Origin of the sequence: Nocardia sp. NPDC050713, assembly GCF_040654315.1 — a bacterium.
Classification (GTDB): domain Bacteria; phylum Actinomycetota; class Actinomycetes; order Mycobacteriales; family Mycobacteriaceae; genus Nocardia.
Genome location: NZ_JBFAHS010000014.1, coordinates 171,694 through 229,364, shown reverse-complemented (window position 1 = coordinate 229,364; position 57,671 = coordinate 171,694). Strand labels below are relative to the sequence as shown.

The 57,671-nt window shown below is 70.2% G+C and carries 50 protein-coding genes, 1 pseudogene and 1 riboswitch (2 of these 52 only partly in view); of the genes and pseudogenes, 24 read left to right on the top strand and 27 right to left on the bottom strand.

The features are described 5' to 3' along the window. Positions 1-304 carry the 5' portion of a hypothetical protein gene (locus AB0H49_RS25270; RefSeq protein WP_355004268.1) on the bottom strand. It extends 197 nt beyond the left edge of the window, so only the first 304 of its 501 coding nucleotides appear in the window; it begins with the start codon at positions 302-304; the stop codon falls past the left edge of the window. A gap of 95 nt (positions 305-399) precedes the next feature. Then, positions 400-1,722, bottom strand: coding sequence for a DNA polymerase IV (locus tag AB0H49_RS25265; protein WP_355004297.1), 1,323 nt, complete (start codon positions 1,720-1,722; stop codon positions 400-402). A gap of 276 nt (positions 1,723-1,998) precedes the next feature. Here AB0H49_RS25265 and AB0H49_RS25260 point away from each other — a divergent pair, with 276 nt between their 5' ends. After that, positions 1,999-2,886 carry a UTP--glucose-1-phosphate uridylyltransferase gene (locus tag AB0H49_RS25260; RefSeq protein WP_355004267.1) on the top strand — a complete coding sequence of 296 codons (888 nt, stop codon included), beginning with the start codon at positions 1,999-2,001 and terminating at the stop codon, positions 2,884-2,886. A gap of 21 nt (positions 2,887-2,907) precedes the next feature. On the opposite strand, the gene AB0H49_RS25255 is transcribed toward AB0H49_RS25260, so the two are convergent. From AB0H49_RS25255 to AB0H49_RS25145, 23 genes are all read right to left on the bottom strand, one after another. Then, on the bottom strand, positions 2,908-3,420 hold the full coding sequence (locus AB0H49_RS25255) for an NlpC/P60 family protein (protein ID WP_355004266.1): 513 nt from the start codon (positions 3,418-3,420) through the stop codon (positions 2,908-2,910). 356 nt (positions 3,421-3,776) lie between these two features. Beyond that, positions 3,777-6,905, bottom strand: a complete 3,129-nt coding sequence (gene ileS / locus AB0H49_RS25250) for an isoleucine--tRNA ligase (RefSeq protein WP_357254823.1) — start codon at positions 6,903-6,905, stop codon at positions 3,777-3,779. Positions 6,906-7,192: 287 nt separating this feature from the next. Then, a complete protein-coding gene (locus tag AB0H49_RS25245; protein WP_355004264.1) occupies positions 7,193-7,393 on the bottom strand; it encodes a hypothetical protein in 201 nt (66 codons plus the stop codon). A 162-nt stretch (positions 7,394-7,555) separates the two neighbouring features. Beyond that, positions 7,556-8,407 carry a DivIVA domain-containing protein gene (locus AB0H49_RS25240; RefSeq protein ID WP_355004263.1) on the bottom strand — a complete coding sequence of 284 codons (852 nt, stop codon included), beginning with the start codon at positions 8,405-8,407 and terminating at the stop codon, positions 7,556-7,558. Positions 8,408-8,473: 66 nt separating this feature from the next. Further along, positions 8,474-8,776, bottom strand: coding sequence for a YggT family protein (locus AB0H49_RS25235; RefSeq protein WP_040705884.1), 303 nt, complete (start codon positions 8,774-8,776; stop codon positions 8,474-8,476). An 89-nt stretch (positions 8,777-8,865) separates the two neighbouring features. Continuing rightward, positions 8,866-9,663 (bottom strand): cell division protein SepF, encoded by a 798-nt coding sequence (locus AB0H49_RS25230; protein WP_357254820.1) that lies wholly within the window; start codon positions 9,661-9,663, stop codon positions 8,866-8,868. A gap of 189 nt (positions 9,664-9,852) precedes the next feature. Beyond that, complete coding sequence (locus tag AB0H49_RS25225; RefSeq protein WP_357254818.1) at positions 9,853-10,614, bottom strand: YggS family pyridoxal phosphate-dependent enzyme; 762 nt, start codon at positions 10,612-10,614, stop codon at positions 9,853-9,855. Next, positions 10,611-11,339 carry a peptidoglycan editing factor PgeF gene (gene pgeF, locus AB0H49_RS25220; RefSeq protein ID WP_355004260.1) on the bottom strand — a complete coding sequence of 243 codons (729 nt, stop codon included), beginning with the start codon at positions 11,337-11,339 and terminating at the stop codon, positions 10,611-10,613. Before pgeF ends, AB0H49_RS25225 begins: the two co-directional genes overlap by 4 nt. Before the next feature lie 205 nt (positions 11,340-11,544). Continuing rightward, positions 11,545-12,792: a cell division protein FtsZ gene (gene ftsZ / locus AB0H49_RS25215; RefSeq protein WP_355004259.1), complete on the bottom strand. Its 1,248-nt coding sequence runs from the start codon at positions 12,790-12,792 to the stop codon at positions 11,545-11,547. 364 nt (positions 12,793-13,156) lie between these two features. Then, positions 13,157-13,897, bottom strand: a complete 741-nt coding sequence (locus AB0H49_RS25210; RefSeq protein ID WP_355004258.1) for an FtsQ-type POTRA domain-containing protein — start codon at positions 13,895-13,897, stop codon at positions 13,157-13,159. Between the two features lie 6 nt (positions 13,898-13,903). Next, positions 13,904-15,391, bottom strand: coding sequence for a UDP-N-acetylmuramate--L-alanine ligase (murC, locus tag AB0H49_RS25205; RefSeq protein ID WP_357254815.1), 1,488 nt, complete (start codon positions 15,389-15,391; stop codon positions 13,904-13,906). Next, a complete protein-coding gene (gene murG / locus AB0H49_RS25200) occupies positions 15,388-16,548 on the bottom strand; it encodes an undecaprenyldiphospho-muramoylpentapeptide beta-N-acetylglucosaminyltransferase (RefSeq protein ID WP_355004256.1) in 1,161 nt (386 codons plus the stop codon). Before murG ends, murC begins: the two co-directional genes overlap by 4 nt. Continuing rightward, positions 16,545-17,993, bottom strand: coding sequence for a putative lipid II flippase FtsW (ftsW, locus tag AB0H49_RS25195; protein ID WP_355004255.1), 1,449 nt, complete (start codon positions 17,991-17,993; stop codon positions 16,545-16,547). Before ftsW ends, murG begins: the two co-directional genes overlap by 4 nt. Continuing rightward, on the bottom strand, positions 17,990-19,432 hold the full coding sequence (murD, locus tag AB0H49_RS25190; RefSeq protein WP_355004254.1) for a UDP-N-acetylmuramoyl-L-alanine--D-glutamate ligase: 1,443 nt from the start codon (positions 19,430-19,432) through the stop codon (positions 17,990-17,992). The genes ftsW and murD overlap by 4 nt, the downstream gene beginning before the upstream one ends. Before the next feature lie 49 nt (positions 19,433-19,481). Then, positions 19,482-20,558 (bottom strand): phospho-N-acetylmuramoyl-pentapeptide-transferase, encoded by a 1,077-nt coding sequence (gene mraY, locus AB0H49_RS25185; RefSeq protein ID WP_067849178.1) that lies wholly within the window; start codon positions 20,556-20,558, stop codon positions 19,482-19,484. A gap of 76 nt (positions 20,559-20,634) precedes the next feature. Continuing rightward, positions 20,635-22,230: a UDP-N-acetylmuramoyl-tripeptide--D-alanyl-D-alanine ligase gene (gene murF, locus AB0H49_RS25180; protein WP_357254812.1), complete on the bottom strand. Its 1,596-nt coding sequence runs from the start codon at positions 22,228-22,230 to the stop codon at positions 20,635-20,637. 76 nt (positions 22,231-22,306) lie between these two features. Continuing rightward, on the bottom strand, positions 22,307-23,881 hold the full coding sequence (locus AB0H49_RS25175) for a UDP-N-acetylmuramoyl-L-alanyl-D-glutamate--2,6-diaminopimelate ligase (RefSeq protein WP_357254810.1): 1,575 nt from the start codon (positions 23,879-23,881) through the stop codon (positions 22,307-22,309). A 155-nt stretch (positions 23,882-24,036) separates the two neighbouring features. Further along, complete coding sequence (locus AB0H49_RS25170; RefSeq protein WP_357254808.1) at positions 24,037-25,923, bottom strand: penicillin-binding protein 2; 1,887 nt, start codon at positions 25,921-25,923, stop codon at positions 24,037-24,039. Then, the gene (locus AB0H49_RS25165) at positions 25,920-26,828 is read right to left on the bottom strand and encodes a hypothetical protein (RefSeq protein WP_357254806.1); all 909 of its coding nucleotides are present in this window, start codon (positions 26,826-26,828) and stop codon (positions 25,920-25,922) included. The genes AB0H49_RS25170 and AB0H49_RS25165 overlap by 4 nt, the downstream gene beginning before the upstream one ends. Positions 26,829-26,979: 151 nt before the next feature. After that, positions 26,980-27,969, bottom strand: coding sequence for a 16S rRNA (cytosine(1402)-N(4))-methyltransferase RsmH (rsmH, locus tag AB0H49_RS25160; RefSeq protein ID WP_355004296.1), 990 nt, complete (start codon positions 27,967-27,969; stop codon positions 26,980-26,982). A 219-nt stretch (positions 27,970-28,188) separates the two neighbouring features. After that, on the bottom strand, positions 28,189-28,620 hold the full coding sequence (gene mraZ / locus AB0H49_RS25155; protein ID WP_067785767.1) for a division/cell wall cluster transcriptional repressor MraZ: 432 nt from the start codon (positions 28,618-28,620) through the stop codon (positions 28,189-28,191). Positions 28,621-29,134: 514 nt separating this feature from the next. Beyond that, the gene (locus tag AB0H49_RS25150; RefSeq protein WP_357254804.1) at positions 29,135-29,560 is read right to left on the bottom strand and encodes a DUF3040 domain-containing protein; all 426 of its coding nucleotides are present in this window, start codon (positions 29,558-29,560) and stop codon (positions 29,135-29,137) included. Positions 29,561-29,686: 126 nt separating this feature from the next. Further along, positions 29,687-30,124 carry an SAV_6107 family HEPN domain-containing protein gene (locus tag AB0H49_RS25145; protein WP_355004248.1) on the bottom strand — a complete coding sequence of 146 codons (438 nt, stop codon included), beginning with the start codon at positions 30,122-30,124 and terminating at the stop codon, positions 29,687-29,689. Between the two features lie 139 nt (positions 30,125-30,263). On the opposite strand from AB0H49_RS25145, the gene AB0H49_RS25140 reads away from it, so the two are divergent. Genes AB0H49_RS25140 through AB0H49_RS25120 form a run of 5 tightly spaced genes read left to right on the top strand, consistent with a single transcriptional unit; the run spans position 30,264 to position 35,255 of the window. Beyond that, entirely contained in the window at positions 30,264-30,875 is a 612-nt protein-coding gene (locus AB0H49_RS25140; protein ID WP_355004247.1) for a GNAT family N-acetyltransferase, read from the top strand. Continuing rightward, on the top strand, positions 30,872-32,440 hold the full coding sequence (locus AB0H49_RS25135; protein WP_357254801.1) for an NAD(P)/FAD-dependent oxidoreductase: 1,569 nt from the start codon (positions 30,872-30,874) through the stop codon (positions 32,438-32,440). The genes AB0H49_RS25140 and AB0H49_RS25135 overlap by 4 nt, the downstream gene beginning before the upstream one ends. A gap of 53 nt (positions 32,441-32,493) precedes the next feature. Beyond that, the gene (locus AB0H49_RS25130; protein WP_357254799.1) at positions 32,494-33,345 is read left to right on the top strand and encodes a carotenoid biosynthesis protein; all 852 of its coding nucleotides are present in this window, start codon (positions 32,494-32,496) and stop codon (positions 33,343-33,345) included. A gap of 27 nt (positions 33,346-33,372) precedes the next feature. Then, positions 33,373-34,122, top strand: a complete 750-nt coding sequence (locus tag AB0H49_RS25125) for a DUF3153 domain-containing protein (protein WP_357254868.1) — start codon at positions 33,373-33,375, stop codon at positions 34,120-34,122. Next, positions 34,092-35,255, top strand: coding sequence for a glycosyltransferase family 2 protein (locus AB0H49_RS25120; RefSeq protein WP_357254797.1), 1,164 nt, complete (start codon positions 34,092-34,094; stop codon positions 35,253-35,255). Before AB0H49_RS25125 ends, AB0H49_RS25120 begins: the two co-directional genes overlap by 31 nt. A 162-nt stretch (positions 35,256-35,417) precedes the next feature. On the opposite strand, the gene AB0H49_RS25115 is transcribed toward AB0H49_RS25120, so the two are convergent. After that, positions 35,418-36,155: a hypothetical protein gene (locus AB0H49_RS25115; protein WP_355004243.1), complete on the bottom strand. Its 738-nt coding sequence runs from the start codon at positions 36,153-36,155 to the stop codon at positions 35,418-35,420. Between the two features lie 266 nt (positions 36,156-36,421). Beyond that, positions 36,422-36,517: riboswitch (SAM riboswitch) on the top strand. Positions 36,518-37,042: 525 nt separating this feature from the next. On the opposite strand from AB0H49_RS25115, the gene AB0H49_RS25110 reads away from it, so the two are divergent. From AB0H49_RS25110 to AB0H49_RS25050, 13 genes and pseudogenes are all read left to right on the top strand, one after another. Next, positions 37,043-37,978 (top strand): amino acid ABC transporter permease, encoded by a 936-nt coding sequence (locus tag AB0H49_RS25110; protein ID WP_357254866.1) that lies wholly within the window; start codon positions 37,043-37,045, stop codon positions 37,976-37,978. Continuing rightward, positions 37,975-38,748, top strand: coding sequence for an amino acid ABC transporter ATP-binding protein (locus tag AB0H49_RS25105; RefSeq protein WP_357254794.1), 774 nt, complete (start codon positions 37,975-37,977; stop codon positions 38,746-38,748). Before AB0H49_RS25110 ends, AB0H49_RS25105 begins: the two co-directional genes overlap by 4 nt. Positions 38,749-38,807: 59 nt before the next feature. Next, entirely contained in the window at positions 38,808-39,767 is a 960-nt protein-coding gene (locus AB0H49_RS25100) for an ABC transporter substrate-binding protein (RefSeq protein WP_357254793.1), read from the top strand. 4 nt (positions 39,768-39,771) lie between these two features. Then, the gene (locus AB0H49_RS25095) at positions 39,772-40,290 is read left to right on the top strand and encodes a GNAT family N-acetyltransferase (RefSeq protein WP_357254792.1); all 519 of its coding nucleotides are present in this window, start codon (positions 39,772-39,774) and stop codon (positions 40,288-40,290) included. After that, positions 40,287-41,086: pseudogene (locus tag AB0H49_RS25090) on the top strand (LLM class flavin-dependent oxidoreductase). The gene AB0H49_RS25095 and the pseudogene AB0H49_RS25090 overlap by 4 nt, the downstream one beginning before the upstream one ends. Beyond that, positions 41,080-42,702, top strand: a complete 1,623-nt coding sequence (locus AB0H49_RS25085) for an ABC transporter substrate-binding protein (protein WP_357254864.1) — start codon at positions 41,080-41,082, stop codon at positions 42,700-42,702. Before AB0H49_RS25090 ends, AB0H49_RS25085 begins: the two are co-directional and overlap by 7 nt. Position 42,703: 1 nt before the next feature. Then, on the top strand, positions 42,704-43,705 hold the full coding sequence (locus tag AB0H49_RS25080; RefSeq protein ID WP_355004239.1) for an ABC transporter permease: 1,002 nt from the start codon (positions 42,704-42,706) through the stop codon (positions 43,703-43,705). Positions 43,706-43,733: 28 nt separating this feature from the next. After that, positions 43,734-44,570 carry an ABC transporter permease gene (locus AB0H49_RS25075; protein WP_355004292.1) on the top strand — a complete coding sequence of 279 codons (837 nt, stop codon included), beginning with the start codon at positions 43,734-43,736 and terminating at the stop codon, positions 44,568-44,570. A gap of 449 nt (positions 44,571-45,019) precedes the next feature. Beyond that, positions 45,020-46,636 (top strand): ABC transporter ATP-binding protein, encoded by a 1,617-nt coding sequence (locus AB0H49_RS25070; protein ID WP_357254862.1) that lies wholly within the window; start codon positions 45,020-45,022, stop codon positions 46,634-46,636. Further along, positions 46,636-47,913, top strand: coding sequence for an LLM class flavin-dependent oxidoreductase (locus AB0H49_RS25065; RefSeq protein ID WP_357254790.1), 1,278 nt, complete (start codon positions 46,636-46,638; stop codon positions 47,911-47,913). Before AB0H49_RS25070 ends, AB0H49_RS25065 begins: the two co-directional genes overlap by 1 nt. Then, on the top strand, positions 47,910-49,283 hold the full coding sequence (locus tag AB0H49_RS25060; RefSeq protein ID WP_357254789.1) for an NtaA/DmoA family FMN-dependent monooxygenase: 1,374 nt from the start codon (positions 47,910-47,912) through the stop codon (positions 49,281-49,283). Before AB0H49_RS25065 ends, AB0H49_RS25060 begins: the two co-directional genes overlap by 4 nt. Continuing rightward, a complete protein-coding gene (locus AB0H49_RS25055; protein WP_357254787.1) occupies positions 49,280-50,089 on the top strand; it encodes a DUF1684 domain-containing protein in 810 nt (269 codons plus the stop codon). The genes AB0H49_RS25060 and AB0H49_RS25055 overlap by 4 nt, the downstream gene beginning before the upstream one ends. Further along, positions 50,086-51,237, top strand: coding sequence for an LLM class flavin-dependent oxidoreductase (locus AB0H49_RS25050; protein WP_357254785.1), 1,152 nt, complete (start codon positions 50,086-50,088; stop codon positions 51,235-51,237). Before AB0H49_RS25055 ends, AB0H49_RS25050 begins: the two co-directional genes overlap by 4 nt. Before the next feature lie 34 nt (positions 51,238-51,271). Here the strand turns inward: AB0H49_RS25050 and AB0H49_RS25045 are convergent, their stop codons facing one another. Further along, entirely contained in the window at positions 51,272-52,273 is a 1,002-nt protein-coding gene (locus AB0H49_RS25045; protein ID WP_355004234.1) for a methylenetetrahydrofolate reductase, read from the bottom strand. A gap of 228 nt (positions 52,274-52,501) precedes the next feature. On the opposite strand from AB0H49_RS25045, the gene AB0H49_RS25040 reads away from it, so the two are divergent. The 5 genes from AB0H49_RS25040 to AB0H49_RS25020 form a co-directional block, all read left to right on the top strand. Further along, on the top strand, positions 52,502-53,659 hold the full coding sequence (locus AB0H49_RS25040) for a polyprenyl synthetase family protein (protein ID WP_357254860.1): 1,158 nt from the start codon (positions 52,502-52,504) through the stop codon (positions 53,657-53,659). Beyond that, positions 53,656-53,862 carry a hypothetical protein gene (locus AB0H49_RS25035; protein ID WP_355004233.1) on the top strand — a complete coding sequence of 69 codons (207 nt, stop codon included), beginning with the start codon at positions 53,656-53,658 and terminating at the stop codon, positions 53,860-53,862. The genes AB0H49_RS25040 and AB0H49_RS25035 overlap by 4 nt, the downstream gene beginning before the upstream one ends. Before the next feature lie 228 nt (positions 53,863-54,090). After that, positions 54,091-55,674 (top strand): phytoene desaturase family protein, encoded by a 1,584-nt coding sequence (gene crtI, locus AB0H49_RS25030; protein ID WP_357254783.1) that lies wholly within the window; start codon positions 54,091-54,093, stop codon positions 55,672-55,674. A 231-nt stretch (positions 55,675-55,905) separates the two neighbouring features. Beyond that, positions 55,906-57,519 (top strand): alpha-(1->6)-mannopyranosyltransferase A, encoded by a 1,614-nt coding sequence (locus AB0H49_RS25025; protein ID WP_357254858.1) that lies wholly within the window; start codon positions 55,906-55,908, stop codon positions 57,517-57,519. Next, positions 57,516-57,671, top strand: the beginning of a protein-coding gene (locus AB0H49_RS25020; RefSeq protein ID WP_357254781.1) for a phytoene/squalene synthase family protein. It continues 945 nt past the right edge of the window; only the first 156 of its 1,101 coding nucleotides appear in the window; it begins with the start codon at positions 57,516-57,518; its stop codon lies off the right edge, out of view. Before AB0H49_RS25025 ends, AB0H49_RS25020 begins: the two co-directional genes overlap by 4 nt.

Genomic DNA, 57,671 nt, shown 5'->3' with positions numbered 1-57,671 from the left:
TCGCCTTGTAGGCCTCGGACAGCCGGGCGGGCAGCTCGGGATCGGCCTCGGCGCCCTGAATCATCGCCAGCTTCTCCTCGTTCGGCACCGCCGGGTCGAGCGCCTTCTGCAGCTGCGTGTTCAGCTCCGCCGCGGTGGGCACCGCGGGCAGGTTCGCCTGAGCGGTGGTCGCCTTGGCGCTGGTCGTCGTCTTGGCCGTCTTGGCGGTGTCGCTCGAATCGTCGCCGCCGCAGGCGGTCAGGCCCAGGGTGGCAACGATGGCGAGGCCAGCGATCGCGATGCGTCCAGTCGTACGAAGCTTCAACTGCTCGTCCTTTGCGTTCGAGGAGGGGTCCGTGTCGTAACCGCGGCAGCGTCCACCAAGAACCGGCGGCACCGCCCGAGGCATCAGGCTACCGGTCAGTCGAGACTGCCGAGCGGATCCGCCCGGGACAGACTGATGTCGTCGGCGCTGAAGGTACGCGCCGGGCCCGGCCCTGTCGAACTGGTCTCGAAGCGCACGGTGACCACGCCGTGCCCCGCTCCCTGCACCCACCCGTGTCCGTAATCCGGGTGCGCCACATCCATTCCCGGGTACCAGAGGCGCGCGGACGGACTCGGCTCGGCGGCGGGCGGCGCTGGCTCGCTCGGTTCCCATTCGGGATCGAGCGTGTCGTCGACCGGGCTCTGATCCAGTTCCGGGAAGAGCGATTCCTGCCGCACCGTGGACAGCCCGCCGAAGCCGACGCCGACCAGGCGGATCGGGCCGAGCTCGGCGGGATCGATCGCCGACCGCTGGGCGGCGGTGGTCAGCGTGGCCAGGTCGGTGGTGGCGTAGGGCAGGGTGAACGAGCGCGTCACCACGCTCATATCCGACTTCCGTAGTTTCAGCACCACGGTGCGCGCGGCCCGGCCGTCCTTGCCGAGCCTGGCGTGCGCGGCCGCGGCCATGGTCTCGATCGCGGGCCGCAGCTGGGCCAAGGTGACGATGTCGGTCTCGTAGGTGTTCTCGGCGCTGATCTGCTTGGCCTCGGCGCGCTCGGCGACCGGCCGGTCGTCGATGCCGCGGGCCAGCCGGTGCAGCGCCGCCCCGACGCTGCCGCCGAGCAAGGACACCACCTCCGATTCGGGCAGCGCGGCGAAGGCGCCGACCGTCTCGATGCCGAGCGAACGCAGCCTGCCCTCGGCGACCGGGCCGATCCCCCACAGCTTGCGCACCGGCAGCCCGGCGAGCAGTGCCTGCTGCTCGTCGGGCGCGACCACCCGGATGCCGTCGGGTTTGGCAAGGCCGGAGGCGATCTTGGCGAGCTGCTTGCCGCTGCCCGCGCCGACCGAGGCGACCAGACCGGTGCGTTCGCGCACCAGCGCGCGCAACTCCGCGCAGAAGTCGTAGACCCGCTCCGCGTCGGCGCCCGCCAGCTCCTCCGGTTCGCCGAACGCCTCGTCGAACGAGAGCGTCTCCAGCACCGGGATGCGGCTGCGCAGCGCCTCGAACACCCGCCCACTGACCACCCCGTAGACCGCCCCGCGGGGCGGCACCACCACGGCCGTGACCCCGACCAGGCGCTTGGCCTGGTGCATCGGCATCGCGGAACGCGCGCCGAAGACCCGCGCCTCGTAGCTGGCCCCCGCGACGACGCCGCGTCCCCCGGTGCCGCCGACGAGCACCGGTCGGCCGCGAAGCGTCGGGCGAGTCAGCTGCTCGACCGAGGCGAAGAACGCGTCCATATCTATGTGCAGCACCCAGCGCTTGAAGGTGCGGCCGACCGCCGCGTTCTCCGTCGCCCGATCCGTCCGCACGACCGGAATGTACGCCAACTCACCGACATGTTCGCCGCCGCGGCGGCTGGGTGTTGCCTGATCGATTGCTGCGGATCTGCGGAGCGTCCCGGCAGCCGCCGACACCGCGATCCAGCAGCCTTGACCTGGGCCGATACCTCGCGCGCCAGGTTTTTCGACACGGCAACGAACGACGGGGATCGCGCCTTGCCCGCCGGTTCGTATGTGATGATCGGACCCATGAAGATCCGTAAGGCAGTCATCCCGGCGGCCGGTATCGGCTCCCGGTTGCTCCCGCTGACCAAGGCCATCCCGAAAGAGATGCTGCCGGTCGGCGACAAGCCGGTCATCGAGCACACCGTCCGCGAGCTGGTCGCCTCCGGCATCACCGACATCACCATCGTGGTCAGCGGCGGAAAGTCGTTGATCCAGGACCACTTCCGCCCCAATCCGGCCCTCGTCGCGCAGTTGCGCGCGGACGGAAAGACCGCCTACGCCGACGCCGTCGAGGAGGTCGGGGAACTGTCCCGCCTCGGCCACATCACCTATCTCGACCAGCACGGCCCCTACGGCAACGGCACCCCGGTGCTCAACGCCGCGCGCAACGCCGGTGACGAGCCGATGCTCGTGCTCTGGCCCGACGACGTGTTCGTGGCCGAGGTGCCGCGCGCACAGCAGCTCATCGACGCCTACGAGGCCACCGCGGCGCCGGTGCTCGCGCTGATGCCGATGAACCCGGCCGAGTCCAAGCGCTACGGCGTCCCGGTCGTCGCCGACGATCAGGGCAACGGCCTGCTGCGCATCACCGGCCTCATGGAGAAGCCCAAGCCCGAAGACGCGCCCTCGGCCTACGCCGCCATCGGCGGCTACGTGGTGACCCCGGGCATCGTCGACGAGCTGCGCAGGCAGACCGCGGCCTGGTACGAGCACCGCACCGGCGAGGTCTACCTGACCGACGCCATCAACGTGCACGCCGCGGAGAATCCGGTGTTCGGTCAGGTGATTCGCGGCCGCTGGTACGACACCGGCAATCCCGGCGACTACCTGGTCGCCCAGTTCGCCTCGGCGCTGGCGCATCCGGAGTACGGTCCGCTGCTTCGCGGTCTGGCCACCGATCACCTCGCCTGAACCGCAACGGTTTTCGCGCCGTCAGAACCGGCGGACGGCGTAGATGGTGAACTTCCGGAGCGGCGCGAGGCCGACCGGGACGCCGCGACCGTAGGCGTTGAAGATCTGCCCGAAGCCGGCGTAGATGCCGACGTGCGAGCCGTCGTCGTTCAGCACGACGACGTCGCCCGGCGCCATCGCGCGGACCGGCACGGCGGTGCCCGCCGTCGCCTGCTGCCAGGTCGTCCTCGGCATGTCGACGCCGACCTGCCGGAACGCCCACTGGACGAGCCCGGAGCAGTCCCAGCCGTGCGGGCCGGTGCCGCCCCATACATAGGGCTTACCGGTCTGGGTCGTGGCGATGGCCAGCGCGGCGAGGCCCCGTGGACTGGGCAGCGGCAGACCCGCCGAGGCGCTCGAACCTCCGGAGCCCGAACCGGCCGCCGAAACGGGGCCGCTGCCGGTGTCGGACCAGGCGGGTCCGGCGAGCAGCAGGGTGACGATCGCGGTGACGACAAGGCCGGCGAATATCCGGCACAACGATTTTCTGATCACGAAACGCACCTCTCCTGTGGGTCCGGCGAACAGGCCGCGACAAGCGGCCGCGCTGACGCGCGGCGCCACCCTCGTCATCGGGGTGGAGCCACCGACCTCCGCGCCTATCCGGCTTCACAGCCCGCCGAACAGCGCACATCAGGTAGAACATGCCTCACGAGGATCACTGCGGTACCACTGATCGATCTGCGCACCAACAGCAACACGCCCGATTCTGCCGGGCTTTTCGGAGACAGGAGAGGTTTCCAGCAAATTCCCAGCGTGTGATCTAGATCACTACCACTGCATGGTCTCGACCGCCACTCGGTCGAGCCGCGTCGTCGGGGTGGACGACGACGCCCACCCCGACGACCGGCTCAGGCCTTGGCGACCGCGGCCTTCACACCACCGGCGAGTTCGGCGGCGTCGGCGCCCACGGTGCCGAAATCGAGTGCCGTGGCGAGGATTTCGCCCGCGATCAGATCCCGGTGGGTCTGCGCCCAAGCCAGGCGCTCGGCCGGGACCTCGAGGACCACGGTGATCCGGTCGGAGACGTCCAAGCCGAGCGACTTGCGGGTCTCCTGGAGGTCGCGGATCAGGTCGCGGGCCCAGCCCTCGGCCTCCAGCTCCTCGGTGACCACCGAGTTCAGCACCACCAGACCCGCGTTGCCGGGCAGCGCCGCGGTGGACTCGGGCTCGGCGGCGACCAGCCGCTGGGTGTATTCCTCGGGGAACAAGGTGATTCCGGCGGCGCTGACGACACCGGCGGCATCCTCGGACCACTCGCCCGCCTTGACCGCCTTGATCACCGTCTGCACGTCCTTGCCCAGGCGCGGACCCGCGGCGCGGGCGTTCACCGCCAGCTCGAAGCGACCGTGCACGGCGATGTCGGTGGTCAGGTCGACCTTCTTGACGTTGACCTCGTCGGCGATGATGTCGGCGTACGGGCGCAACCGCTCGGCGTCGCCCGCCGCGATGGTCACCTCGGCCAGCGGCAGCCGCACCCGCAGGTTCTGTGCCTTGCGCAGGCTGAGCACCGTCGAGCAGACCGTGCGCACCTCGTCCATGGCGGCGACCAGCTCCGGATCCTCCGGCAGCTCGCCCTCCTTCGGCCAGTCGGCCAGGTGCACCGAACGATCGCCGGTGAGCCCGCGCCAGATCACCTCGGCGATCAGCGGCAGCAGCGGCGCGGCCAGCCTGGAGACCACCTCGAGCACGGTGTGCAGGGTGTCGACCGCGTCGCGATCCTCCGACCAGAAGCGCGAACGCGACCGGCGCACATACCAATTCGTGAGCGCGTCGGCGAACGAGCGCAGCTCCTCGCAGGCGCCCGCGATGTCGTAGGCCTCCAGTGCGTCGGTCATCACATCGCGGGTTTGCGCCAGCTTCGCCAGGATGTAGCGGTCCAGCACATGCGGCGAATCGGTGCGCCACACGCCGGGCTTCGAGGCGTACAGCTGCAGGAAGCTCCACGCGTTCCACAGCGGACGCAGCGCGTGACCGACGCCCTCGCGGATGCCGCGCTCGGTGACGATGAGATTGCCGCCGCGCAGGATCGGCGAGCTCATCAGGAACCAGCGCATCGCGTCGGAGCCGTCCCGGTGGAACACCTCGTTCACGTCCGGGTAGTTGCCCTTCGACTTGCTCATCTTCAGCCCGTCGTCACCGAGCACGATGCCGTGCGCCGCAACCGTTTTGAAGGCCGGGCTGTCGAAGAGCGCGGTCGAGAGGACGTGCAGGGTGTAGAACCAGCCGCGGGTCTGCCCGTTGTACTCGACGATGAAGTCGCCCGGGAAGTGCCCGTCGAACCAGTCCTTGTTCTCGAACGGGTAGTGCACCTGCGCATAGGGCATCGAGCCGGACTCGAACCAGCAGTCCAGCACCTCCGGCACCCGGCGCATGGTCGACTTGCCGGTCGGGTCGTCGGGGTTCGGCCGAGTCAGCTCGTCGATCATGGGCCGGTGCAGGTCGGTCGGGCGCACACCGAAGTCGCGCTCGAGCTCGTCCAGCGAGCCGTACACGTCGACCCGGGGGTAGGCCGGATCGTCGGAGACCCACACCGGGATCGGGCTGCCCCAGTAGCGGTTGCGGCTGATGTTCCAGTCGCGCGCGCCCTCCAGCCACTTGCCGAACTGACCGTCGCGGATGTGCTCGGGCACCCAGGTGATCTGCTTGTTCAGCTCGACCATCCGGTCGCGGAACTTGGTGACCGCGACGAACCAGGACGGCACCGCCATGTAGATCAGCGGCTGCCCGGAGCGCCAGCTGTGCGGGTAGGAGTGCTCGATCGTCTCGTGCCGCAACAGCTTTCCGGCGGCCTTGAGGTCCTTGATGATCACCGGATTCGCGTCGAAGACCATCAAGCCCTCGTACGGCGGCACCATCGAGGTGAACTTGCCGCCCGGATCCAGCGGCTGCACGATCTCGATGCCGTTGGCCGTCGCGACCTCCATGTCCTCCTCACCGAAGGCGGGAGCCAGGTGCACGATGCCGGTGCCGGAGTCGGTGGTCACGTAGTCGGCGGTGAGCACGCGGTGCGCGTTCGGGTGGCCGACGAAGAAGTCGAAGGGCGGGGCGTAGGACAGTCCGGCCAGCGCCGCGCCGTCGAACTCGCCGAGCACCTGCGGCTCCTCGCCGAACTCCCGCGCGTAGTGCGAGACGCGCTCGGCGGCCAGCAGGTAGCGCTTGCCGTCAGCGGCGCTCAGGTGCACGTAGCGCACGTTGGGGTGTACGGCGATGGCCAGGTTGGACGGCAGGGTCCAGGGCGTGGTGGTCCAGATCAGCGCGTTGGCGCCGTCGAGTTCGCGCAGCGGATGGTCGTCGGGCACACGCAGCGCCATGTCGACGGTGACGGCCGGGTCCTGGCGCATCTTGTAGGCGTCGTCCAGGCGGGTCTCCTGGTTCGACAGCGGCGTCTGCTCGTACCAGCTGTAGGGCAGCACGCGGAAGCCCTGGTAGATCAGGCCCTTGTCGTAGAGCGACTTGAAGGCCCACATGACCGACTCCATGAAGTCGAGATCGAGGGTCTTGTAGTCGTTGTCGAAGTCGACCCAGCGAGCCTGGCGGGTGACGTAGTCGCGCCATTCCCCGGTGTAGCGCAGCACCGAGGATTTGCACGCGGCATTGAATTCCGCCAACCCCATGGCGTCGATCTGTGATTTGTCCGTGATACCGAGCTGCTTTTCCGCTTCGATTTCCGCGGGAAGGCCGTGACAGTCCCATCCGAAACGCCGATCGACGCGCTTGCCGCGCATCGTCTGGAAACGTGGGATCAAATCCTTCACATAGCCGGTGAGCAAATGACCATAATGCGGCAGACCGTTGGCAAAGGGTGGGCCGTCGTAGAAGACGAACTCGGCAGCACCCGAACGGTTCTCGATGCTGGCGCGGAAGGTGTCGTCGGCCGCCCATGCGTCGAGCACGCGTTCTTCCAGCTCGGGAAAGCTCGCCCCGGAGCCTGCGCCCAGATCCACGCGGGGGTATGCGCTCTTGCTGTCGTCCGCCATCGCGGATGCGTCTCCTCGTGCCACCGCGCCGCAGGCGCGTATCAGTGGTTGGCACGGGGACGACCCCGGCGCTCGGTGCGCCGAAACCGCGGTACCACCCCGTTTGTCCTGGTCTGCCCCACCGGGGCCGCCGGACCACTCGTTGTGAGCTGTGACGGGCTCACCCGTTCGGTTCTACTGAGCGCCTCGGCGCCGTTCTTCCGAAGGCTCCCCGGTGATGGCCGGATCGACGCCGTTCTGTTTCGATTCTAACCAGCCGGGGCAAGCGATATTCCCCGCGCCCGGCCTCAGCGTTTGGCGTGCCGCCCCGGCGGCGGTGGTGCGCCGTTCTCCGGGCTGCGCATGGACAGCGCGCTCGCCAGCAGCAGCACCGCGCCGATGACGCAGACGACGATGCACCCCCACGCCCACAGCACCGACCCGGTGGTCAGCGCCGTGACGAGCAGGGCGAAGCCGATCGCCGCCAGGACGAGTGTCAGAACGAGCATGATGACCCCCTCGGCGTACCTCCGCCTTCGCTACGGCCATGCACGGGCTGTGACACGCGTCGTCCGGCTGGGTCCGCCGGGCATGCCAGGCGATTCGACTTTACCTCTGATGACGACTCGAACAACTGCTTTCGCGACGGCGCAGGACCGCCGAGGGTGGTATTACTTGCCGCCCTTGGCGAACGAGGCGGGCGCGAGGTTGCTCGCGGTGTTCGTGTCGGCGAACGCCTCGCCGCCGTCCACCGGGACCGCCGAGCCGCGGTTCTCCAGCTCCTCGAGCTGCGACTCCAGGTACGACTTCAGCCGCACGCGGTACTCGCGCTCGAAGGTCTTGAGCTGCTCGATCCGGCTCTCCAGCACGCTGCGCTGCTGGGTGATGGTCGCCATGATCTCGGTGTGCTTGCGCTCGGCGTCGGCCTGCAGCGCGTCGGCCTTCTCCTTGGCCTGACGCAGCTGGCTGTCCGAGCGGGTCTGCGCGTCCGACAGCATCGCGTCCGACTTCTGCCGGGCGTCCGCGATCATCGCCTCGGACCGGGTCCTGGCGTCGCCGACCAGTCGCTCGGAGTTCGCCCGCGCGTTGGAGAGCAGGTTCTCCGCCTCGGTCTTCGCGTCGCTGGTCAGCCGGTCCGCCATCTCCTGGGCGAGGCTGAGGACCTTGGCCGCCTGCAGGTTCGCGTCGGCGCCGGGGGCGTCCTTCGGCGCGGGAGCGGCCGCGGGCATCGGGGCCGGCGGCGGTGCGGGCACCGGGGGTTTGATCGGTTCAGGAGGCGGAGCCTGCTGTACCGGGGCCTTGACCGTTGCCGGGGCCGCCTGCCGGTTCTTCTTGGCGTCGGCCAGTTCCGCATCGAGTTCGGCGACCCGCTGGCGCAGGTCGGCGTTCTCCTCGATCAGACGCGAGAGCTCCTGCTCCACGAGATCCAAGAAGGCATCGACTTCATCCTCGTTGTAGCCGCGCTTCCCGATCGGCGGTTTGCTGAACGCGACGTTGTGCACATCGGCTGGGGTCAGCGGCATGGAAGGATCCCTTCACGCGTCTTTTGGAGATCGAGCAGATCTAGCAAGGTATCTTGGCCCATTCTGTCACACCGGAGCTACCGGTTGCCCGAGCCTGCTCACGATCGACATCAGGATGAAGACGATGAATAGCAGGACCATAATCGACAGATCCAGGCGAATTCCCCCCAGGGACACCGGTGGTATCAGCCGTCTCAGTAGTTTCACCGGAGGGTCCGTGATCGTGAAGATCACCTCCAGGACGACGACAACGACACCGGTCGGTCGCCAGTCACGGGCGAAGCTACGAACGAACTCGACGATCACCCGGCTGATCAGCAACAGCCAGAAGATGAACAGTACGAAGTACAGCACCGCGAACAAGGCCACGACTTCACTCTGCCCGAAAATCGGCGTTGCGCAAAATGACCACACCGCCCCGCGCGCGACAAGACCGACGAACCCCCCGGATCAGACCGCTATTTCTGGTTGTAGAAGCCCGTTTCGGCGATCCTGCGCCGCTCCTCGGCTGATACGTCGACATCGGCCGGTGAGAGCAGGAACACTTTGGTCGCCACCTTGTCGAACGAGCCGCGCAGGGCGAAGGCTAGGCCGGCCGCGAAGTCGACGAGCCGCTTGGCGTCGGCGTTGCTCAGATCGACCAGGTCCATGATCACCGGATTTCCCTCGCGGAAACGCTCGCCGATGATGCGGGCCTCACTGTAATCGCGCGGGCGCAGCGTCGTGATCTTGGACAAGGGGCCTCCGTCCTCGAAGATCCCCGGCCGGCGAGCGGGTGCGGGCTCGGGGCGCACGCGCTCCTCGAGCCGCCGCTCCTCGGCGTCGGGATCGACGGCGAGCGCACCCCTGGTGGCTCCCCGCAACATGCCTGCGCCGCCGCCCGTTCGGAACCGGCCGGACGACCCGGCCGCATCGATACGGGTGGGACGCCGCGACGACTCGTAGCGCTCGTCGCCGTAGGGCTCGTCGGCGTACTCGTCGCGGCGCGCCGCCGGGTAGCCGGCCTGGTAGGGCGACTTGTAGGCGGGCTCGGGGTAGTCGGCGTCCTCGTCGAACCGGTCCTGGCCGAAACGGTCTGCGCCGTAACGATCTTCGGTGTACCGGTCGGCGCCGTAGCCGCCGCGATCGGAGTAGTTGCGCGGGCGCGCGCCACCGCGCTCGGTCGCGCGCGGGGCGCGATCGTCGACGTAATCGTCTTCGTAATCCTCGAGCGGCACCATGCCGAAGTACGCCTTGAACTTATGCAGCGTGCTCATACACTTACCCCTCCCCGTCGCTCGACTCGGTGATGACCACGATGGTGGCTGCGTCGAGTCCATGCTCGCTGCGCTCGCTCATTCTGGTCGACCTTCCTTCGGCCCCGGTGGCGGCCGGGTGTTGAAGTCTTGCTCAGCCCTCGTCTGTCCCAATCTTATGTGTCGAATGTGACTGATGAGGTTTCTTTGCTAGCCCGAGGTTATCGGTCGAGTACCCATCAGGGCGGTACCGACACGCACAACCGTCGAGCCGTGTTCGATCGCCGATTCCAGATCACCCGACATACCTGCGGAAAGCTCGGTTGCGGCGGGGTGACGGGCGAGTAGCCGCGTGTGCAAAGTCGCAAGCCGCGCAAAGGCGCTATGAGGCTCGGCGTCGAGTGGCGGAATCGCCATCAGGCCTCCGAGCTGCAGTCCTTCCGCCGCCGCGACATGGTCCGCGAGGCGCTCGAGATCATCTTCGGTGACGCCGCCTCGCTCCGGGTCTTCGTCCAGGCTCACCTGGAGCAACACCCGCAGCGGCTCGGTGCGCTCGTTCGCCTCCAGCGCGGCGATCGCACCCCTGTCAAGAGCCGTTGCCAACCGTTCGCTGTCTACCGAATGCACGGTGTGTGCCCAGCGCGCGACCACTTTGGCCTTGTTGCGCTGCAGGCGACCGATCATGTGCCAGCGGATATCCGGGCGGTTGCCCAGTTCCGCGACCTTCGCGGTGGCCTCTTGTTCGCGCGATTCACCGAACTCCCTACGGCCGAGGCCGTACAGAATCGCGACGTCGGCGGCCGGAAAGAACTTCGTCACCGGCAGCAAACGCACCGAACCCGGCTCGCGCCCCGACGCCCGGCACGCGGCATCGATCCGCTCGAGCAGACCGTCCAGCCTGCCCGCCAGCTCCGCGGTGCGCGCGTCGGACTGTGCCGCAACGGTTTCCGTCGTTTCACCGGGCCAGGTCATCGCGGCCCCTCGATCCAGATCACGCCCGCGATGCGTCCGGTCGGCGCGCCACGGCGGTGGCTGAAGAGCGTCTTGTCCTCGATGGTGCAGCGCGGGTCCTCGGCGACCGCGGCGATCCCCGCCTCGGTCAGTTGCCTGCGGATTCCCGCGCGCAGGTCGAGCGCGGGCGTACCGCGCACGGTGGTCGTCGCGCTGCCCGGCAGGTGCTTTTCCACATCGTCGCGCATAGCGGCGGGCACCTCGTACTGCCTGCCCGAGGCGGCCGGGCCGAGGAACGCGCCGACCCGGTCGAGCCTGGCGCCCACCGACACCATCGCGTCCAGCACGCGCGGCACGATGCCGATGCGCGCGCCGATACGGCCGGCGTGCACGGCGGCGATGACGCCAGCCTCGTCGTCGGAGAGCAGGATCGGAACGCAGTCGGCGCTGAGTGTGACCAGCGCCAGGTTCGGCACGGTGGTGACGAGAGCGTCGGTGGCGGGCACCGGCTCGGTGCGGGGGCCGTCGACGATTTCGACGGCGCGCCCGTGGATCTGCTCCATCCAGACCAGCCGGTCCGGGGTGAGGCCGATGCCCGCGGCGAGGCGCTCGCGGTTGCGGCGCACGGCCGCCGGATCGTCGCCCACGTGGTCGCCGAGGTTGAACGAGTCGTAGGGCGGGGCGGAGAAGCCGCCCGCCCTGGTCGTCGTGACCCGTCGGACGGTGAGTGTGTGGGCAGCAGTCATGCCTCCGAGCCTAGTGGCTTCGGAGGGTGCCGCGGCGGCTCGCGCAACGGGCGTCGAACCGCGCGCTCGGCGAATCCTCGTGCTCGGTCGGCGGATTCGCGTATGCGGCGCGGCGCGGGACGGCACGCCGTGCGGCGAACCTCACCTCGCGCGACAACCGCCCGCGGCCCGCGACCGTCGTCCCGGTGCACCCGGGACGATCGGATCAGCGGCGCATGAAGATCGGCACGTCGACATCGTCATCGTCGTCACCGCCGTCGTCCGGGGGCTGGATGTGGGAGCGGCTGTTGTGCGAGACCGTCGGCTCGGCGGGCCGGACGCGCTCGCTGTGGTAGCTCGGCACGGCGCCGCGGGTCACGCTGCTCGAGGTGCCCGCCGAAGTGGTGTCGGTGCTGCGCGTGGACGCGGCGATCTCGCTCGGCCTGCTGCTCTGGCCGATCTCGCCCGCCCGTCCCGAACCGATCGAACCGCGAACGGTCGCCGGGTCGAAGGTGCGCCGGGCCGGGCCGCCGCCGTCGAATCCGGCCGCGATCACGGTGACCCGCACTTCGTCGCCGAGCGAATCGTCGATGACGGTACCGAAGATGATGTTGGCCTCGATGTGCGCGGCTTCCTGTACCAGCGAGGCCGCCTCGTTGATCTCGAACAGACCGAGGTCCGACCCGCCCGCGATGGAGAGCAGCACGCCGTGCGCTCCGTCCATCGATGCCTCGAGCAGCGGCGAGTTGATCGCCGCCTCGGCCGCCTTCACCGACCGGCCCTCGCCGCGCGCCGAGCCGATGCCCATGAGCGCGCTGCCCGCGCCGGACATGACGCTCTTGACGTCGGCGAAGTCGACGTTGATCAGACCAGGGGTGGTGATCAGATCGGTAATGCCCTGAACACCGTTGAGCAGCACCTCGTCGGCGGAGCGGAAGGCGTCCATCAGGCTGACCGCGGCGTCGCCGAGCTGCAGGAGCCGGTCGTTCGGGATGACGATGAGGGTGTCGCAGGACTCGCGCAGCAGGTTGATGCCCACCTCGGCCTGGTTGCCGCGGCGCTTGCCCTCGAAGGAGAACGGCCGGGTGACCACGCCGATGGTGAGCGCGCCGAGCTTGCGCGCGATGCTCGCGACGACCGGCGCGCCACCGGTACCGGTGCCGCCGCCCTCGCCCGCGGTGACGAAGACCATGTCGGCGCCCTTGAGCACCTCTTCGATCTCGTCCTTGTGGTCCTCGGCGGCCTTGCGGCCGACCTCCGGGTCGGCACCCGCGCCGAGACCGCGGGTGAGTTCACGGCCGACGTCGAGCTTGACGTCGGCATCGCTCATCAGCAGCGCCTGCGCGTCGGTGTTGACCGCGATGAACTCGACTCCCTTGAGTCCCTGTTCGATCATCCGGTTGACGGCATTCACGCCGCCGCCGCCGATACCGACGACCTTGATCACCGCAAGGTAGTTGTGCGGGGGCGTCATGGGCTCTCGCCTTCCTTCGATCTAAAGCCTGTCATTTTCGGACTCAGGACATTTCGCTATGGCATCCTCGGTTGTTTTGCCCGGGACCGGTTCACTCCACGATCCGCGGCCGGGCAAACCCTAAACCTCAACCACAGGGTTAGCGTTATGTCAAGTATCCGACTGGTGCGGAACGCTATTCGCAGCCGCCGCGATACGGGCGCAGGCGCGCCGACACGAGTGACAGAATCTTGTGTGATCCCTCTCGGTCGCCACTTCACACACCGTATGGTTGGACGGTTGCCCCCCGAGCCCCATCCCGGCGACGGCCCTGCGCCTCGCGGCAGAGCGCCCCCGAAAATTCCCTGGGCACAATGGGTGTCGATCACTTTACCGTGACCAGATTCGGGCTCGACACGTCGAACACCGTTCCCTCCCGCGTCAACAGCGGCAACACCACGGCCGCCTTGCGTTCGGCATCGTTCGCACTGCCCCAGAGTACCGTGCGCCCGTCGTGCAGATTCAAGGAGATATCCGAAATCGACCGTGCGACAACCTCGCCCACCTGGATATTCAGGGCGGGCGGCAATACCGCGAGCACCGCGACCGCCGCGCGGGTCAACGGATCGGCGCCGCCGGGTCGATCGGTGATCAACTTCGGCACCCCGATGGGCGCGGCCTCGATGGCGAATTCGACGCTTTCGGCATCCAGTAGATGCGCGCCTTCCTCGGTCTCGAAGAACAACACCGGCGACCGCTCGACAATGGTCACCTTGACGGTCGACGGGTACACCCGCTGCACCCGCGCCGAACTGACTTTCGGGATACTCGCCACCCGCCGCGCCATGGCGTCGGTATCGATGCGCAACATCGAGCGGCCCGAAGGAATTTCGAGTCGCTCGCGCACTTGCGCCTCCTGCACCTCGACGAGCCCTTCGATCTCGACGGTGCGCACCGAGAGCACCGGCGTGAACCAGGAGATCAACAGGACGACGGTAAGCACGCACACGCCCAGCAATCCCCACAGCCGCATCCGGCGCAGCCGGGCCGGACCGCCGGGGCGGCGCAGCAGGTCGAACCGATCGAGCCAGCTCGCGGCCGCGCGCCGCTCACCCCCCGGCCGCATCGCGGCTCACCGCCCGTACTGGGGACGCGCCCGTAGCCCGTCGAGTATCTGGCTGCCGAGCATGGTGACATCGCCCGCGCCCATCGTGATCACGACATCGCCAGGCAGCGCGAGCCCGGCCACCTGGCGTCCGACCTGGGACATATCCGGTTGGTAATGCACGGGTTTGGTGACCGACTGGGCGACGAGCGCACCGTTCACGCCGGGCAGCGGCTTCTCCCGCGCGCCGTAGACGTCCAGCACGACGACCTCGTCGGCCAGGCTCAGCGCGACGCCGAAGTCCTCGGCGAAGGTGGCGGTGCGGCTGTACAGGTGCGGCTGGAAGACCACGATCACCCGGCCCTGGCGCGACCGCGCGCCGTCGCGCGCCTCCTGCTGCACCAGTTCGGCCGCGGCGCCGAGCACCGCGCGCACCTCGGTGGGATGGTGCGCGTAGTCGTCGAAGACCCGCACGCCGTTCTCCCTGCCGACGAACTGGAACCGCCGGTGCACGCCGCCGAAACCCTCCAGGCCCTGGAGGATCTCGTCCACGTCGGCGCCCGCCGCCCGCGCCGCGAGCAGCGCGGCCAGCGCGTTGAGCGCCATGTGCCGCCCAGGCACCGAGAGTCGCAGCGTGCGCGGCGCGGGTTCGTCGGCCAGCTGGAATTGAGCGAGCCCGCCCACGTCGCGCGGCTCCCAGCTGTGCAGCCGGACGCCGACCGGGACCGGGGCGTCGGCGAGTTCGCCGGAGCCGTAGCCGAGCACCCGAACGCCCTTGTCCGCCAAACGGGTTCCGACCCGCTCGGCCAGCGCCCGTGAGCCCGGATCGTCCAGGCACACCACCAGCAGGCCGCCCGCGGCGAGCCGGTCCGCGAAATCGTCGAAGACCTGCACGTAGGCGGCGTCGGTGCCGAAGAAGTCGAGGTGATCGGACTCGATGTTGGTGACCACCGCGACGTCGGGGTCGTACTGCAGCAGCGAGCCGTCGCTCTCGTCGGCCTCGGCAACGAAGACCTCGCCGGTGCCGTGGTGGGCGTTGGTGCCCGCCTCGTTGAGTTCGCCGCCGACCGCGAAGGACGGATCCAGGCCGCAGTGCTGCAGCGAGACGATCAGCATCGAGGTCGTCGACGTCTTGCCGTGCGTGCCCGAGACGAGCAGGGTGCGGTGCCCGCGCATCAGTGAGGCCAGCACCGCGGGGCGGAGCAGCACCGGGATGTCGCGCCGATTCGCTTCCACCAGCTCGGGATTGGTCTTCGGGATGGCCGCGTAGGTGGTCACCACCGCGGTCGGGCCGCCGGGCAGCAGATCGAGCGCGGCCGCGTCGTGACCGATGTTGACCTGCGCGCCGCGAGCACGCAGCGCGAGCACGCCGCGGCTCTCCTTGGCGTCCGAACCCGACACCGAGCCGCCGCGGGAGAGCAGGATGCGGGCGATGCCGGACATCCCGGCGCCGCCGATGCCCACCATGTGCACCCGCTCCAGCTCGGGCGGCAGTGCCGAACGCTCGTCGGTCATCGGCCCCGCCCCAATTCCACCACGATCCGCGCCACTTCGTCGGCGGCGTCGCGGTGCCCGGCGCCTGCCGCGGCGCGGCCCATCTCGGTCAACCGTGCGGGGTCCATGAGCAGCGGTATCACCTCGTCGATCACGTACTTCGCGGACAGTTCGGCATCGGGGACAATTCTGCCACCGCCCTGTGCGACCACGGGACGGGCATTGAATTCCTGTTCGCCGTTGCCGTGCGGCAGCGGCACGTAGAACGCGGGCAGGCCGACGGCGGACACCTCGGCGACCGTCATCGCGCCGGACCGGCACACCACCGCGTCGGCGGCGGCGTAGGCCAGATCCATCCTGGACAGATACGGCACCGCCACGTAGCGCGCGGCGTCGTCGCCCGCGGCGACCTCGAGTGTGTTTTTCGGGCCGTGCGCGTGCAGCACCGAGACGCCCGCCGCCGCCAGCTGCGGCGCGGCGCCCGACACCGCCTCGTTCAGGCTGCGCGCGCCCTGCGATCCGCCGAACACCAGCAGCACCGGCCCCTCGGCGGGCAGGCCGAAGTGCGCGCGGGCCTCGGCGCGCAGCGCCGGGCGATCCAGCGAGGTGATGGCCTCGCGGACCGGGATGCCGACGACCTCGGCGCGCGGCAGGCCGGAATCCGGCACCGCGGCGAGCACCCGCGCGGCGCGCCGGGCGCCGACCTTGTTCGCGATGCCCGCCTTCGCGTTGGCCTCGTGCACGACGACCGGCACCGCGCGCCTGCGCCGCAGCACTCCCCGGCCCGCGGCCAGGTAGGCGGGCAGCGCGACATAGCCGCCGAAGCCGATGACGACGTCGGCCCGCACCATATCGATGACGGCCCTGGTCTGGGCCACCGCGGCGCGCACCCGGCCGGGCAGCCGCAGCAGATCCGCGGTCGGCTTGCGCGGCAACGGCACCGGCGGGATCAGTTCGAGCGGATAGCCGCGCTCGGGCACCAGCCGGGTCTCCAGACCGCGTTCGGTGCCCAGTGCCGTCACCCGGATCGAATCGTCGAGGCGCCGCAGCGCGTCCGCCACGGCGAGGGCCGGTTCGACATGTCCGGCCGTGCCACCGCCCGCCACGATCACCGAAAGCCCGGATCCCTTCGCGGACCGCTGTGTTGCGTCGGCGGTACTCCCGGGTCCCGCATTCACCTGGATCTTCCCCGTTCTCTAGCGTGTGGCATCGGATAGTTCGGCTCCCAAGCCCTGGTGGCACGCAGCGAACTGGTGCCCCGGCTCTCCGGCGAGCGGCGTCGCGGCTGCCCGCCGGATTGTCCGCGCCGCGGCGGCGCTTGGCGCGACTTGGACCGCTCGGTGCGGGCCCGCTGCGCGGCGGCCTTGGCGGCGTTGCGCGCCCTGGCCGCCTCCGCCTTGGCGGGCGAGTACACCTCGGGCTTGGGTAGTCGGAGCAGACGGCTGAACCGCCCGTCCTGCCCGGCCTGCAGCGCCGACACCGCCTCCGGCTCGTGCCGTGCGGCGTTGGCGATGATGCCGAACATGAACAACGTAATGGCCAGCGAGGAACCTCCCGCCGAGACCAGCGGCAGCTGCAGACCGGTCACCGGAAGCAAGCCGACCACGTAACCGACGTTGATCAGCGCCTGCGCGGTGATCCAGGTGGTCGCGGTCGCGGTGAGCAGCCGCAGGAACGGGTCCACCGACCGGCTGGCGATGCGCAGACCGGTGTAGACGAACAGCGCGAACAGCCCGAGCACCAGCGCGCAGCCGAGAAAGCCGAGTTCCTCGCCGATGATGGCGAAGATGAAGTCGTTGTGCGAGTTGGGCAGGTAGCTCCACTTGGCCCGGCTCTGCCCGAGCCCGCGGCCCCAGATGCCGCCGTCGGCCAGCGAGTACTGCGCCTGCCGCGCCTGATAGCCGATGCCCTGCGGGTCCTCGCCGGGATTGAAGAAGGCGCGCATGCGGTCCGAGCGATAACCCGCGGAGAGGGCGAGCACCGCCGCGGCCACGACGCCGGACACCGCGATGGTGACGAACAGCCGCACCGGCAGCCCGCCGAACCACAGCAGCGCCGCGAGCACGATGCCGAGCGCGATGGTGGTGGACAGGTTGGGCTCGAGCACCACGAGCAGACACACCAGCATGCCCGCCGGAACCAGCGGCACCAGAATGTCTTTCAGCGCCGCCTGCTCCGACCGGCGCGAGGCGAGCAGGTGCGCGCCCCACACGACCAGCGTCACCTTGACGATCTCGGAGGGCTGCACCGACACCGCGCCGAGGTCGATCCAGCGCCGCGAGCCCTGCACCTCGCTGCCGATGCCGGGAATCAGCACCAGCACCAACGCGAGCACCGACAGCGCGAACACCGGGAACGACCACTGCCGCAGCCTGCGCATCGGAATGCGCAGCGCGACATAGAACAGCACGCAGCCGATGGCCGCGAACATGGCCTGCTGGACGAACAGCGAGTACGCCGATCCGCGCTCGGCATAGGCCTCGACGCTGGAGGCCGACAGCACCATCACCAGTCCGAGCACGGTGAGCAGGGTGGCGATGGTGACGATCAGATGGAACGACGCGAGCGGGCGCGCCAGCCAAGCAACGAACCTGGCCGCGGGCACTCGCGTCGTCTCCGTCATAGCCGCCGCCCGATGTCACCGTCTTCCAGCGTGTGCACCGCGGTGGCGAAACTGCGTCCGCGGTGGGTGTAATCGGCGAACATATCGAGGGAGGCCGCCGCGGGCGCCAGCAGCACGGTGTCACCCGAGCGGGCGAATTCGGCGGCGGCGCGGACGGCTTGCGCCATGACGGCGTCGGCCTTGTCGGATCTCGACGGGTCGTCAGCCATCACAGCATCGTCCCCCGCGCGCACCTCGACGACCGGGACCTCGGGCGCGTGTCGCGCCAACGCGGCCGCGAGCACCGGCGCGTCGGACCCGATGAGCACCGCGGCGACGAGCCGGTCGGCGACCTCCTCGATCAGGTCTTCCACACCGGCGCCCTTGAGCTGCCCGCCCGCGATCCAGATGACGTGCGGGTGCGCCAGGATCGACGATCGCGCGGCGTGCGGATTCGTGGCTTTGGAGTCATCGATGAAATCGACGCCGGCCAGCTCGCGCACGAAGGCCGCCCGGTGCGGGCCGACCTTGTGCTCCTGCAGTCCCTCCTTGACGAACTGCGGCGCCACGTCGATGGCCCTGGTCAGCGCGGCGGCGGCCAGCGCGTCGGCGACGCCCGCCGGTCCCTGCGGGCTGATGTCGCCGACCTCGGCGAGAATCGCGGCCTTGGTGAACGCGCGATCGAGCAGTTTGCCGTCCACCACGCCGAGTTCGCCGTCGGCGGGCACGCCGATGCGGAAGCCGACGGTGCGGCGGGCCTTGGAGCGACGGGCCAGCGAGGCCGCCACCGGATCGTCCAGGCCGACCACGCCGACCCGCCCGACCAGCGCCCGCGCCTTGGCGGCCGCGTAGGCGTCCAGGCCGCCGTGCCAATCCAGGTGATCCTCGGCCACATTCAGCACGACGCCGGCCTCCGGCCGCACCGACGGCGCCCAGTGCAGCTGGAACGAGGACAGTTCCACCGCGAGCACCTGCGGGCCGGGATTGCGGCGCAGCGCGTCCAGGATCGGGGTGCCGATGTTGCCGCAGGCGACGCTGGCGATGCCCGCGGCGCGCAGGATGGCGTGGGTCATCTGGGTGGTGGTGGTCTTGCCGTTGGTCCCGGTAATGACCAGCCACTTGCGGACCGGCCCGTAGATCCTGGCTTGATCGACCCACCAGGCGAATTCGACGTCGCCCCACACCGGGATGCCCTCGGTGACCGCGGAGACCAGGACCGGCGAGTCCGGCCGCCAGCCCGGGCTGGTGATCACCAGCGCGAAGCGGCTCAGATCGGCGGACTCCAGGTCGACGCAGGTGGCCACCTCCAAGCCGAGTTCGGACGCCTCGGCGAGCGCCTTCGCGCCCGCGTCGGTGACAACCGGATGCGCGCCGATATCGCGCAGCGGTTCCACCAGCGAGCGGCCGGAGACGCCCCAGCCCGCGACGAGCACGTCACGGCCACGGAGGAATTCGAGCATGGGCCCCGGAGATCGCAGGGCCCGCGGAGAATGTTCGACCATCGCTAATTCACCCGACCGCGGAGAGGTATTCGCTGTAGAACAGACCGAGGCCGACTGCGGAGGCCATGGCGGCCAAGAGCCAGAACCGAATGATCACAGTCGTCTCGGCCCATTTGCTGAGCTCGAAGTGATGATGGAACGGCGCCATCTTGAACAGCCGGTTGCGGGTGGTGCGGAACACCGCCACCTGCAACACCACCGACACGCCCTCGGCGACGAACAGCGCGCCCATCACGATCATCAGCAGCTCGGTGCGGGTGGTGATCGAGATGCCCGCCAGCAGACCGCCGAGCGCCAGCGACCCGGTGTCGCCCATGAAGATCTTGGCGGGCGCGGCGTTCCACCACAGGAAGCCGATGCACGCCGCGGCGCCCGCCGCGCAGACCAGCGCGAGGTCCAGCGGGTCGCGCACGTTGTAGCAACCGGTCTCGGGCTTGGTCGCGCACGCGTGGTAGTACTGCCAGAACGTGATGATCACGTAGCCGCCGAGCACCAGGCTCATCGAGCCCGCGGCGAGTCCGTCCAGACCGTCGGTGAGATTCACGACGTTGGACCAGGCGACGACCACGAAGCACACGAACGCCAGGAAGATGATCACCCCGGCCGACACCGTGTTGATGTCGCGCACGTAGGACAGGTGGCGGCTGGCAGGCGTCAAACCGTTCTCGCCGCGGAACTGGAGCGCGAGCACACCGAAGATGACGGCCGAGGTGAGCTGGCCGATGTACTTGCCCGCGGCGGTGAGACCGAGGTTGCGCTGCTTGCGCAGCTTGATGAAGTCGTCGGTGAAGCCGACGGCGCCCAGCGCGGTGGCCAGTCCGAGGACGAGCATGCCCGACGCGGTCGGTCCCTCGGCGTCGTAGCCGATGCCGATCAGGTGGGAGCCGAGGTAACCGGCCCACATACCGATCAGGATGGCGACGCCGCCCATGGTGGGCGTGCCGCGCTTGGCCTGGTGGCTGGCCGGGCCGTCGACCCGGATCTCCTGGCCGAAGCCCTGCTTGGCGAAGAACTTGATCAGCAGCGGGGTCAGCAGGATCGACACCGCGAGCGCGATCGCCGCCGCGAAGAGAATCTGTCTCACGACCGCGCCTCGCTAACACTCGGCTCGGTCGTTCGACCGAAGGCCGCTGTGCCCATTGTTCGTTCGCTCCGCTCGCTCACTGCCCTGCCTCCGCGCTACTGCCCCCGCGCCCCGTGGCACGTTCCGCGCCGGTCAAGTGTTCGGCGACCGCCCAGAGGCCGACCGACTTGGACGCCTTGACCAGCACCACATCGCCCGCTTCGACCTCGTCGTCGAGCAGCGCGATGGCCGCGCCGATATCGGGCACGAGGACCGACTCCTCGCCCCATGAGCCTTCCATCACCGCTCCCTGGTGCATCGCGCGGGAGGGCCTTCCGGTGCCGACGACGACGAGACGGTCCACGTCGAGACGCACCGCGAGCCTGCCGATGCCGTCGTGCTCGATCACGGATTCCTCGCCGAGTTCGGCCATCTCGCCGAGCACGGCCCAGCTACGCCGCGGCTCGTCGCCCGCGCGCGACATCGTCACCAGCGCCTTGAGCGCGGCGCGCACCGAGTCGGGGTTGGCGTTGTAGGAGTCGTTGACGACGGTGACGCCGTCGGCGGTGGTGCGTACGTCCATCCGGCGCTCCGACACCCGCTGGGCGCCGGACAGCGCCTGCGCGATGGTGTCCAGGTCGGCGCCGCAGGCCAGCGCGACCGCGACGGCGGACAGCGCGTTGCCGACCTGATGCTCGCCGTGCACGGCCAGCTGGATCGGCGTGCTGCCCGCCGGGGTGTGCAGCGTGAACCCGGCGCGGGCTTCGGCATCGAGGCGCACGTCGGTGGCCCTGATGTCGGCGTTGGCGGCCTGCCCGACTCGAACCACCTTGGCTTTCGTCCGACTCGCCATCGCGGCCACCTGCTGGTCGTCGGCGTTGAGCACGGCCAGACCGGTCTCGGGCAGCGCCTCGACGAGTTCGCCCTTGGTCTGCGCGATGGCCTCGCGGCTGCCGAACTCGCCGAGGTGCGCGGTGCCGACATTGAGCACGACGCCGATGCTCGGCGGCGCGACCCGGGCGAGCGCGGCGATGTGACCAGGCCCGCGCGCGGAGAGCTCGAGCACCAGGAATCGCGTCTTCTCGTCGGCGCGCAGCGCGGTCCAGGGGTGGCCGAGTTCGTTGTTGAACGAACCGGGCGGCGCGACGACCGGGCCGAGCGGCGCGAGCACCGCGGCGAGCAGGTCCTTGGTCGAGGTCTTGCCGGAGGAACCGGTGACCCCGACGACCGTCAGGCTGCCTTCGGCCGTGTCCGATTGGCGGCGCTCGCGGGTCCCTGCGTGGTCACGCTGCGCTACCGCCTCCGGGCCCGTCGCTCCCGCCGCGGCAAGCCGTTCGACGCTGGCGCGCGCCAACGCGGCGAGCGCGGCCAGCACCGCGGCGCCGGAGCCGTCCGAATCATGGGTCAGGGCAACGGAAGTCGCGGGCACCGTGCCCGGGCTCGGGGTCACCACGATGGCGGGCACGCCGACCGGGCGCGCGGCGAGCACCGCCACGGCGCCCGCGGCCACCGCGGCCGTCGCGTACTCGTGTCCGTCGGCTCGCTCACCCGGCAGGGCCAGGAAGAGACCACCGGAACCGATTCGGCGCGAATCGAATTCGACCGAACCGGTGACTCGCGCCTCCGGGTCGGGTACGTCGTGCAGCGTGCCGCCGACGACCTCCGCGATCTCCCGCAGTGTCATCTCGATCATGAAACCGTCAAGTCCTCCGCGTCCGTCCCGTGCGGACTTCGCTGTGCTCGCTGAACATGCTGTGCCGCCTGAAAGTTCATGCCCGCGCCTCCGCGGCCACCTTGCGCGACAAGGCGTCCGCCACGACATCGCGATCGTCGAAAGGGTGTTTCACACCCTGGATCTCCTGGCCCGTCTCGTGGCCCTTGCCCGCGATCAGCACGGCGTCGCCGGGCCGTGCCCAGTCCACCGCGGCGGCGATGGCCGCGGCCCGGTCGCCGATCTCGCGGACCTCGCCGCGCTCGTCGGCGGGCACGGCCAGCGCGCCGGCGCCGATCGCGGCCCGGATCGTGGCGGGGTCCTCCGAACGCGGGTTGTCGTCGGTGATGACGAGCAGGTCGGCGCCCCTGGCCGCGACCTCGCCCATCAGCGGTCGCTTACCCGCGTCGCGATCGCCGCCCGCGCCGACCACCACGGCCAGGCGCCCGGGCGCGGCCGGGTTGTCGGCGGCCAGGTGCACGCGCAGGGTGGCGATCACCGACTCCAGCGCCGCGGGCTTGTGCGCGTAGTCCACCACGGCGAGGAAGTCCTGGCCGCGCTCGACGCGCTGCATCCGGCCCGGCACGTCGACGGCGGCCAGCGCGGCCGCGGCAGCGGCGGGATCGACACCGGCGGCAGCGCACACGGCCACCGCGAGCAGCGCGTTGGCGACGTTGTAGCGGCCGGGAAGACGAAGGCGCACATCGACATTCGTGTCCGGACCGGCGGCGGTGAACCGCTGCTCCGGGCCGTGCGCGGCGACCGCGCCCGCCACGTGCCAGTCCGCGGGTCCGGTGGTCGCGACCGTGGTCGGCGCGGGCAGGCTCGCGGCCAGCCTGCGGCCCCACTCGTCGTCGACGCAGATCACCGCGGTGCGCGCGGCGACAGCCGAGCCCGGCTCGAACAGCCTGCGCTTGGCGCCGAAATAGTCCTCGAAATCGGCGTGGAAGTCCAGGTGATCCTGGGACAGGTTGGTGAACGCGCCTACCGCGAAGCGCACGCCGTCGACCCGGCCGAGCGCCAGCGCGTGGCTGGACACCTCCATCACCACCGCGTCCACGCCCTGCTCGACCATCAGCGCGAACATCGCGTGCAGCTGCGGCGCCTCGGGGGTGGTCAGCGCGCTCGGCACCCGGCGGCCGCCGATCCTGGTCTCGATGGTGCCGATCAGCGCCGTGGACAGGCCGCCCGCCGCCAGGCCCGCCTCCACCAGATAGGAGGTGGTGGTCTTGCCGGAGGTGCCGGTGATGCCGACGATGCGCAGGCGCTCGGAGGGGTTGCCGTACAGGGCCGCGGAGAGTTCGCCGAGCACCTCGCGCGGCCGTTCGCGCACCAGCACGGGAACGCCGAGTTCCCCGGCCAGCGCGGCCCCCTCGGCGTCGGTGAACACGGCCACCGCGCCGCGCGCGACGGCGTCGGCGGCGAAGCGCGCGCCGTGCGACTGCGAGCCGGGCAGCGCGGCGAACAGATCGCCGGGCCGCACCGCGTTCGAACGCTGCTCGATTCCGGTGACCACGAGATCGCCGGGAACCGTCGCCGACGGGCGGGCGCCGGTCAGCTCCAGCACGGTGGTCAGCGGTGTCGACGGCGGGTCGACCGGCCGCAGCACGGGCTGGCTGGACTGCGCGGGCACCTCGCTCCTCTCTGACAGGACATCTGTAGACGGCACGGATTGCTGGTGACGAGTCAGGTTACCGACGCTGACTCATCGGTGAACAACGCGCCTCGGTGTTGCCGCGCCGATGGCGCGCCGGGGCGGGCGAAATACCACGTTCGACGATGCCGGAATCACACACCGGCCTGCAGGACGAACTTCTCCGCGGGCGCGGTCGACGGCGGGATCCGGTCGCGCTGCAGCGCCCACGACGCGATGCTGTGGAACAGCGGCGCCGCGGACTGGCCGCCGCTGCCGTCGGAGCTGCGCACCGGGTTGTCCAGCATCATGCCGATCACGTACCGCGGGTTGTCGGCGGGGGCCATGCCCGCGAAGGTAATCCAGTAGCTGGAGGACGAGTAGCACTTGCAACCCGGATCGATCTTCTGCGCGGTGCCGGTCTTGCCCGCGATCCGGTAGCCCTCGATCGCGGCGGGCCAACCGGTGCCGTTCTGGTCGGCGTTCATCGGATCGCGCTGCACGACGGCTTGGAACATGTGCCGCAGCGTCTGCGCGGTCTGCGGGCTGACCACCCGCATGCCCTCCGGCTGGGGCTCTTCGGTGCGAGCGCCGTCCGGTGCGATCTCGGCCCTCACGATGCGCGGCGGGATGCGCAGGCCGTCGTTCGCGATGGCCTGGTACATTCCCGTCATCTGTAGCGTGGACATCGAAAGGCCCTGTCCGATGGGCAGATTGGCGAAGGTCCCGCCGGACCACTGATCACGCGACGGTACCTGGCCTCCGGTCTCGCCCGGCAGGCCGACGCCGGTGCGCTGGCCGAGGCCGAAGCGGTACAGCATGTCCGCGTAGCGATCCTCGCCGACGCGCTGGGCCAGCATCAGGGTGCCGACGTTGGACGACTTCGCGAAGATGCCGGTGGTCGTGTACGGCGCGACGCCGTGGCCCCAGGCGTCGCCGACGGTGACGCCCGCCATCCGGATCGAGCCGGGGACCTGATGGACCTCGTCGGGGTGCGTCAGCCCGTATTCGATGGCCGCGGCCGCGGTGACGATCTTGTTCACCGAGCCGGGTTCGAACGGGTCGCTCACCGACGGGTTGCTCGTCTTGGCCGAGCTCCAGTTCTGCGGACCCAGCGTCGGGTTGAACGTGCTGTCGTTGGCCATGGCGAGCACCTGGCCCGTCTTGGCGTCCAGGACCACCGCCGAGGCGCCCTGGGCGCCGGACATCTGCCTGGCCTGCTGCACCTGCTGCTGCACGTAGTACTGCAGATCGGAGTCGAGGGTGAGCTCGACGCCGTGGCCGTTCACGGCGGGCTGCTTGTCGCGCCAGCTGCCGGGAATGACGGCGCCGTCCGAACCGCGGTCGTAGGTGTGGGAGCCGTCGGTGCCCGCGAGCACCGAGTCCAGCGAGGATTCCAGGCCGATCAGGCCGTGCCCGTCCCACCCGGTGGCGCCGAGGATGTTGGCGGCCAGCGATCCGCCCGGGTATTCGCGCCGCGGCTGCGAATCCGCGCCCACCTCCGGGAACTGCACGGTGATGTCCGTCGCGACACGCGGGTCGACATTGCGCGCCAGATAGACGAACGTCTCGTCACTGCGCAGTTTGTCGAGCAACGCCGATTCCGCCGGCGCGTTCTTGCCCAGCTTCTCGTGAATCGTCTTGGCGATGGCTTGCAGCCGCTCGTCCGGGTCGGGAGCCTTGTCGCTCTTGGCCTTCGCGTCCTCCAGATCCTTGCGCACCCGCACGGGCTGGAAGTGCAGTTCCACGGCGGTGGTGGTGAAGGCGAGCGACTTGCCGTTGCGGTCGGTGATCGGGCCGCGGGTGGCCTGGTCGGTCAGCCGCACGGTGCGCTGGCTGGCCGCCTGCGCCGAGAGTCCGGGGGCGGAAATGCCTTGGATCCACAGCAATTGGAGCACGACGACGGCCAACGCGACCAGCATGACGATCCGGCCGACCCCGAGGCGCAGCCGAACGGGTCGATCGGCGGCGGCGCGCGATCTCGACGGCCTCGATGCCACCGGCCCGCGCCGCTTGCGCGGCGCGGGCCTGGTCTGGGTCATCGGATGCCTCCGGGTTGATCTTGCGGTGCGACCTGCGCGCCCGGCGGTGCGGGCTGCTGACCGGCTGGGACTTGCGCCACCGGCTGCGGCGCCGGATCCGGTGCCACGGCGGGCTCTTGGGCGGCGGGCTGCGGCGCTGCCGGGTCCGCTGCCGGATTCTGGGCCGCGGGTTGCGGCGCTGCCGGATTCTGGGCCGCCGGTTGCGGCACCTCGGCGGGCGGCGGAGGTAGCGGCGACGGCTGAACCGCGACCGCCCCGGGAGCCGGTGCGGCGGGTGTGGGGCTCGGCGTGTTGCCGTTGGCCTGCTCGGCGCTCGGCCTGCCCGGCGTGGTCGACACCGGCACGACGCGCTCACCCTGCGCCTGGGCGTGCCCGGGCTGGGGAGACGGGCGCGCGGACGGCGTGACGTTCAACGGCGGCACGGGCGGGCCCTGCGCCGGGGTCTCCTTGCCGATCACCGTCACGGTGCCGTCCGGGCCGATCACCAGCCGTGCCGGATCCTTCGCCGGGATCATGCCCAGTTCGCGGGCGCGCGCGGCGAGTTCGGGCGCGGAGTCGGCGGACTCGACCTCGCGCTGCAGCGCGGCGCGCTCCTCGGAGAGCTTCCTGTTGAGTTCCCTGGCGTCACCGAGCTGGTAACTGTCCTCGGCCGCCCTGGTGGTGAGCAGCAGGGTGAGCGCGAGGCCACAGCCGAGCATCGCGATGATCGCCGCGACGAACGGTATCCGCGCGGCCATCACCGACCGGCGGGTCGGCAGCCGCGGTCCCGCGTCGGCGCGCTGCTCGGCACGCGTCTTGCGCTTGGCGTAGGCGCGTTGCGCCGCACCGGATTTGACCCGCTCGGCGGCCTGCACGCGACGGGCGACCCGGCCCGGCGACTGGACCGTGCGCGTCCGGATACTCATGGTGTCGTCGCCTCCTCTGTTCCGCAAGAACACCCCCGCCCCGTCGACGTCGTGCGGCCCGCGACGATCGGCGCGCGCGGTGCGCCTCCGGTCGCGGACCGACGTCCGATGAGCGCGACGGCACTCGAGGTCTGGCTCGATGTCGTCACCCTCATCCCCTTTCCTGAATCCGTTCGGCCGCCCGCATGCGCACGGGCGCGGCCCGCGGGTTCTCGTCTATTTCCCGCTCGGTCGCCTTCTCGGCGCCGCGGGTGAGCATTCGGAATTCCGGTCCCATGCCCGGCAATTCGACCGGTAGGTCCACCGGCGTGCGCGAGGTGATCCGCGGCGCGAGCTCCTGCTTGACGACCTTGTCCTCCAGCGACTGGTAGGACATGATCACGATCCGGCCGCCGAGCCGTAGGGAGTCCAGTGCGGCGGGTAGCGCGGCGCGTAGCGAGTCGAGTTCGCCGTTCACCTCCACTCGCAGCGCCTGGAAAGTGCGCTTGGCGGGATGACCGCCGGTCCGCCTTGTCGCGGCCGGAATGGTCGCGTAGAGCAGTTCGACGAGTTCGGCGCTCGTGGTGAACGGCCGCTGCTGACGGCGGCGCACCACCGCCGAGGCGATCTTCCCCGCGAAACGCTCCTCGCCGTAGGTCTTCAGCACTCTGGCGAGATCGCCGTGGCTGTAGGTGTTCAGCACGTCGGCGGCGGTGATGCCGGTCGTCGGATCCATCCGCATGTCCAGCGGGGCGTCGACGGAGTAGGCGAACCCGCGGTCGGCCTCGTCCAGCTGCATCGAGGAGACACCGAGGTCCATCAGGATGCCGCTCACCGAGCCGAGCTGATCGAGCCCGGCCTGGGTCAGCGCGCCGGCGATGCCGTCATAGGTGGTGTGCACCAACGTGATTCGGTCCGCGAACGGGCGCAGCCGCTCCTCGGCCAAGCGCAGCGCGTTCGTGTCCCTGTCCAGCCCGACCAGTCGCAGCTCGGGATAGGTGCGCAGGAAGTGTTCGGCGTGACCGCCGAGGCCGAGGGTGGCGTCGACGTAGACGGCACCGGGCTCGGTGAGCGCGGGACCGAGCAGTTCGTCGGCTCGGCCCAGGAGAACCGGGACATGCCGGGGGCCGTCCTGTTCGCGGTTCACCTCGACCTCCCGGATCCTGCCTCGCGTCGTCGCTTTGCACCGGATGGCGAGCGCCGGTGGCCGAACGTTCGACCATCGCACACGGGTCGCCTTGTTCCACAGTGCTTTTGATAAAGAAGCTGCTGTCGAGAACGAATGCCCCGTGGTCTCTGACCGAACAACGGCACCTGGCGTCGGGGAAGTACGCCAGGGTCCGCGTCCGGGCAGAGGCCGCGTGGCACTCGTCCGCTCGGGCTAGAAGATTCCGCCCAGCGACTCGTCTCTCGCTTGCGCGTAATCCTCCTCGTGCTCGGCGAGGTAGGACTCCCACGCCTGCTTGTCCCAAATCTCGAGGAAGTCGACGGAGCCGATCACCACGCAATCCCGGTCCAGGTTCGCGTAGCGCCGATGATCCGCTGACAACGTGATGCGGCCCTGTGCGTCCGGACGCTGTTCGTCGGTTCCGGCCGCGAGTGCCCTGACGAACGCGCGGGCCTGCGGATTGCTGCGAGACGCCGCCGCGGCTCGTCGAGCGAGCGCGGTGAACTCTTCCTTGGGGTACACGGCAAGGCTGTGGTCCTGACCCTTCGTGACCATCAACCCTCCCGCCAGATCGTCTCGAAACTTCGCAGGCAACGTGAGTCGCCCTTTGTCATCCAGTCGAGGTGTGTAGGTACCGAGAAACATCTCGATACCTCCCTACTGGATCACCTCTCTGGATGGCCTCTCCTGTAGTGCGCGCTCCACATTACCCCACTTTCCCCCACTTTCAATCGAAAGTGGAGGTGATCTGGCTCCCCGCCGAGACGATTTCGCAGGTCATCCCAGCTATCACCGGGGTGGGGAACTTTTTGCATGTTGTGCCGACACGCGGGCACTGGCGCGTGACGGCCCGGAAACATCCAGCAAACCGCCCTGGTAGCCAAGGCCCTCGAGCGTATCGGGGGTGGTGCTGGGGGAAGGTGGGGGACGCCGTGGGGAGAAGTGGGAACCGTCTCGGGGAAGGTGGAGGTACGTCCAAAGGAACAGCCGTATGGGAGTCCGTACGAAGACCGCGCACGGCCGGTGCGAGTGCGGCGATCACCTACGAAGACGCGTCCCCTACCGTGGCGCGGCAGGGCCTGAACGCGAGCAGGCGACGCCGCACCATCGCGTGGTGCGGCGTCGCCTGCCGTATGAAGATATCGGGGCTACAGCCGAGCTACTCCTGCTCGAACCGTCTCCGGAAGCGATCCTCCATGCGTTCGGAGAAACCACCGGACTTGCGCTGACGCCCATGTCCGCTCGATCCGCCACCGCTCGGCCCGCTGGAGGGCGCCTCGCCGGAACGCGCGCCACGGGCGGCGCCCTTGGAATTGCCGAGCAGCAGCAGCACGCCGGCGCCGAACATGACGATGAATCCGATCAGGCTGATGATCGGAAAGCCACCGGGCTTCACCGGAGCGGCGATACCGGCGACCAGTAGAAACAGACCGAGGACGAACAAGGCCGCGGCCTGGAGTCTGCGACGACTCGAGGTCGAGCGAAGGCGTCCGCCGCGGACGGACGAGGCGAACTTCGGATCCTCAGCATAGAGCGCGCTCTCGATCTGTTCGAGCATGCGCTGCTCGTGCTCGGAGAGTGGCACGGTACCTCCCCCGGCACTAGGACGTGGCTTGTCGCCTCCGGGTAGGCGACAGATAGCCGACCTTGGCGGCTATCTGTCACCAATGATACGAGTTCGATCAGGGCCGTACCACCTTCTCGGTGATAACTAAGCGGTCATGCCTCCGCCCCATCCCGGCGCGGGCCGCAACCGGGCGGCCGACTTCAGCAGATCTTCCACGTCGTGCAGGAATGCCCCCACCCGCGAAGAGAACTCGTCGGCCTGCCGCTCGTCCACTTCGCGGTCCAGTCCGGCCTCCAGCGCGGCGCGCAGTTCCGAGCGCGCGCTGAAGTAATCGGCCCACATGACGAACTCGGGCGCGGCGCGCTGCAACAGCACCCAAGCGTTGCGCGAGCGGGCCCGCGGCGCGGCGTCGGCGCCGGTGAACGCGAGCACCGCGCCCGCGCCACGCAGCGCGGCGAGGTACGCGGTACGGAAGCGCTCCCGCGGATCGGTCTCCCCCGCCGCCTGCAACAGCAGTCCGTCGGCCTTCTTCAGCAGTTTCCCCGCCTTGCCGGGCTGGCCCGGCTGCTCGATCCGACTCATCGGCTCGTCCCTCCGCACTCGTACACCTCTGGTCCCCGTGCACCGCGCGGACCGAACAGGTATTCGAACGTTTGAATTGAGCTTGAATATAGTGACGCCCACCGACAACTTTCCGCGTCCGCGCGGTCCGACGAGAGCCATGACAGCCGTCAAGCCACATCACTCACCCGCACCCGTCGTCGTCGACCTCTCGGTCGCGGATCTGCGCTACCGGCTGCACGACGCGCTAGCGGTCTATGTCGCCGCGATGGACTATCCGCGCGGCACCGAGAACCATCGCGCGCCGATGTGGACCGAGCACACCACCCGCGCGGGCTGGCAGGCGGTCGCCGCGCTGCTTCCCGACGAGGACGGCCGCGTCGACCTGCGCACCTCGCCCATCGTCGCCATCGCCTACGGCTACCGCGGCGCGCCGCACCAGTGGTGGCACCAGCAGGTGCACAGCGGGATGCGCCGCTCGGGCTGGCCGGAACACTCGGCGCGCGAATTGCTTTCGGACTATTTCGAGCTGACCGAGTTGCACGTGCACCCGAGCGCGCAGGGCCGCGGCATCGGCGCCACTCTGCTGCGCAGGCTGCTCCAGGACCGGACCGAGAGCGCGGTGCTGCTGTCCACGCCGGAGGTGGCGGGCGAGGAGAACCGCGCGTGGCGGCTCTACCGCAGGGAGGGATTCGCCGACGTCATCCGGCATTTCGTCTTCGCGGGCGACAACCGGCCCTTCGCGATTCTCGGCAGGCGGCTGCCGCTGTGAACGTGGTGGTCGTCGGTTCCGGCCACAACGCCCTGGTGGCGGCCTGTTATCTGGCGCGCGAGGGTCATCGGGTCGAGGTGCTGGAGCGCGACGAGGTGCTCGGCGGCGCGGTGTCGACGGTCGAGCGTTTCCCGGGACACCTGGTGGACCGCGGCTCCTCGGCGCACATCATGATCCGGCACACCGGGATCGTCGAGGAGCTCGAGCTGGAGCGCTTCGGACTGCGCTATATCGATTGCGATCCGTGGGGTTTCACGCCCGCCGATGCCGAGGGGCGGCCGCCGCTCGTCTTCCACCGCGACGTCGACGCGACCTGCGCGTCCATCGCGGCGGCGTGCGGGACGGCCGACGCCGAGGCGTATCGGCGGTTCGTCGCGGTGTGGGGTCCGCGCAGCGCGCGGGTGATGCGCGCGTTCGGCGGCGCGCCGGGGCCCGGTCATCTGCTGCGCTCGTTCTGGGGGCTGGACGCCGAGGCCGGGGGCAGCGCGCTGTCCAGGGAGTTCCTGCAGTCCGGTGACGCGTTGCTGGACAGCTTGTTTCGCGACGAACGGCTCAAGGCGTCGCTGGCCTGGTTCGGTGCGCAGTCCGGTCCGCCGATGTCGGAACCGGGCACGGCGCCGATGGTCGGCTTCGCGGCGCTGATGCACACGCTGCCGCCGGGGCGGGCGGTCGGCGGCAGTGGCGCGTTGAGCGCGGCGCTGGTCGCGCGGCTGCGCGCCGACGGTGCGACGGTGACGGCGGGTGACGCCGTCACCTCGATCGGGCGCGCGGGCGCGGGCTGGGTGGTGCGCACCGCGTCCGGGCGGAACCTGCGCGCCGACGCGGTGATCGCGGGCGCGCACGTCCTCACCACGCTGGACCTGCTGCGCGCGGGCGGATTCGACGAGGCGACGCTGGACGACTGGCAGCGCCGCATCCGGGTCGGGCCCGGCATCGGCATGGTGGTGCGGGTCGCGACGAACGCGCTGCCGGGTTATCCCGGTGCCTCCCCGGCTGCATCCGCGCGCGGCCTGCAATTCCTCGTCTCCGACCGCGCGCAGCTGCGGCGCGCGCACGGCGCGGCGCTGGCGGGCGATCTGCCGCCGCGGCCGGTGGTGCTGGCGATGAGTTTCAGCGCGCTCGATCCGAGCATCGCGCCGCCGGGCGAACACCAGCTCTCGCTGTGGGCGCAGTGGCATCCCTATCGGCTGGCCGACGGCAGCGACTGGGCCGCGCACGCCGATCGCGAGGGCGATCGGATCATCGCCGAGGTCGACTCGTACGCACCGGGTTTCGCCTCGAGCGTGCGCGAGCGGTTCGTGCAGACGCCGGTCGACCTGGAACGGGAGATGGGGCTGCGCGGCGGCAATGTGATGCACGTGGAGATGTCGCTGGACCAGATGATGCTGTGGCGGCCGCTGCCGGAACTCTCGGGTCAGCGGGTGCCCGATGCGCCCGGACTGTATCTGACTGGGGCGTCCACCCATCCCGGCGGCGGCGTCTCGGGCGCCAGCGGACGGACGGCGGCGCGGCTCGCCCTGCGCGACGCTCGGCGCAGGCGGTTCCCCTTCGCACGCAAGCGATGACGGACCCGATGATGCGGACGCCGGAACACGAGAGCGTGCGACAGGCTCGGTCGATGATTCGGCCGGTGCGGCACCCCGTGCCGGTGCTGCTCGCGGCCTCGCTCGTGCTCGCGCAGATCGGCTATCCGCTCACCGAGGGCGCGGCGCGGGATCGGATCACCGTGGTGATCGTGCTGTTGTCCGCGGGCACGGCCCTCACGCATGCCGCCGCGACGCGCGGAACTCGGTACGCGCTGGGGTTTGTGGTGATCGTCTCGGGGCTCGGCCTGCTCGCCGAGATGCTCGGCGTGGCGACCGGAATCCCCTTCGGCTGTTACGAGTACGCGCAGGACCGGATCGGGCCGTCGCTGGCGGGCGTGCCGCTGCTGGTGCCGCTGGCCTGGACCGGCGGGATGTATCCAGTGTGGATCGTGGCCGGGATCGTCAGCCGCGGGACCGTGGGCCGGGTCGTCCTCACCACGGTCGGGGCGGTGGGGTGGGACCTGTTCCTCGATCCGCAGATGGTGGCCGACGGTCAATGGACCTGGTGCGATACCGATTCCGGGCTGCCGGGCCTGGCCCATATCCCGCTCACCAACTACCTCGGCTGGTTCTGCGTCGGCCTGCTGATGGCGCTGCTGCTCGAAGTCTGGGACCGCGCCGCGCCCGCCCCCACCCGACCCCGCTCCGGCGCCTCGCTGACCGTGCCCGTCGCGATCTTCCTCTGGACCTGGCTCGGCTCCATTCTCGCCCACGCCGTCTTCCTCGATCTTCCCTACTCGGCCTGGTACGGCGCCCTCGGCATGGCGCCGCTCGGCGTGCCGCTCCTGATCCATTCGGCCCGGCACAGGCGAGGCGGGACGGGGTGTGTCGTCGTGTCGCGCCCGCCGCGTGGCGATTCGGACGTCGGGCCTGGCACGATGTGAGCCGTGCAACCGAGTCCCGCCGCCACGATGCCCGAAGTTCCGGTCCGACCGTCGCCGCGCGCACCCCGTACCAGGGTGCGGGTAGCCGCGGGCGTGCTGCTCGCCGTGCTGTTGGCTCCGATGCTGGCGGGGTGCCTGCGGGTGCAGGTGTCGATGGGTGTGTCGTCCAACGACCGGGTGTCCGGGCGGATCATCGCCGCGGTGGTGCCCGCGAGTCCCGAGGACAAGGGTCCGCAGCTGAAGGCGCCCGAAACCCTGGCGGCGAAGGTGCGGGTCGAGCCCTACAACCAGGACGGTTACCTGGGCAGCAAGGTGTTCTTCGAGGACCTGTCCTTCGGTGAGGTGCAGCAGCTCGGCATGCTGTCCGATCAGACGCAGGGCATGTTCCAGCTGAACTTCAAGCGCACCGGCGATCTGGTCAGCCTGGAGGGGCGGGTCGACCTGAAGTCGGTGCCGCCGCACGGCTCCGACGTGCAGTTCACCATCGCGTTCCCGGCCCGGGTAGCCAAGACCAACGGTAACCGCGAGGGCGATTCCACCGTCTCCTGGAAGCTGCCGCCCGGCGAGGTGTCCAGGGTGCTCGCCGAGGTCCACTACGCCGACCCGAACACGCGCTCGTTCGCGGGTTGGGCGGGCATCGTCGGCGGCATCACCCTCGCGGTCGCCGCCATCGTCGCGGCCATGGCGTACATGGACCGCAACCCCGCAGCGCCGGAAGTTCCCGAGCACCAGTTCTCCTGGCGGCGTTGGTGGCGGACGGTCAAGCAGTTCCGCTGATCGCGCTGGTGCGGATCGGCACGGCCATCGCACTCGCGGGTTGCGGTACCGCGCTGATCAATCGGCTCTCGACGCCGCGATTGGATGCGAATGCCGAAGTGGCCGAGGCGGTTACCGTGTGCGTACCGGCTCGTGACGAAGCGGAGCGGCTCCCCGCGTTGATCGCCGACCTGCGCGCGCAGACCGGCGTGCCCGGCCTTCGGGTGCTGATCCTCGACGACGGTTCCACCGACAGCACCGCGGCGGCCGCGCGGGAGGCGATCGCGGGTGATCCCCGCTTCGAGGTCATCCGTTCGGAGGCCGAACCGCCCGCAGGATGGACCGGCAAAGCCGCCGCGTGCGCCCGCCTTTCCGAATCCGTCGACACGCCGATCCTGGTTTTCCTGGACGCCGATGTGCGGCTGGCCCCGCGAGCCATCGCCGCGGCGGCACGCGCGGTTCGCGACCGGGGCGCGGCTTTGGTCTCGCCGTGGCCGACGCAGCGAGCCGAGTCCATCGCCGAGGCGCTGGTGCAGCCGCTGCTCTGCTGGTCCTGGGCGTCGACGCTGCCCATCGTGCTCGGCAACCGCGGCCACCGTCCCTCGACGGCGGTCGCCTGTGGCCAGTTCCTCGCCTTCGACACCGCCGCCTACCGCGCCATCGGCGGGCACGCCTCGGTGGCGCACAGCCCCGTCGAGGACCTCGACATCGCCCGCGCCCTCCGCCGCGCCGGCCACACCACCCATCTCGTCGCCGCCGGGCACCTCGCCCGCACCCGCATGTACCGCGGCGCGGCGGAGATCGAGGCCGGGTACACGCGCTGGCTCTGGTCCGCCTACGGCGGCTCACCCGCGGCGGCCGCCGCCGTGGGAACCGCCCTCGCACTCGGTTATTGGCTTCCCCCGCTCGCCGCCCTGTTCGGCAGCGGACCGACCCGCCGCACCGGCGCGCTCGGCTACGCCGCCGCGGTCACCGGTCGACTCCTCGCCCGATCCCTCGAATCCGGCGGCGCCCTCCGCCGCGCCGACGTGCTCGCGGGCCTGGCCCATCCCGTATCGGTCGCCGCCTATCAGCGCCTGGTCCTCCGCTCCCACCGCGCGAAAAGCCGTGGGGCACTGCGCTGGAAGGGCCGCGCGCTGCCCGAGATCACCTGAGCAGGCGCGCCCCATCGACCCCTCGAACCCGAGGATCGTTGAGCACTACCGCCGATTTCCAGCGCCCCTGCACCCGAGACGTGGCGGGGAACATCCTGCTGGCGCAGAAGACGACTCCGGCTCGGTCACAGGACCGAGCCGGAGTCGTCGGAGGCCGGAGCCTTACGGGACCGAGGTGATACCGACGGTCGGGAGGAAGAAGCAGGACTGGTTGCCGTTGTCGACGGTGCCGAAGACGGCGGCGAGCACGGTGCCCTTGCCGGTGTCGACGGGGACGGCGCGGATGCCGCCGACGGGGAGTGCCGCGAAGAAGAACTCCTGGACGGCGCGTTCGGCGTGCGGGCGCAGGTCGGCGGGCACCTCGGCGGGGATCATCGCGCGGAAGATGTCGGCGAGCGGGCCCATTTTGGTGATGCCGCTGCGGCCGTTGCTGATATTCAGCCAGGCCACTTGCATCCCCGCGGTATTGCGGCTGTCCTGGTTCACGCCGTAGGGCACGAAGGTGAACATGGTCTGGCCGGACTTCACGGCCGTCAGATCCAGACCGGGAATGGACACCGTGGTCTTGGGCCACGGTCCCGGCATCGCGCCCGCGACGGCGGGCACCAGACCGAAGGTGCTGCCGTTGCCGCAGAACGCCGCGGCGGTCGGGTACAGGAACGGGTCCATCCCGAATCCGCGCAGCGCCTCCACGGTGGACTGGTAGGCGCCGAGCAGGTCGCCCGGTGCGGCGGCCTGCTGTTTGCCCACCAGTTCGGTGGCGGCCGAGGGTGCGGCGGGTGCGGGGGCGGGCGCCGCCACGGCGGGGGCGCAGACGCCGAACGCCAGCGCGACCGAACCGGTCGCGGCGGCGGTGAGAGTGGTGAAGCGGCGCAACAGGGTCACAGCGGTGCTCCTCATCGTCGGCACGGTGAGGACACGGTACTCCGGCAAACTCGCTCAGCAGCCGTTTCGGCAATCGGCAAGTTTTCGGCGCGTCGGCTTGCACCCGCATCTCAGAGCGTTTTCGGGCAGCCGACCGGCCGACCCGCGCAATGATCACCGGTCGTTCCGTCCGGAACCAGGGCTGCGCTCACCCTGATTTCTAACCTTGTCCGGCGCATGCCCTGCTCCGCATGATGATTCGGCTCGACCCCTGCTGCGCCCGGAGCGGACCGGGGTCCGCAACACCATCCAGAGCGACCGAGAGACCTGGCTCGCCGACGTCGCAGCAACCCCCCCGGACAACCGGGTGCGGGTGCTTCCGCCAGGAACGATGGAGGACCGAATGATTCGCCCACGCAACGCCGCCCGCCGGACCCGACGCCACACCGAGCCCTGCCGCCGAACCCCAGCCAGCTGTCCGCGCTGATCCAGCGCCAGACCGTGCACCCGTCGCTGGCCGGGTGCGGTGACCAGCGCGTTGCGCGGTCGCGTTCGAATCTCCCGAAGGGCCCGAAATGAGTGCGTCCCTCGCATCCGATGCGGCGGCGGCGGAAGACGCCGATCCCCCCGGCTCCGCCAACCGGTCCGTCACAGCAAACCAACCCAGCTCAGACGTGAGCGGACCCGCCGCCACCGGCGACCGACTCGGCTCAGCCGCGAACCGACCCGGTGCTGCCACCGACCAGCTCGGCTCGGGCGTAGCCGAACCTGGCACAGCGGCGAACCAACCCGCCGCACCCCCGGATCGGCTCGGCGAAACCGCCGACCGACCTGGCTCGACGGTCAGCGAAACCCCGTCTGTCACAACCCAACTCCGTCCTGCTGCGGGTTACCCGGATGCCGCCGGACAGCCGAATGCAACTATCACGGCAACCGGCACTCGACCCACCCCCAGAATCGCGCGCACGTACCACCCGTGGCGCTGGGTGATCAGCGCCGCCGCTTTGGTGCTGCTCGCCCAATTCGCGCACGGCCTGGCCACCAATCCCGGCTGGGATTGGCCGACGTTCGCGAAGTACTTCACCGCACGGTCGGTGCTGACAGCGCTGCGGGTGACTCTGGAGCTGACGCTGTGGGGCACCGCGCTCGGTTTCCTCATCGGCACCCTGCTCGCCGTAGCGCGGCTGTCGAACAATCCGGTGCTGCGGGTGATCGCGTGGGTCTACATCTGGGCGTTCCGCTCGATTCCGATGATCGTGCAGCTGCTGTTCTGGTTCAACATCGCCTACCTGTATCAGACTCTCTCGCTGGGGATTCCGTTCGGACCCGCGTTCCTCACTTTCGAAGTCAACGGTGTGATCACCGGATTCACCGCCGCCGTGATCGGTCTAGCGCTGCACCAAGCCGCTTATTCGGCCGAGATCATCCGCGCCGGGCTCATCTCGGTCGATCCCGGTCAGCTGGAAGCGGCGGCGTCGCTGGGGATTCCGCGCTGGCGGCAGTTCCGCACGATCGTCGTGCCGCAGGCGATGCGCTCGATCCTGCCGAACGCGACCAACGAGGTGATCAGCCTGTTCAAGGGCACCTCGATCGTCTCGGTGATGGCGATCGCGGAGCTCTTCTACCAGGTGCAGGTGATCTACGGCCGCAACGGCCGGGTGGTGCCGCTGCTCATGGTGGCGACGGTCTGGTACATCGTGCTGACCACGATTCTCACGGTGGCGCAGTACTACATCGAGCGCCATTACGCCAAGGGCGCCCAGCGCACCCCGCCGCCGACCCCGCTGCAGAGGCTGCGCCGCAGGGTCCGCGAGATCGCCGAGCTGGGTTCCGCCGCGCCGCGGGGAGCCACCCGATGACCGCGCTCGAGACGCCCGCCGTGCGGCTCACCGGCGTGCGGAAGTCCTTCGGTCGCACCGAGATCCTGCACGGCATCGATCTGACGGTGCGCGCGGGCGAGGTGGTCGCGGTGATCGGCCCGTCCGGCTCCGGCAAGTCGACACTGCTGCGGGTGCTCAACCACCTGGAGCCGGTCGACGCGGGCACCGTGCACATCGATGGCGAGCTGATCGGCTACCGGCTTCGGCGCGACGTCTTGTATCCGCTGCCGGATCGCGAGGTCCGTAAACAGCGCTCCCGCATCGGTTTCGTCTTCCAGCAGTTCAACCTCTTCCCGCATCTGACGGTGCTGGACAACGTCACCCTCGCGCCGCTCACGGCCCAGCGCAGGGACCGCGGCGAGGTCGAGCGCGAGGCGAAGGCGCTGCTGGAGCGTGTCGGCATCGGCGAACTCGCCGACGCCTATCCGCGCAGGCTGTCCGGCGGACAGCAGCAGCGGGTGGCGATCGCCAGGGCGCTGGCCGTGCGGCCGCGGGTGATCCTCTTCGACGAGCCGACCTCGGCGCTGGATCCCGAGCTGGTCGGCGAGGTGCTGGACGTGATCCGCGATCTGGCCGAGGACGGCACCGCGCTGGTGATCGTCACGCACGAAATCGGTTTCGCCCGCGAGGTCGCCGACACGGTGGTCTTCCTCGACGCGGGCGTGATCATCGAACAGGGCACGCCCGCCGAGGTTTTGGACAACCCGAGCCATCCGCGCACCCGCGCCTTTCTGTCCCGAGTCCGATGAGCGCCGCGACGCCGGTCCCATCCAGCGCCCCAGCCCTCCCCTCCACGAACAGGTTTCCGATGAAGTTCCCCGCCATGGTCGCCGCGCTCGCCGCGGCCGCGCTGCTGGTCACCGCGTGCGGCACCGACCCGGACGAAGACCGCCAGGTCTCCTCCGACGGCACGGTCGCCTTCGATCTGTCCCCCGAGCAGTCCGGCCGCGTGCGCGCGGACAAGGTCGACGCCATCGCCGCCGAGGTCCCGCAGGCCATCCGCGACCGAGGGACCCTGGTGGTGACCGGCGCGTCGGGCACGGCGCCGCCACTGCGCTTCTACGCCACCGACGACAAGACGGTGGTCGGCTCCGAGGTCGACTTCGCTTCGCTGGTCGCCGACATCCTCGGACTGCGATTGGTCGCGCGTGTGGCGGATTGGTCGCAGAACTTCGTGCGCGTCGACTCCGGTGAGGTGGACGCCTTCATCTCGAACGTGACCGTCACCGAGGAGCGCAAGGAGAAGTACGACTTCGCCACCTACCGCCACGACAACGTCGCGCTGGAGGTGCCCGCCAAGAGCGATCTCCAGTACCAGGACCGGAAGAGCCTGGCGGGCAGGCGGATCGGCGTCGGCACCGGAACCAACCAGGAACAGCTGCTGGTGAAATGGAACGAGCAGAACCGCGCCGAGGGGCTGCCCGCCATCGAGATCGCCTACTACGACAAGACCAGCGATTACTATCTCGCGCTCGCCTCACAGCGGCTCGACGGCTACCTCGGCCCGAATCCGACCGCGATCTATCACGTGAGCACGGCGAACCAGACCAAGATCGTGGCTACGTTCTCCGGCGCGGGCGAGGCGCTGCAAGGCGAGATCGGCGTGCTGACGAAGAAGAACAACGGCCTGATCGGCGCCGTCCAGAAGGCGCTGCGGCATGCCATCGAGTCCGGTCTCTACCAGCGGGTCATCGATCGCTGGGGACTGCGGACCGAGGCAGTCACCGAATCGCGGATCAACCCGCCCGGTCTACCGAAGCAGCGGTGATCCGGTGACACGGGGAATTTCGACGATCCGCCGGGCGCACTGGGTCGCCCAGGACGACCCGCTGGCCGCGCCGCTGCTGGCCGAGCTGGCGCTCGAGTACAGCAGCCGCTACGGCCGCACTCCCGGCGAGGTGCACTCCGACCTGCGCGGATATCCGGCCGCGCGCTTCTCCCCGCCCGGGGGCGGGCTGCTCGTGGTCATCCAGGACGGAGAGCCGGTGGCGGGCGGCGCTTTTCAGCAGTTCGACGCGACAACCGCCGAGCTGAAACGGATCTGGACCGCACGCGAGCACCGCAGGCGCGGTCTCGGCCGATTCGTTCTGGAGCGATTGGAGACCGAGATCGCCGTCCGCGGGTACCGGCGCGTCTACCTGACGACCGGACCGCGCCAGCCCGAGGCGGTCGGGCTGTACCTGGCGGCCGGGTACACCGCGCTCTACGACCCCGCGCTGCCCGCGGAAGAGGTCGGCCCGCACCCCCTCGAGAAGTTCCTCGACCTCGGCGAATGGGAGGAGACGGCATGAAATTCCTGTTGTTCACGCTGGTGACGCGGGTGCCCGAGCCGCGGACCGGGGTGCTGCCCGACACCAGGCAACGGTTGCGTTCGGTAGTCGAACAGGCCAGGCTCGCCGAGGATCTCGGCTACGACGGTTTCGCCGTCGGTGAGCGGCACGAGGATTCGCCAGCGACAGCGTCACCTGGTCGGGGCGGTTCCGTCCGCCGCTGGAGCGGGCCAGGGCACTGCCGCGCCCGTTCCAGCCCCGGATCCGGATCTGGCACGGCAGCGCTACCAGCCGCGATTCGGTGGAACTCGCCGCGCGCCACGGTGATCCGCTGTTCTCGGCCAACGTCACCAACCCGATCGAGCCCTACGCCGAGCTTGTGCGCCACTACCGGGAGCGGTGGGAGCACTATGGCCACGATCCGGCCGAGGCGCTGGTCGGGGCCGGTACAGCGGGCTTCCACGTGGCACGGACCTCGCAGCAGGCGCTGGCCGCCTACCGGCCGATCTTCGAAGCGCGGCTGGCGTCGAGCCGGAAGCTCGGTCTGCCCATCGTCTTCGAGACACTCGACGACTTCGTCGCGCGCAGTTCGGCGTTGATCGGCAGCCCGGAACAAATCGTGGACAAGATCGGCCGCCAGCACGAGCGGTTCGGCCACGAGGTCATCCACCTGTCCGCCGAGCGCGACGGACGCGGCGTGGCCGAACACCGCGAAAGCCTCGAACTCTTCCAAACCGAGGTGGCGCCGGAACTGCGCCGCCGCATCCCCAGCAGGCCGTTGGCCTCGAGCACCGAACTCATTGGAGCGACATCGTGATCCGAACCCGCCATCGAATTCTCGCGCTGGTCGGCGCGCTCGCCGCGACGAGCGCCCTGGCCGCCTGCGGCAGCGATTCGAGCGCGCCGGGGGACGACGCGGGCCCGCCGCGCCCCGGCGGCACGCTGCGCTACGGCCTGTCCCAGGCGCCGACCTGCTCGGATCCGGCACAGGCCGGAACCAACCAAACCCTCTATGTGACACGCCAGATCGTCGATTCGCTCACCGACCAGGATCCGCGGACCGGCGAGATCAGGCCGTGGCTGGCGCGCAGCTGGGAGATCAGTCCGGACGCCAAGGTGTTCACCTTCCACCTCGCCGACGGCGTCACCTTCAGTGACGGCACCCCGCTCACCGCGGAGTCGGTGCGCAACACCTTCGATTCGGTGCAGCGGCTCGGCGGGGTGAAGGCTCCGCTCGGCGCCAGCTATCTCACCAACTACGTGGGCACTACCGCCGTGGACCGGCTGACGGCGCGCGTGGAATTCAGCAAGCCCAATGCCCAGTTCCTGCAAGCCTCCTCGACCACGCAGCTGGGCATTCTCGCCGACGCGACGACAGCCGAGCCCGCCGAGCAGCGCTGCCTCGGTGACAACATCGGCACCGGGCCGTTCACCTACGCGGCCTGGCGACAGGATCAGTCGGCGAAGCTGGCCAAACGCGCCGGATACCGCTGGGGCTCGGCGGTGTTCGCGCACCAGGGCGAGGCCTACCTGGACGGGATCGAGTTCACGGTGGTGCCCGAATCCGGCGTGCGCACCGGCAGTCTCGTCTCCGGTCAGCTCGACGCGATCAGCGACGCACTGCCGCAGGACCTGCCGCAGCTGGAAGCCGCGGGCGCGCGACTGCTCACCACGGTCAACCCCGGTGTGCCGTTCGGTTTCCAGGCCAACGTGACCCGCGGTCCGTTGCGCGACCCGGCGGTGCGCCAGGCACTGCTGCCCGCCATCGACCGAAAGCAGCTGGTGGACACCGTGCTCGGTCCCCAGTTCAATCCGGCTTCGGGTCCGCTGTCCAGCACCACACCCGGCTACCAGGACTTCTCGGCCCGGCTGGCCTACGACCCGGCCAAGGCCAAGGGCGTTCTCGACCAGGCGGGCTGGGCGCCGGGCGCCGACGGTATCCGCGCGAAGAACGGTGAGCGCCTGTCGTTCTCGGTGCTGTTCAGCCAGGCCTTCGCCGGAAACCAGGCCATTCTGGAGCTGACGCAGCAGCAGCTGCGACAGGTGGGCGTCGAGTTGAAGCTGGACCTGGTGTCCACGCCGGACTACACCGCGCGGCAGAACGCCAAAGACTTCGACATCACCTACTACAACACCACCCGCGCCGACGGTGACATCCTGCGCGCGGTGTTCGGTGTCGACGGCCGCAATCTCAATGCCCGCGACCGTATTCCGGCGTTGGACGACGCCCTCGAGGGGCAGCTCAGCGCGGCCGATTCCACCGCCCGCACCGCGTTCGTCCGCACCGCCCAGCAGCAGGTGCTCGACGCCGGGCTGTGGATCCCGACCATCGAACTCTCCCAGGCCATCGGCGCCGCCGCGAACACCAGGGACCTGAAGTTCGAGGCGTCGGCGCGGCTGCAGTTCTTCGACACCTGGCTGAGCGGGCACTGAGATGGTCCGTTATCTGGCGCTGCGCGTCCTGCAGGCGATGTGGGTGCTGTGGGCCGCGTTCAGCATCTCGTTCGTGGTGCTCTACCTGCTGCCCGCCGATCCGGTCTCCATCGCGGCCGACGGCGGCGGGGGCGCGACGGTGGACAAGGCCGCGATAGCCGAGATGCAGGCCCGCTACGGTCTGGATCGTCCACTGTGGGACCAGTACTCGACCGCGCTGGGGAACGCGATCCAGGGCGATCTCGGGCTGTCCATCTCGACCGGCCGTCCGGTCACCGAGGCGATCGGCGAAGCCGTGCCCTCGACACTCGGATTGGCCGCGCTCGCCTTGCTTTTCGCGACCGTGGGCGGTGTGACGCTGGCCTTCGCCGCCACCTACACGCGCAAGCCGTGGCTGCGCGACCTGCTCGCCGCGCTACCGCCGCTCGGTGTCGCGGTGCCGACGTTCTGGACGGGACTCATCCTGCTGCAACTGTTCTCGTTCCACTGGCGGCTGGCGCCCGCGTTCGGCGGGGAGGGGCTGCGCGGCACGGTGCTGCCCGCGCTGACGCTGGCCCTACCGATCGGCGCGGTGATCGCGCAGGTGCTCGCGGCCGGATTGGAGTCGACCTGGCGGCAGCCGTTCACGGAAGTCGCGCTGGCCAAGGGCGCGTCGCGCTGGTGGGTGCAGCGCAAGCACGTGGCCCGGCCCGCCAGCGTGCCCGCGTTCACCATCGCCGGTGTACTGGTCGGCAATCTGCTCGCCGGTTCGGTCGTGGTGGAGACGGTGTTCGCCCGCACGGGCGTCGGCAGGCTGACCCAGATATCCGTGCTGGCCCAGGACATTCCGGTGGTGCAGGGCATCGTGCTGCTGACCTCGCTGGTGTTCGTCGCGGTGAATCTGGCGGTGGATCTGCTGTATCCGCTGCTGGACCCGCGGATCGCGGCGCGTGGCGCACGGTCGGCGGACGACGGCGCGACGGACGCGGAGGACATCGCGGAGGAGGTGCTCGTCCGTGCCTGACGTGCTCGACTTGGACAAGACTCGCCGCATCGCACTGCCCGGACTCCGCCTGCCGAGCCCGGACGACCTCCGGCGCAACGCCGCGCTGATTCTGTCGGCGGCGGTGGCGCTGCTGGTGCTCGGGTGGGCGCTGGCGCCGTCGCTGTTCGCCAGTGGTGACCCGCTCATCGGGGTACCCGCCGAGAAGTTCCAGGCTCCCAGCGCGCAGCATTGGTTCGGCACCGACAACCTCGGGCGCGATCTGTACACGCGGATGGTGCACGGCGCGGGGCTGTCGCTCACCGCCACGCTGTCCGCCGTCGCGCTGGCCGTGGTGGTCGGCTCGCTGCTCGGTCTGCTGGCCGGTGCGACCGGCGGGGTGGTCGACGCGGTCGCCATGCGCGTGGTGGACGTACTGCTCTCCATTCCGTCGCTACTGCTTTCCCTGGCGCTGGTCACCGCGCTCGGCTTCGGAACGCGCAATGTGGCTATCGCCGTGGGTGTTTCGTTGATCGCCAACTTCGCGCGGGTGATGCGCTCGGAAGTGCTGCGGGTGCGGCGCGCGGTGTACGTCGAGGCGGCGCACGCCTCCGGGGTGCGCTGGTACACGGTGCTCGCCCGGCACATCCTGCCGAACTCGTACCAGCCCGTGCTGGCGCTCGCCGCGGTCGAGTTCGGCATGGCGGTGCTCTCGGTCTCGGCGCTCAGCTTCCTCGGCTACGGCGCCGAACCGCCCACGCCGGAGTGGGGCTCGCTCATCTCCGAGGGCCGCAACTACCTCGCCACCGCCTGGTGGCTCACCACCCTGCCCGGGCTGGTGATCATCGCCGTCGTGCTGGCCGCCCAGCGCCTCGGCCGCGCCGCAGGAAGGACCGATCAGCCGTGAGCGATCCGACCACCGCCCGCGCCGACCGGCAACCCGCCGAACACGACGTCGCCGCGACACCCGATACCGGTGCGCAGACCGCCGCTGATGCGCTGACCGACGTCCGACTGGACAGCCGAGCTCCGACCGAAGAGCGCGAATCGCCCTCGGCACAGCCCGTTTCGGACGAACAGGCAGCGCGCTCGGAAACTCGATCAGTCCCGCTAGGTGATGTCAAAAGCGAATGGCCGAATGTGGAGTCACCGCCCGGTGACCGCGAAGCCGAGAGCCGGGCGGCCACGGACACGAGTCGCGCTACGCGATCAGCCCGCCCCGAGACGACCGGGCCACCGACGGGCGCCTCGACCCGATCGAGCACCGACAACGACACAGCGCGTCCCGATCGACGTCAGGACGAGGGCAGCCCAACTCTCGATCGACGTCAGGACGAGGGTCGCGCCGAAGACGCCCTGTTGCAGGTGGATCGGCTCCGGGTCGACTATCGCCCTTCGGGCGGGCCGGTCACGGCGCTGACGGCCGCCTCGCTGCGTATCGCTCGCGGCGAGGTGGTGGCGCTGGTCGGCGAGTCCGGTTCCGGGAAGTCGACACTGGCGCATTCGGTGATCGGATTGCTCGGAGCGACCGCCGAGATCACCTCGGGCACCATCACTTTCGACGGCGAACAGGTCGACACGAGCTCGGAACGGACGCTGCGAAGGCTGCGCGGGGTGCGGATCGGGTTCGTACCGCAGGACCCCGGCCTCTCGCTGAATCCCGTTCGGCGCGTCGGCGATCAAGTGGCGGAGGCGCTGCTCGTGCACCGGCTCGTCGCCCGTCGGGGTGCGCGGGTCCGTGTGCTGGAGCTGCTGACCGAGGTCGGCCTGGATCGTCCGGAGTCGCGGGCGGATCAATATCCGCACGAGCTGTCCGGCGGGCAACGCCAGCGGGTGCTGATCGCCATCGCCCTGGCTTGCGGACCGGAGCTGATCATCGCCGACGAGCCGACCAGCGCGCTGGACGCCACCGTGGCGCGCCGGGTGCTCGACCGGCTCGCCGAGCGCACCGCCGCGCGCGGCACGGCGGTGCTGCTCATCATCCACGATCTGGCGATGGCCGCGGAACGCGCCGATCGGCTGGTGGTGCTCGCGGGCGGCGAAGTCGTCGAGTCCGGGCCGACGGCGGAGATCCTCGCCGCGCCGCACCACCCCTACACCAAACGGCTGCTGAGCTCGTCGCCGAGCCTGGCTCCCGGTCCGCCGCGACCGGAACGGCCGCGCGAGGGGGAACCGCTGCTCGTGCTGCGCGAGGTGCGCAAGCGCTTCCACACCCGCTCCGGCGACGCCGTCACGGCGGTCGACGGCATCGGATTCGAGCTCGGCCGCGGCGAAACCCTGGCCCTGGTGGGCGAATCCGGCTCCGGAAAGTCGACAACCGCGCGGATCGCATTGCGGCTCACCGACGCCGACCATGGCAGCGTCGTCTTCGACGGCGAGAATCTGCTCGCGGCCCGCCGCGGCAGGCTGCGGGCGCTGCGGCGCCGGTTCCAGGTGGTGTACCAGAACCCGTACTCCTCACTGGATCCGCGCTGGCGCGTCGGCGCGATCATCGAGGAACCGCTGCGCGCGTATGGGATCGGCGATCGCGCCGCCCGCCGCGACCGGGTGCGGGAACTGCTCGGTCAGGTCGCGCTTCCGGAGCGTTTCGCCGAGCGTCGCCCCGCCGAATTGTCCGGCGGACAGCGCCAGCGGGTGGCCATCGCCCGTGCGCTCGCACTGCACCCCGACCTGCTGGTGCTCGACGAACCGGTGTCCGCGCTGGACGCCTCGGTGCAGGCGCAGATCCTCGACCTCCTCGACCGCCTGCAGTCCGAGCTCGACCTGAGTTACCTGTTCATCTCGCACGACCTGGCCGTGGTGCGGCGGATCAGCGATCACGTGGCGGTGCTGCGCCGCGGCCGCATCGTCGAATACGGCCGCACCGCACGCCTCTTCGCGGATCCGCGCCACGACTACACCAGGGAACTGCTCGCCGCGATCCCCGCCGTCCGCACGGGGAGCGTGGATTTCGCAACGGAAAGGACGGCATGATGCCGGATTCGGATTTCTTTCTCGCGGTGGAACTCGCCGGGACCGGCGCGCATCCCGCGTCGTGGCGACGCCGGGATTCGCGCGCCGAGGACCTGTTCACCGCCGCGTACTGGGTCGACGCGATCACCGCCGTCGAAAAAGCCGGGGCGGACGCGGTTTTCCTGCCCGATTCTTTCGGGTTGCAGCCAGGCGGCGCCGCGACCGCACAGGGCAGACTCGACGCGGTCGCCATCGCGGCACGGGTCGCCGCCGCAACGCACCGCATCGGTCTACTGCCGCAGGCCCCGGTCACCCACACCGAGCCGTTCCACCTGTCCAAGGCGATCGCCAGTCTCGATTTCGCCACCTTCGGCCGTGCGGGCTGGGAGGTCACCGTGTCCGAGGGCGCCGAGCAGGCGAAGGCGTTCGGCCGCAAGGGCGCTCGCGACCCGGCGGCGCTGTGGCACGAGGCGGACGAAGCCGTCGAGGTGGTCACCCGGCTGTGGGATTCCTGGGAGGACGACGCGGAGATCCGCGACTTGCCGACCGGGCGCTTCATCGACAGAGACAAGCTGCACTACATCGGTTACGCGGGCGACAACTTCTCGGTGAAGGGGCCGTCGATCACGCCGCGCTCGCCGCAGGGTCAGCCGATCGTCGCGGTCCGCGCCGACGAAGGGCCGAGCATCCAGGTCGCGGTGCGCCGCGCCGACCTGATCCGCGTCGCCCCACCGGATCTCGACGCCGCGCACGCCAGGCGGGCCGCGCTGCGCAGCGCCTTGCTCGGCGCGGATCGCGACCCGGACGCGGTGCGGGTGCTGATCGACATCGATATCCACCTGGCCGATACCGCCGAGCGCGCGTACGCGGAACTGGCCGAGCTGGACCGCTGGTCGGCGTCGGCCACCGCGCCGCTGTCCGGCGCGCCCGCCTCGTCGCGAGGCGGCGCCGAGCCCATCGCGCCGCAAGGTGGTGCCAAGTACACAGCGCCGCAAGGTGGTGCCAAACACACAGCGCCGCAAGGCGGTGCCGAGCACACAGCGCCGCACGTCGGCACAAGGGCGACCGGCTCGGTGCTTCGTCACATCGGCACCGGCGACTCGCTCACCGAACTACTCGCGGCCGTCGCCGATTCGGACGCCGCCGACGGCGTGGTGCTGCGTCCGCTCGCGGTCCAGGCCACCCTGCGCCACCTACCGACAGCCCCGCCCGCACCGGCCACCACCCTGCGCGAGCGGCTCGATCTGCCGCGCCCGCCGAGCCGCTACGCCACGATTCAGGAAGGAACACCGTCGTGAGTTCCGCCGAGCCGCGCAAGACCGTCCATCTGGCCGCGCACTTCCCCGGGGTGAACAACACCACGGTCTGGAGCGATCCGGCGTCCAAGAGCCAGATCGACTTCGAGTCCTTCGTCCACTTGGCCCGCACCGCCGAGCGCGGCCTGTTCGACTTCTTCTTCCTCGCCGAAGGTCTGCGGCTGCGCGAACACCTCGGGCGCATCCACGATCTGGACGTGGTCGGCAGACCGGACACCTTCGCGGTGCTCAACGCGCTGGCCGGTGTCACCGAGAAGCTCGGACTGGCGGGCACCATCAACTCCACCTACAACGAACCGTTCGAGCTGGCCAAGCAGTTCGCGTCGCTGGATCACCTGTCCGGCGGACGCGCGGCGTGGAACGTCGTCACCTCCTCCGACGCGTTCACCGGCGAGAACTTTCGCCGCGGTGGATATCTGGAGCACGCCGACCGCTACCGCCGCGCGGCCGAGACCATCGAGGTGGCGCGCGCGCTGTGGGACAGCTGGCCCGCCGACGCACTGGTCATCGATCGCGACGCGGGCGTGTTCGCCAGGAACATTCCCGAAACCCGCCACCGCGGCGCGCAATTCGACATCGCCGCGCGCTTCGTCCTGCCACCGAGCCCGCAGGGCCATCCGGTGCTGTTGCAGGCGGGCGATTCCGACGACGGCCGCGAATTCGGCGCCGCCACCGCCGACGCCATCTTCACCGGCCACGGCACCCTCGAGGCCGGACGCACCTTCTACGCCGACATGAAGGGCCGCCTGGCCAAATACGGCCGCGGACCCGACGAACTGAAGATCCTGCCCGCCGCCACCTTCGTGCTCGGCGACACCGCCACCGAGGCCGAGGACCGGGCCAGGCACATCCGCTACCAGCAGGTGGGTCCGCAAACCGCCATCGCGTTCCTCGAACAGGTCTGGGGCCGTGATCTTTCCGGCTATGACCCGGACGGACCGCTGCCCGACGTCGATCCCTCCGGCGACGTGAACATCACCAGGGGACGGGTGCGTCACGCGAAGGATCCGCGCGCGGTCGCCGAGGCGTGGCGCGCCAAGGCCGAGGCCGAGAAGCTCAGCATCCGCGAGCTGATCATCGAGGTCACCGCGCGCCAGCAGTTCGTCGGCACCCCCGCCGAGGTCGCCGAGCGCATCGACGAATACGTGCAGACCGACGCCGCCGACGGTTTCATCCTCGTCCCCCATCTCACCCCCGGCGGGCTCGACGAGTTCGTCGACCGCGTCGTCCCGGAGCTACAAGAGCGCGGCAGCTTCCGCACCGAGTACACCGGCGACACCCTGCGCGACCATCTCGGCCTGCGTCATCCACGTCACCGCACATCCGTCCACGAAGGAGCCAGAGCGTCATGACCGCAACCACCGCAACCACTTTCGACTCCGAGTGGGCCGCCTGGCACGACGCCAGGGAGGACCGGCTGCGCGACCGGCTCGGCTTCCTGAGCCTGACCGCGCTGCACTGGCTCACCGACCAACCCGAACGGCTGCCCGGCCTGCCCGGCACCTGGTGGGTCACCGACAACAAGGTGTTCATCACCGCCCAACCGGCCGACCGGCTCGTCTTCGACGGCACCGGCATCGCCGGCGTGCAGATCCTCACCCCCGCCGAAGGCGCGCCGGGACTCGAGGTGCGCCACGAACAGCGCGTGCTCGAGGTCATCCGGCGCACCGGGCGCTACGCGGTGCGGGTCCACGACCCCGCCGCCCCGTCGCTGGCCGCGTTCGCGGGCATTCCCACGTACCAGCCGGATCAGCGCTGGATCGTGCCCGGCCGCTTCGAGGCGTTCGCCGAGCCGCAGGACGTCGTCACCGCGGCCGTGGTCGACGGCCTCGAACATCACCACACCGCCACGGGCACCATCGAATTCACCCTCGGCGCGGTCACCGAGCGCGTAGTCGCGTTCCAGGCCGGCGCCGAACTGCGCATCCTGTTCACCGACGCCACCAGCGGCGTCACCACCTACCCCGCGGCCAGGTCACTGAGCATCGCCGCGCCCGACGCCGACGGCGCGGTGCTGCTCGACTTCAACCGGGCGGCCAATCTGCCCTGCGCCTTCACCGATTTCGCCACCTGCCCGGTGGCGCCCGTACAGAACCGGCTGCGGGTGGCCATCGAGGCGGGCGAGCAGGATCCGCGGCTCGGAAAGGGGCAGGCGTGACGGTCCCCCTCGCCATCCTCGACCTGGCTCCGATCAGCGCCGGTTCGACCGCGCAGCAGGCGCTGCGCAACACCGTCGAACTGGCCCAGCGCGCCGAACAGTGGGGCTACCACCGGTATTGGCTCGCCGAACACCACTTCGTCGCGGTGGCCAGTTCCAGCTCGATCACCCTGATCGGGCTGGTCGCGGCCAACACCTCCCGGATTCGGGTGGGTTCGGCGGCGGTGCAGATCGGCCACCACACCTCGGCGTCGATCGTCGAGGCGTTCGGAACCATCGACGCCCTGTATCCCGGACGTCTGGACCTCGGGCTCGGGCGTTCGGGGCATCGGCGGGCTCAATTCGGTTCGGAGCCGGAACATCTCAAGGGCGGGCGCCCGGTGGTCGACACCGCCACCGGGCGCACCGAGATCCGGGACGGCGTGGTGATCCCGCCGCCGTTCGATCCGGGTCGCATCGTCGACCGGTCCCGCTACCTGGCATCGCTGCGCGCGTTGCAACAGCCGGGCGCACAGGCGCCGGACTTCGCCGACCAGCTCGACGAGGTGCGCGCCCTGCTCGCGGGCACCTACACCAGCGCGGACGGCATCCCGTTGCACGCGACGCCGGGTGAGAACGCACAGGTGCAGCTGTGGCTGTTCGGCAGCTCGGGCGGCGAGAGCGCCGAACTCGCCGGCCGTCTCGGTCTGCCGTTCGCCGCGGCCTATCACGTGGCGCCGGGGACCGCGCTGGACGCCGTCGCCGCCTACCGCGCGGCGTTCCGTCCGTCCGAGTACCTGGCCGAGCCGTACGTGGTGGTCTCGGCCGACGTGGTCGTCGCCGCCGACGACGCGAAGGCCGAGCGACTGGCCGCGGGCTACGGGCACTGGGTGTACGGCATTCGCGCCGGAACGGGCGCGACCGAGTTCCTCGCACCGGAGACCGCGGGTCCGCTCACCCCGGACCAGCTGCGGCTGGTGGACGATCGGCTGGCGACCCAGTTCGTCGGGTCGCCGGGCACGGTGGTGGAACGGCTCGCCGCGCTGCAACGGGTGACCGGCGCGAACGAACTGCTGGTGACCAGCGTCACGCACGATCACGCCGACCGGCTGGAATCCCATCGGCTGCTGGCCGAGGCGTGGGGGTCACGGGCGGCGCGGGCGGCTTGATACGTGAATGCCCGCCGGGTCGGCGGGGCATTCTTCAGGCGCTCATGGGCGCGGCGGTGACCCCGTAGCCGAGGTTCGTCAGCACCTCGCTCGTCGCCTTGGCGAAATTCAGCGTGATGAAGTGCAGGCACGGCGCGCCCTCGTCGATCAGCCGCTGCGCCATCTCGGTGGCGATCTCGATGCCGACCTCGCGGACCGCCGCCCGGTCCTCCTCCGGACCGTCGCCCGCCGCCTTGCGCAGCCGCTCCAGCACCGAGGCGGGCAGCTCGCGACCGCACAACTCCTCGGCCCTAGCCACGGTGCGCAGCGAGGTGATCGGCATCAGCTCCGGGATGATCGGCTTGGCGCCCTCGACCGGGTCCATCGCGACGACCCGATCCCGCAGACGCAGGTAGTGGTCGACCTCGAAGAACATCTGGGTGATCGAATACTCCGCGCCCGCACGCAGTTTCGCGGCCAGGTAGGCGGTGTCGGAGTCCAGGTCCGGCGAGCGGTGGTGCCCCTGCGGGAACGAGGCGACGCCGACGTGGAAATCGCCGAGATCGCGCACGATGCGGACCAGTTCCTCGGCGTACTCCACGCCCTGCGGGTGCTTGTGCCACTCGCCGAGCGGGTCGCCGGGCGGGTCGCCGCGCAGCACCAGGATGTTGCGGATGCCGGAGTCGGCGTACGCGCCGACCAGTGAGCGCAGCTCGGCCACGCTGTGCCCGACGGCGGTCAGGTGCGCCACCGGCAGCAGGGTGGTCTCCTGCGCGAGCTCACCGGTCACCCGCACGGTGCGATCCTTGGTGGAACCGCCCGCGCCGTACGTCATCGACACGAACGCCGGATGCATGCGCTCGAACTCGCGTACCGCGCGCCAGAGCCGAGCCTCGCCCGCGGCGTCGCGCGGCGGGTTGAACTCGACGGAGAACGGCACCATCCGGCCGGAATGCACCTGCAAGCTTTGCACGACCGAAGGTGTTCCCGAGACGATCGGTGGCGTCGGGGACGGTCGCCCTGGGGTCGAACGTCCCCGCACGGAATCGAAAGTCACCGGTTCAGTGTAGTGGGACGGCCGTACGGCCGTGTCGGCACGGGATTTCCCGGCGTGGAGGTTGGTCGACGACGGGATCGAAAGGCCGCGTATTCTCTGATACGGCACCACTATCGCTGCGGCCGGACCGGACGTGCGCCGCGATCGCGCCGAACCGGGCGGCGGTGACGCGCGCTCGCCCACACAACGAACCAGTCGCGCTCGACCGGCGCGACCACACCCGTGACCCTGGAGGTTCCTCTGTCCGCCGGACCCGGTACTCCGACAAGAACCCCGGCAACGCCCGTCGCCGACGCGCCACGGACGCCGAGTCCCGGCACGCCCGACTTCGTCGCCGCCGTGCAGGACCGGCTCACCGCGTTCTTCGTCACCCGGCGGCCGATCGTCGAGCCGCTCGGCCCGGTCTTCGTCGACGCCGCCGACGCGCTGGAGATGTTCGTGCTCCGCGGCGGCAAGCGCACCAGGCCCGCGTTCGCCTGGACCGGCTGGCTCGGCGCGGGCGGCGACCCGGACAGCGCGGAAGCTGGTGCGGTGCTCGCCGCTTGCTCGGCGCTCGAACTGGTGCAGGCGTGCGCGCTGATCCACGACGACATCATCGATTCCTCGCGCACCCGCCGCCGTTTCCCCACGGTGCACGTCGATTTCGAGCAGCGCCACCGCGAGCGCGGCTCGGCGGGCGACGCCGCGCACTTCGGCGTCAGCGTCGCGATCCTGATCGGCGATCTCGCCCTGGCCTGGGCCGACGACCTGGTGCACGCCTCCGGTCTCGACCCGGCGGCGCTCGCGCGGTTCGCGCCGGTCTGGGCGATGATGCGCACCGAGGTGCTCGGTGGGCAGCTGCTCGACATCAACGGCGAAGCGGTCGGCGACGAGTCGGTGGATGCCGCGTTGCGCATCAACCGCTACAAGACCGCCGCCTACACCGTGGAGCGCCCGCTGCACCTGGGCGCCGCCATCGCCGACGCCGACCCGGACCTGATCGCGGCCTACCGCACCTTCGGCACCGACATCGGGATCGCCTTCCAGCTGCGCGACGACCTGCTCGGCGTGTTCGGCGATCCGGAGGTCACCGGCAAACCCTCCGGCGACGACCTGCGCGAGGGCAAGCGCACCGTGCTGCTCGCCGAGGCGCTGCGCCGCGCCGACGCCACCGATCCGTCCGCCGCGCACCTGCTGCGCACCAGCATCGGCACCGATCTCGGCGCCGAGGACGTTACGCGCCTGCGCGCCGTGCTCACCGAGCTCGGCGCCGTCGACGACGTGGAACACCGCATCGCCGACCTCACCGACCGCGGCCTAGCCGCCATCGATTCCAGCTCGGCCACCCCCGCCGCCAAAGAGCAACTACGCGGCATGGCACTGGCCGCAACCAGGAGGACCGCATGAAAGCCGTTGTGGGACCAGCCGATCGCGTGATCGCCGTCGGCGCAGGACCGGCCCCGCGCAGCACCGCCAAGCGCCGCGGGAAGTCCACCGCCGCGCTGACCGAACGTCGACTGATTCTCGGCGCCGCTCTGCCGACCCGGCGCGGCGTCCGTGTCCCCCGCGCGTGCTCGGCGCCGCGGGACACCGAGTCGGCCGAGGACTGAATCTCCGTCTTTCAACGCCGGACGTCGCGAGGCGACCGGCGGCGCGCACCGCGTAGCGATCCACCTACCGACCGGCAGGCACGGGAATCATCGTGGTGCGCGAAACGCACGCCGCACCGGCCCGCCGCGGCGTGCGAACGGCCGCGTTCCACTGGAACGGACGCGGCGCGGGCCGAGGCAGAGTGTCGTGTGCAGTACCGCCGTGCCCGGCGGCCGAGGAGAAGTCAGATGAAAACCGTTGCGGGACCGACCGATCGGGTGGTCGTCGTGGGCGCGGGCCTGTCCGGGCTTGCCGCCGCGCTGTATCTCACCGGCGCGGGGCGGTCGGTCACGCTGCTGGAACGGGCCGATCATCCCGGCGGCCGGGTCGGCAGGTACCGGGGGCCCGATTACGAGATCGACAACGGCGCGACGGTGCTGACGCTTCCGGAACTGATCACCGACGCCTTGGCCGCGGTGGGCCGGACCCTCGAGTCGGGACCGACACCGCTGCGCATCCACCGGCTCGCGCCGAGCTATCACGCCCGCTTCGCCGACGATTCCACCATCCGGGTGTTCGCGGACCCGGACGCGATGGCCGAGGAGGTCGCCCGCACCTGCGGCCGCGACGAGGCGCGCCGCTACCGACAGCTGCGGGACTGGCTGGCCCGTGTCTACCGCGCCGAGTTCACCGAGTTCATGGACACCAACTTCGACTCGCCGCTGGACATGGTGCGCTCTCCGCGCAAACGCGCCGCGCTGCTCGAACTGGTGCGGCTCGGCGGGTTCGGCAGACTCGGACCGCGCGTCGGCCGGATACTCACCGACCGCCGACTGGCTCGGCTGTTCACCTTCCAGGCGCTCTACGCGGGCATGGCGCCCGCCGACGCACTCGCGGTCTACGGCGCGATCCCGCACATGGACACCTCGCTCGGCGTCTACTTCCCCGAAGGCGGGATGCGCGCCATCGCCGCCACCATGGCCGAGGCGTTCACCGCCGCGGGCGGGACGCTGCACCTGAACACCGAGGTGGCCGGGATCGAGTACGAAGGCCGACGCGCCCGCCGGGTGCGCACCACCGACGGACGCACGGTCGACTGCGACGCGGTGGTCCTCACCGCGGATCTCGGCTCGATCGAACGCTTCGGCGTGCGCCGCCGACGGGGACTGCGGGCCGCGCCGTCCGCTGTGGTCGCGCACGGCACGATTCCGGCCGACGTCGCCGCGAGCTGGCCGGTGCAGGCTCACCACACCATCGATTTCGGCGCGGCGTGGGACACCACCTTCGACGAGATCGCCGTCGCGCCGCGCCGCGGCGGCAGGCTCACCGCGCGCGGACGGCTGATGCGCGACCCGTCGCTGCTGCTGACCCGCCCCGCGCTGACCGATCCCACGCTCTACATCGACCGGGCCGACGGCAGGCACGAGCCGTTCTCGCTGCTCGCGCCCTGCCCCAACCTGGCGAGCGCCCCGCTCGACTGGGACCGGTTGGCGGGCCCTTACCTACGCGAACTGCTCGAGGTACTGGAGACGCGCGGCTACCGCGGGATCGCCCAACACTTCACCGTCGATCACCTGGATACCCCGGCGACCTGGCTGGCGCAGGGGATGATCGCGGGCACGCCGTTCTCCGTCGCCCACCTTTTCCGGCAGACCGGTCCGTTCCGACCGCGGAATTTCCCGCGTTTCAGCGACAATGTGGTTATCGCCGGTTGCGGCACCACGCCGGGCGTCGGCGTGCCGACGGCGCTGCTCTCCGGGAAACTGGCGGCAAACCGCATTACCGGCGCCGCGGCCGATCTCCGGGGTGAACCGCGCGTACCAGCGGGATAGTGTTCCGCGCGAACCATTAAACTGATCGCCGACCTATTCACTCGCGGTTGCGACCGCCGACCTTGCCGGGGGGACCGACACGACATGCATCCCCCCGAGACGAGCGCCGCAGCCGCCACGCCGACCGACACCGCGCGTCGCGCGTCGAGTCGCGGCACCTCGAGCGCCACCGGATCCAGCACAGCGCGATACTCCGGCGACGGCGCCGACCGGAACGACATCCGGGACCGGATGCAGACCTACGCCGATTTCGCGCGCAGTCCCGAGGGCCACGCCGCGCTGCTCGGCTTCTTCGGTGCGGTGATGATCACCTTCGGCGGTCTCGGCGCGGGCAGCGTACGCCAGCGCGATCCGCTGCTCGAGGCGATGAACCTGTCCTGGCTGCGATTCGGGCACGGCTACGCGCTGTCGAGCATGCTCATCTGGGTCGGCGTGCTGCTGATGATCACCGCGTGGGTTCGGTTGGGCCGCACCACACTCGGGCTCGGCAACCGGGCGGGCGCGGCGGTGACGCTGAACGAACTGCGCGCGATCGTCGGCATCTGGATCTTCCCGCTGCTCTTCGCGGTGCCGATGTTCAGCCGCGACGCCTACTCCTACTTGGCCCAGGGCGCGCTGCTGCGCGACGGTTTCGATCCCTACCAGGTGGGTCCCGTCGCGAATCCCGGTGTGCTGCTGGACAATGTGAGCCCCGTCTGGACCACCACCACCGCGCCGTACGGCCCGGTGTTCCTGCTGCTCGGCCGCGCCATCACCGCCATCACCGGCGACAACGTCGTCGCGGGCACCATCGCGCTGCGCTTCGTGATGTTGCCCGGTCTCGCGCTGATTATGTGGGCGGTCCCGTATCTGACCAAACATCTCGGCGGCAAGCCGACGGTGGCGCTGTGGCTCGCGGTGCTCAACCCGCTGGTGCTCATCCACCTCATCGGCGGTGTGCACAACGAGATGCTGATGGTCGGCCTGATGTGCGCGGGCATCGCGCTGGTGCTGGAGCGCCACCACGTGGCGGGCATCGTCGTCGTCGCGATCGGCGTGGCGATCAAGGCCACCGCGGGCATCGCGCTGCCGTTCCTCGTCTGGATCTGGATGTTGCACGAGCGGGAACGCCGCGCCGCCGAACGCGCGGCCGCGGACCCGAACGCACCGGCCGATCCGAACTCCGGCCCGGCCAACGGCGCCCCGGACGCCGCGAAGGCGGGACCGGACATGCCGCATCCGGCCATGACGTTCGCCAAGATCGCGGGCCTGGGACTGAGCGTGTTCGCGGCGGTGTTCGTCGCGGCGTCGGCCATCGCGGGCGTCGGCATCGGCTGGCTGACCGCGCTGTCGGGCTCGAAGAAGATCATCAACTGGCTGTCGCTGCCGACGATCATGGCGCACACCACCACCTGGATCACCCCGCTGCGCATGGAATCGGTGCTCACCGTGACCCGCGCGCTGTGCGCGCTCGCACTGGTCGCGGTGCTGGTGTGGACCTGGTGGCGGTTCCGGCACAGCGAGCGCGAGGCGGTGTTCGGCATCCTCATCGCGTTCGTCGGCATCGTCATCCTCTCCCCCGCCGCGCTGCCCTGGTACTACTCGTGGCCGCTGGCGCTGGCCGCCGCGTTCGCGCTGTCCACCACGACGCTCATGGTGCTCGTCGGCCTGTGTACCTGGCTGATGCTGGTTTTCCAGCCGGACGGATCGATCGGTCTGTACAACTTCTGGCACGTGGCCGCGGCGACGTTCGCCGCGGTCGTCGCCGCGCTCTCGCTGCGCACGGTGGATCCACTGCGGCTGCGTTCCACGCCGCAGGCGGAGACCCCGCGGAGTGAAGTCGCGGCCACCGCTTCGCGACCATGAGCACCGCGAGACCCGGGAAGGACTCAGACCTAGCCGGTGTCGGCCGCGGTCCGCTCGACACGACCGAAGCGCGGCCCGGCATCTCGTCCGATCTCGCGGGAACAGCTCGAGCCGAGGCGGAGATTCGCCTAGCGGACGCCTACCGCGCGTGC

What these genes read in the sequence shown, in the direction of transcription:
- AB0H49_RS25260 (WP_355004267.1), top strand. Translation starts at nt 1,999, where the DNA reads ATGAAGATCCGTAAGGCAGTCATCCCGGCGGCCGGTATCGGCTCCCGG.
- ileS (WP_357254823.1), bottom strand. Translation starts at nt 6,905, where the DNA reads ATGGCGGACGACAGCAAGAGCGCATACCCCCGCGTGGATCTGGGCGCA.
- AB0H49_RS25245 (WP_355004264.1), bottom strand. Translation starts at nt 7,393, where the DNA reads ATGCTCGTTCTGACACTCGTCCTGGCGGCGATCGGCTTCGCCCTGCTC.
- AB0H49_RS25240 (WP_355004263.1), bottom strand. Translation starts at nt 8,407, where the DNA reads ATGCCGCTGACCCCAGCCGATGTGCACAACGTCGCGTTCAGCAAACCG.
- AB0H49_RS25230 (WP_357254820.1), bottom strand. Translation starts at nt 9,663, where the DNA reads ATGAGCACGCTGCATAAGTTCAAGGCGTACTTCGGCATGGTGCCGCTC.
- AB0H49_RS25225 (WP_357254818.1), bottom strand. Translation starts at nt 10,614, where the DNA reads ATGACCTGGCCCGGTGAAACGACGGAAACCGTTGCGGCACAGTCCGAC.
- pgeF (WP_355004260.1), bottom strand. Translation starts at nt 11,339, where the DNA reads ATGACTGCTGCCCACACACTCACCGTCCGACGGGTCACGACGACCAGG.
- ftsZ (WP_355004259.1), bottom strand. Translation starts at nt 12,792, where the DNA reads ATGACGCCCCCGCACAACTACCTTGCGGTGATCAAGGTCGTCGGTATC.
- AB0H49_RS25210 (WP_355004258.1), bottom strand. Translation starts at nt 13,897, where the DNA reads ATGCGGCCGGGGGGTGAGCGGCGCGCGGCCGCGAGCTGGCTCGATCGG.
- murC (WP_357254815.1), bottom strand. Translation starts at nt 15,391, where the DNA reads ATGACCGACGAGCGTTCGGCACTGCCGCCCGAGCTGGAGCGGGTGCAC.
- ftsW (WP_355004255.1), bottom strand. Translation starts at nt 17,993, where the DNA reads ATGACGGAGACGACGCGAGTGCCCGCGGCCAGGTTCGTTGCTTGGCTG.
- murD (WP_355004254.1), bottom strand. Translation starts at nt 19,432, where the DNA reads ATGCTCGAATTCCTCCGTGGCCGTGACGTGCTCGTCGCGGGCTGGGGC.
- murF (WP_357254812.1), bottom strand. Translation starts at nt 22,230, where the DNA reads ATGATCGAGATGACACTGCGGGAGATCGCGGAGGTCGTCGGCGGCACG.
- AB0H49_RS25170 (WP_357254808.1), bottom strand. Translation starts at nt 25,923, where the DNA reads ATGACCCAGACCAGGCCCGCGCCGCGCAAGCGGCGCGGGCCGGTGGCA.
- AB0H49_RS25165 (WP_357254806.1), bottom strand. Translation starts at nt 26,828, where the DNA reads ATGAGTATCCGGACGCGCACGGTCCAGTCGCCGGGCCGGGTCGCCCGT.
- mraZ (WP_067785767.1), bottom strand. Translation starts at nt 28,620, where the DNA reads ATGTTTCTCGGTACCTACACACCTCGACTGGATGACAAAGGGCGACTC.
- AB0H49_RS25145 (WP_355004248.1), bottom strand. Translation starts at nt 30,124, where the DNA reads ATGAGTCGGATCGAGCAGCCGGGCCAGCCCGGCAAGGCGGGGAAACTG.
- AB0H49_RS25140 (WP_355004247.1), top strand. Translation starts at nt 30,264, where the DNA reads ATGACAGCCGTCAAGCCACATCACTCACCCGCACCCGTCGTCGTCGAC.
- AB0H49_RS25130 (WP_357254799.1), top strand. Translation starts at nt 32,494, where the DNA reads ATGATTCGGCCGGTGCGGCACCCCGTGCCGGTGCTGCTCGCGGCCTCG.
- AB0H49_RS25125 (WP_357254868.1), top strand. Translation starts at nt 33,373, where the DNA reads ATGCCCGAAGTTCCGGTCCGACCGTCGCCGCGCGCACCCCGTACCAGG.
- AB0H49_RS25115 (WP_355004243.1), bottom strand. Translation starts at nt 36,155, where the DNA reads ATGAGGAGCACCGCTGTGACCCTGTTGCGCCGCTTCACCACTCTCACC.
- AB0H49_RS25105 (WP_357254794.1), top strand. Translation starts at nt 37,975, where the DNA reads ATGACCGCGCTCGAGACGCCCGCCGTGCGGCTCACCGGCGTGCGGAAG.
- AB0H49_RS25100 (WP_357254793.1), top strand. Translation starts at nt 38,808, where the DNA reads ATGAAGTTCCCCGCCATGGTCGCCGCGCTCGCCGCGGCCGCGCTGCTG.
- AB0H49_RS25080 (WP_355004239.1), top strand. Translation starts at nt 42,704, where the DNA reads ATGGTCCGTTATCTGGCGCTGCGCGTCCTGCAGGCGATGTGGGTGCTG.
- AB0H49_RS25065 (WP_357254790.1), top strand. Translation starts at nt 46,636, where the DNA reads ATGCCGGATTCGGATTTCTTTCTCGCGGTGGAACTCGCCGGGACCGGC.
- AB0H49_RS25055 (WP_357254787.1), top strand. Translation starts at nt 49,280, where the DNA reads ATGACCGCAACCACCGCAACCACTTTCGACTCCGAGTGGGCCGCCTGG.
- AB0H49_RS25035 (WP_355004233.1), top strand. Translation starts at nt 53,656, where the DNA reads ATGAAAGCCGTTGTGGGACCAGCCGATCGCGTGATCGCCGTCGGCGCA.
- crtI (WP_357254783.1), top strand. Translation starts at nt 54,091, where the DNA reads ATGAAAACCGTTGCGGGACCGACCGATCGGGTGGTCGTCGTGGGCGCG.
- AB0H49_RS25025 (WP_357254858.1), top strand. Translation starts at nt 55,906, where the DNA reads ATGCAGACCTACGCCGATTTCGCGCGCAGTCCCGAGGGCCACGCCGCG.